Origin of the sequence: Bacillus sp. FSL R5-0512 (genome assembly GCF_038593295.1) — a bacterium.
Taxonomy (GTDB): Bacteria; Bacillota; Bacilli; order Bacillales; family Bacillaceae; genus Bacillus; species Bacillus safensis.
In genome coordinates this window covers 975,846-1,032,682 of sequence record NZ_CP151982.1, presented here as the reverse complement: position 1 = coordinate 1,032,682, position 56,837 = coordinate 975,846, and the positions used below count along the sequence as shown (strand labels likewise).

Below are 56,837 nucleotides of genomic sequence, written 5' to 3'. Positions count from 1 at the left end.
CATGCGCCAAAATACAAGAATCATTTCAGACCTTGAAAAAGCAATCAATGGTGAATATTCTGCGATCCAATGCTACGAAAAACTTGCTCAAAGAGCAAAAACTCCTGAGGCAAAAAAAATCATTCAAGAAATACGCCAGGATGAAGTCAGACACTATCAACTATTTTCAAAGCTGTATTATTCTTTAACAGGTAAAAATCACAAACCAAGCGTAACAGAACCTTGTCCAGATCAATTTAGAGAAGGGCTTATTTTCGCATTTAAAGATGAACAAAGAACGGTTGATTTTTACTTAACGATATCAGATTATGTCCGGGATCAAGGAACAAAAGAGCTGATGAAACGTATCGCTCAAGATGAACAGCAGCATGCTGTATGGTTTTTATATCTTTTAACGCACCATGTGTCTTAGATAGTCCTATTTTAATAGGAGATCGTATGTTCCGTCAAAAAATGAAATCGGCTTTTTGTTCATTCAATCTATCAAATAAAATACTATTCTCAATAAATCCCTCATCTCTTTCACTTTTTCAAACGTGAAAACGACAATTTGATAAATAAAAAAACTCCTCTGCCACAAATAGCAGAAGGAGTTTTTTCATGATCGTTTAATGAAATTTTGCTTCATTGCTTTGCTGCTGATGTTTTAGCAACCCATCAATGGACAGCATCTTACTGCCGCTGAGTGTTAAATAAAGGGCCATGACAAGCAGCGATAGTTCAAATTCATAACCGCCAACAAATCCTTTAGAAAAACCAACCGTAATAATCGCCACAGCCATAATTGGTACAAATAATGCTGCGAAAATACGTGTTCCTAGACCTAAAATCAAGGCGATACCACCGACCAGCTCAATTGTCTTTACAATATAGGCCATAAATTCCGGTACACCGATTTGTCCAAAGAATGCCGCTGTTCCCCCCAGACCTCCTTGATATGCCTGAAGTCCGTGTAGAAAGAAGATAATACCTAAAATAACACGTACAAAAAGTGTTCCTATTTCTTGATTCGTTTTCATATAGTGATTTCCTCCTGTTTTTACACTACATAATGTAATGTTAATAAGTAAAAAAAATTAGTAATTTAGGTTAAGCATAATCATTAAGGCCACCATGAGAATGGTTGATGTGACAATGGGAATGATGGGTACATTGAAAGGAATATTGTATGTTGGATTTAAGATCTTCTGTATTCTTAAATTCAATGCCCGATCTCCAAAGGATACCGCAAACTTCGTTTGTTTTTGAAACTGCGTTCTCTTTTTAATCAGCTTCAAAAGGGCTTGCCCTACTCCAAGCTCAGTGCCTGTCTGCCGAATCGCATAGTCATCTGCGATCACTTCACGAAAAACGGAATAGCTTTGTCTCATATGCTTTAACACTGGAATGTACCAAATGACTTTTGTGAGCATTGAGAATGTGAAAGCCTTTAAAGGATCATAGCTGTATTTGTGGTGTAATTCATGATAAACAACAGCGTCAATCTCCTCTTCATCCAGCATGTCCATGAGAGACGTTGATAAGTAAACCTTTGGGTGAAGCATCCCCATGGCAAAAGCAAGCGGTTCATGACAATGAAACACAATGATGTCATTTGCATATTTCTCAGATAAAGATTCGGTCGAGTGGTAATCGACTGCAAGCATCAGATTTTGCTTGAATTGAATGTACGTTTTGATTTGCTTCGTCATATAGAAAATCGCAAATCCCAGTGTGTAGAGGACTAAAGCATCTAGAAAATATTTCAAAGGAGTGAATCCATAGAATTCGAGAACAGACTGGCATACATGAATAAGATTATATGCTTGATTCCAGCCAAAAAAGCTTGAAAGCACGTAATAACCCATCTGATAAAAAATCGTTAAACCAATCAATATACCGCCTAAAAACAGCAGGCTCGATTTCATTTTATTCATTTTGCTGCTCCTCTTTTTTGGATGCCAGCCTTGCTTCAAGCACTTTGAGTAATTCAGGGTCAGCACTTTCAATTGCATCCACCATATGATTCACTGCCAGTGGACCAAAATCGTCCATCAGCCCTTGGGTAATCCATTTTGTCTGCTCATTTAGAAATTCTTCTTTTGTTAAAATGGGATTATAAATAGATGAACGCCCTTTTGTTTTCTTCTCGACAATTCCCTTTTCGGTTAAGCGGTTCAGCACAGTCATCACCGTGTTGAAATTAATCGGCTTCTCATCTGACAGCTTCTGCTGCACTTCTTTAATCGGCATACCCTCACCTTGATAAAGGATCTCCATAATCCTTCCCTCTAAAGGACCGAAAAAGCGATTCAAACCCTTTTCATTATATTTAAAAGAAGGAATTTTCATGTCATCACCTCACACTAAGGATTGTAGTGTAATTGAAAATGATAGTCAACAGATAACCAAAATAGGGGAAAATCGTTGCATATTACCTTGCTTCTTGGTAAAAATTACGAACCTATTTATATCAATAGGCAATCTGATTCTCGATAAGATAATCTTATGAAATTGGTAAAAAAATTCGTATTTTATTTATAGAGACTTTTGTATTATAGTGAAGATAACAACATTTCACTTACTGAACAAATTTATAGGAAGAAGGTTTACATGTGATGAAACAAGGAAACAGCCTTCGAACCGATCTCATTTTGATCGCGATAAGCGGTTTAGGTGGATTTCTTTTGTCTTTAACAGGAATGTCTATTGGCTGGATGATCGGAACATTAATCACGGCTGCATTTATTGCCATGCGACGTCCCGCCCTGTTTCAGCGTAAAGGAAACAACACCTTGCGTATCCACAGCAGATGGCTACTCCTTGGTCAATTTATTCTCGGAATCGAACTCGGACAGAAAATGAACATGAAAGTTCTTCATATTTTCACTGAACATTGGCTCCCTGTGAGTTTCATGCTCGTTTTTTCTATTCTACTGGCGATGCTCTCTGGCTTTGCCTTATGGAAGCTGAGTAAAACAGATATGCTGACCAGCTTTGTCGGAACAGCACCAGGCGGTTTATCTGCTATGCCTGGGATTGCCCAAGAGGTTGGAGCAAATACAGCCGTTGTCAGTCTCGTACAAACAACACGTGTATTAATGGTGGTACTCACCATCCCATTTACGGTGTTCTATTTAAATACAAAAAATCCAGCGGATGCAGCTGCAACCGTGCAAGGGAGCGCCTTTTCATCCGGCGTTTTCACCCTGTCAAATATCTCGTGGAGTATCGCACTTATTTTAGGTGCCTGGCTTATGTCACGCCTCGCGGTTCGTCTTCATTTCCCTGCCCCTTGGCTGATTGGCAGTATGTTAGGAGTTGCAGCTCTTCAAGTAGGTGCAGGTGCGCTCATAGGTCATGATTTGATTCCTTACTGGCCAGCACAAGCGAATATCGCGTCACAGGTATTTCTAGGTGCAACCATCGGTTCAAAAATGAATAAACAGATGTTTGTCGGGCTAAAAAACACGTTAATTGTGGCCGTCGTCAGCTCAGCTGGACTGATTGCTGCAACGGTTCTCAGTTCAATTGCCATTGCAGAGGTCACAGGCATTTCTGTCATTACAGCCATTCTTGCCTTTTCGCCTGGCGGTATTGCAGAAATGGCAACAACAGCAGTCACACTCCATGAGGACTCAACCTTTGTAGTAGCTGTACAAGTCGTTAGAATCATTCTTGTCATTGCGATGCTGCCACCGTTTTTTCGATTCTTACATCATGTCTGGGCAAAAAGACATCCTGAATATAAAGCCGCAAAATAAAAAAAGAGACGCTTTGCATGTGCAGAGCGCCTCTTCTTTTATTCATTCTGATTTCTTTTGACACCAACTACTTGATCCTTTGAAATCGTTCCAAAATGCCGGCTGTCGAAGCTATGTATTCGGTTATCTCCGATCACGAAGTAATGGTTTTTTTTGATTTTATCTTGTCCTGTGATAGCTTTCAGCTGAAAATCTCCTGTCAGGACATTCCCCATTTTATGTTTTTTCTGCTCTTTTAAATAGGGTTCTTTCCATTTTTCCCCATCGACAAATAACTGATCATCTACATACTTGATCGATTCTCCTGGGAGCCCAATGACCCGTTTGATCAAAATTTGATTTTTGGGTCCGTGAAATAACACATAATCAAACCGGCTAATTTTCGTGAGTTTTGGCGAGAACTTGTTGATTAATAATTCTGTTCCATCTGTAAATGTAGGGTCCATACTAACCCCTTCTACTTTATACTTCACAAACATGAAATTCTTTACCTGGAACAATAAGACGATGCATGTAATAATCATCAACCATAGCAATGGTTTCTTTTTCATTAAGAGCCTCCTTTGTCCTCACGCTTGCTCATTCGAATATTCAGCCTATTTTCTACTCTCTTTCCAACATACCATAATAAAACGATAACTAGAACCGCAAAAACACTTCTTAACGGATTCTTTACTAAAGCAGAAAGATCATAACCGATAAAACTAATGATAAAGAGCATGACACACTTACCAGCTAAAGCAGCTAATGAAAATTGCCACATGCTAATTCTTGATAAGCCTGCGACAACATTGACAGCCGCAGAAGGTGTAAAAGGAAAGCAGAGTAAAATAAATAACGGACCAAATCCCCGCTTCTCTACCCAAAGCATCAATTTCTTAATGGAAGCGTGTCTGCTGATAAAGTTCAGCATTCTCATCTGTCCAAATTTTCTGATCAGTAAAAAGACAAGAATAGACCCTGCACTTGCACCGATCCAGGTTAATAAAAAGCCTTCCCAAAGGCCGAATGCATTTGCATTGGCCACCGCAAACGCCACAAGTGGTAAAAACGGAAGAAATGCTTCAATCAGAGGAAGCAATATAGCGACAATTGGTCCAAAAGCCTTGTAGCTTTCAAAAAATGATGTGATATTTTCATGAGTAAATAGAGAAAGAAATGATGTCAACTTGTTTGACTCCTTCAAGGTTTGTCTACATTTCATTTTACATGGAAAACATAAAAATATACAAATGAATCCCACTCGCCCCCTTGAGATTGTTTGACTCATTCGATATAATAAATAAGAACATTTGTTCTATTCATAAAGAAAGCAGGCTTGGACATGACAAGACTATCAAGAATACAGCTTCAGATGATGGAACAGGCCATCTTTCTTCCAATGGTCATCTCCATCCTCAATCGTGACCTGACACACTTAAAACAACATCAAACATTTAAACTAAATGAACCATACATTCAGCTTGTGACCTCTGTGTTAAAGGAAGCACAGAAAGCACTTTACGAACTGAAGCAGCATTTACGTAAAGAAAATATGAAAGTACAGCAAATTGAACACGATGAAGGATTTACAACGTATCTATTTATCATAAATGGCTATGAAGAAAAGCATAAATACTTTAATCCGCGTATACGTCACCGGGTAGAGGAACTGCTGACTGCATATTTTCTGCATCAAGCAAATTAACTTCTTGCTGAAATGCGGCGCGGTACCCATGCAAAAAAAGCCTGCCGCGGCGGCAGGCTCCTTCTTATTTATGATAATTCAAGCTGTTTTCTCAGCTCTGTTCTAACTTCTTCTAATCCTGGTCCATCTAACTCAAAGTAATACACATTCCCAGGCTGATAATCATGGCCCTTTAGCTGAATCGTATCCACTGATTTCAATGAGCTCAGTAATGGAAAAAGACCGATGAACTGTTTCATGGAAAGGTTGGTTGAGACATTATCACCAAGCGTATCAATGATGTTGTCGTATGACGGGATCGAAGAAATCGATTTAGATTTTTCAAAGATGGCTTGAAGTGCTTCCATTTGGCGCTTTCCGCGCATGAGATCACTATCAGCCTTTCTCGTTCTCACAAAGGCCAAAGCTTCTTCGCCATTCAGTCTATGAGTGCCTGTTTGCACTTGAACTTTTCCCTTTGAATCCTTTTCCATCTGTTTTGCGATGCTTTCATCTTCAATCGTTACGTCAATTCCATTTAGCTCATCCACAATGTCTTGAAACGCCTTAAAGTTCCCTGAAATCACATAGTCTACAGGAATGTTCAACAAGTTTTCGACCGTTTTGACTGACAAATCTGCACTCCCAAACGCATGGGCGTGAGCAATTTTATCATATCCTCTTCCCGGTATATCTACATAAGAATCACGAGGAATACTGAGAAGCTTAATGGTTTTGTCTGTTCGGTTCACCGCCGCCAGTAAGACCGCATCACTTCTTGCTTCATCTACCGTTTCACCTGGACGGCTGTCAATTCCAAGCAGCAGCACCGAAAAGCTGTCCTTTCCTGGATCAAAAGCTTTCACACGCTTTTGCGAGGTGTCTCCTCTTTCTAATGATACTTGCGCCTTATTCGACGCTTTTGAAATTTTATAGTATGCGTATCCAGTCACGGACACTGCCATCACCATGACAAATGCCATGATAAACAGCACGGCTTTTACCCAAGGCCTTAGTCTTCTTTTTGATCTTTTTTCCTTCATCCTTTCCGAACCCTCACTCTATCTTAGTCTATCAATGTAGGTTCCACTATAACATATTTTGATGAAAGTTTCCTGCACGCAACATATTTTTATGAATCCACAATAAAAAAGCCGCTCAAGATGAGCAGCTTTCGTTCATTATTTTTGACTAATACCTTGTTTTACTTCACCAATCATGGCAGATAATGATTCAAGCCCGCCGCCGGATAGATACCACATGTCAGAGTTCAAATACACCACATGGTTGTTTTTGATCGCTTTGACTGATTTCACGTAATCATTCTCAACAAGCTGTTTCGCAGACGTTTCTTCTCCGATCGCTGCGCCTCGATCAACGACAAATAGATAGTCTGGGTTCGTTTTGACCATGTATTCATACGAAATGCTTTGACCGTGTTTATCAGATGGCTCAAGCTTTTGATCTGCCGGTGTGATACCAAACACATCGTGGATGAGACCGTATCTTGACTTAGGTCCGAACGCTGTCATTTTGCTGTCGTTCGCCATGATCACCAGCCCATTTTTCTTTAACTCTTTTGCTTCTTTCTTTAAAGCATCCACTTTTTGATCAATGGCTGCAAGTTCTTCTTTAACTTTGTCTTCTTTATCAAAAACCTTGCCTAAAGTTTTGGCATTCTTTTTAAATGATTCCATATAATTGGCATTGTCTACATCCATATAAATCGTAGGGGCAATATTAGAAAATTCATCGAATGCATCTGCTTGACGGTGCTGGATAATGATTAAATCCGGCTTAATTTCTGCAATTTTTTCAAAGTTCGGCTCTTTTAATCCGCCGACATTTTCATATTTGTCTCCTTCATATTTTGATAAATATTTAGGCACCGCTTGTTTCGGTAAAGCTGTTACATTCACACCTATTTTGTCTAAAGTATCAAGACTTCCCATATCAAACACGACCACTTTTTTCGGGTTTTTCTTGATCTTTACACCATCTTTATTCAGCATGTCTTTTACCGTGACGGTTTCCCCTTTTGTGCCTTCAGTTTTCCCTTGGTTCCCGCAGGCAGCGAGTACCACGATTGCTATTAATATAGTCATCATCCAAGTCCATTTTTTCATACGTAATCACCTCTTCATTTTTTTAAGAAAAATATAAGCAAATGCGCTCACCACGAATAACTTCAATCGGTATGCGCATGTCATAAATTTGTTCAAGTGCATCTGTTTGAATCACTTCGTCCACTCCACCTTCTTTAATGACCTGTCCATCTTTTAAGGCGACGATATGATCGGAATACACAGAGGCAAAGTTAATATCATGAAGAACCACAACAATTGTTTTCCCAAGATCTTTGACGAGCTGCTGAAAGAGCTTCATCATCTCGACAGAATGATTCATATCCAAATTGTTTAAAGGCTCATCTAAGAAAATATAATCTGTATCCTGCGCCAGCACCATTGCAATAAAAGCTCTTTGTCTTTGTCCACCGCTCAGTTCATCTACATATTGATGCTGGATATCGGCAAGCTTCATGTATTGGAGGGACACATCAATCATCTTCTCATCCTCTTTTGTCAGATGACCCTGCGAGTAAGGGAAACGGCCAAAGCTGACAAGCTCCCGAACGGTCAGCCGCACATTCATATGATTGGCCTGCTTTAAAATACTCATCTTCTTTGCAAGTTCCTGCGGAGGGTATGCACTATATGGCTTGTCTTCTAAATAAGCTGCACCTGAGTCTGGCTGAATCAGCCGGCTCATGATGGATAAAAGCGTGCTTTTCCCCGCACCATTCGGACCAATGAGAGACGTCAGCTGTCCCTTTTTCACACTGATCGTTGTGTCGTGAAGCACTGTTTTTCCGTTATACGCCTTACTGACGCCCTTCATCAAGACCATGAACGACTCTCCTTTAACAGTAAATAAATAAAATACAGTCCGCCGACTAAATCAATCAACACACTAAGCGGCGTTTGAAAAGTAAATACCTTTTCTACAAGAAATTCCCCGCCTACAAGGGCAATCACGCTGATAAAAAAAGAGCCTAATAGCAAGTATGTATGCCGGTATGTCCGAAAAAGCTCTCGTGCGACGTTTACGGCGAGTAAGCCGAGGAACGTAATTGGTCCGACAAGTGCCGTTGCGATAGACACAAGGACAGCTATCACGATCAGCATTTTTTTTGTGATGCTGTCGTAGTCAATGCCTAGATTCACCGCATGTTCCTTGCCAAGAGACATGACATCTAATTTGGAGCGGAAAGTCCAAATGTAAACACACAGCGCCGCAAATAAAACAGAAGCAATCAGTAAGATGTCCGTGTTCATGTGATTAAAGCTTGCAAAGGATTTATCCTGTACGACCTGATATTCATTCGGATCGATCAGCATTTCCATAAACGAAGAAAGACTTTTGAATAATGTCCCAAACACAATTCCAACAAGCAGAAGTAAGAAAATGTGTTTATTTTTGCGTTTGAACATGACTGTATACAGCAATACAGAAAATAGAATCATCAGCCCAACGCAAAGGAAAAAATTAAGATTCTTATTGACGATCATTAAATGAGTCGACCCAAACACATAAATAATCGCTGTTTGCAAAAACAAGTACAGTGCGTCTAAGCCCAATATGCTCGGCGTTAAGATTCGATTGTTGGTCAAAGTTTGAAAGACAACAGATGAAAAGGCAATCGCGCCTCCCGTTAATGTCATCGCAAGCACTTTCTTTAAACGGCTTGGGACTGTGTACGGCCAGTAGCCCATTTGAAAGGTAATAAAAATTACGATCAACACGGCTGCAATGGCTGCAATCAGACATAATATACGTTTCTTATGCATAGCGTTTCCTCCTTAATAACATGTACAGGAAGATCGCACTCCCGATGATGCCTACCATGAGCCCAACTGATATTTCATATGGATAAATGATCACCCTTCCGAGCACATCACAAATCAGAACAAAAATAGCTCCTAGTAAAGCTGTATGCGGGAGGCTTTTTTTCAAGTGATCGCCGCGGTAGATCGAAACAATATTCGGAATGATTAATCCAAGGAATGGCAGCATCCCGACAGTTAAAATGGTGACAGACGTAATCATTGAAACGATCACCAAACCAACTGCCATCACACGTTTATACGTTAAACCTAAGTTGACAGCAAAGCTCTCGCCCATGCCTGCCACTGTAAAGCGGTCAGCATATAAATACGCAATGATCAATAGTGGAACGCTCACATAGAGCAGTTCATAACGCCCTTGGACAATAAGAGAAAAATCCCCTTGAAGCCATGCGGATACGTTTTGGATCAAATCATATTTATAGGCTATAAACGTAGATATTGAACTGACAATCCCCCCAAACATTAAGCCGACTAATGGTACATAAATCGTATCGTTCACCTTGATATGCCGCAGGATTTTTAAGAAAAGGAGATTTCCAGATAAAGTAAATAGAAACGCAATCCCCATTTTCATAAGCGGATTCGCATGTGTAAAAACAAGCATTGCTGCTAAAATACCAAGCTTCGCCCAATCCATCGTTCCTGCAGTGGTTGGTGAAACAAATTTATTCCTCGTCATGCTTTGCATAATAAAGCCGCATAAACTAAGGCTCATACCAGCAAGCACAATACTCACGAGACGCGGGAGGCGGCTTGAAACTAACGTGTGCACTTGTTCATCTGTTAAATGAAACAGTTCTAAAATGGACAGATCCTGTACACCGACAAACAGAGATATACATGCCAAACATACAAATAACAAACTTAATTGATACAACTTCATACAGGTTTCTCACTTTCTATCAAGCTCTATCCGCCATAAATGATTATCATTATCAATTAAGCGACAGTTCATATATTATCACATCTAGTGAAATATTCAATAGCGGTATAAAAAAGACGAAAACTCAAAAAACAGCCTGCGGCAGCGGCTGCTTTTTCTCTTATTGAATATTCAATTGAAATTGTCCATTCAGTTCTTCTTCTGCTTCTTGAAATAACTGACGCAAGTTCTCAGCATAATCACCAAGAGCATCTTTGCTCGTTTGAAAATTCACCCATGTCAGTTCAACTGGAAGAGTCACCTCGCCTGTCAAACAGTCCCAAAGGGCATCAAGATTTTTTCCGTAATAGTCAGGAAGGTGTAAAACTGTTTTTAGCTGGTCATGAAGCTCTTCTTGCGACCTGCACGCTGCGCCATCAAGCTGCACTTTTTTCATGTTCATCTTCCCCTCTCTTCTCTATATTTTAAACGAATTGGAAGAGAAAGAGAAAGATGGACATCTTACTTTTGTTTCTGCCTGACCCCTGAGATCAAGAGAATGAGGCAGGCAGCCAAAACGATCAAGAGAAAGAGGGTTAACACGATCTGAGTACCGTATATATCAGCAAAGAGCCCAACAAAAACACTCGGAATACCAAGTCCTAAATAGGCAAACAAGTAATACCCTGCAACGGCTCTAGCCGCCTCCTTTTTCCCTCGCTCAACAATGAGCTGAAGGCCACCTAAATAAGTAAATCCATAGCAGGCAGTACCCGCCAGCATCGTTCCGGCAAGTACAAGGAAAATAGACCCGCTGCTTGCACCGTATAGTAAGAGGCCATATCCGCACGGAAGACAGATAAACCCCAAAAGGAGCGCTGTGCTGCTATTCATCTTGCGCACAAAGGGCTGCATCAGGACACCTGCCATATTAATTAAAAAGAGCGCTGGCCCTACCCACAATTCATAACCATTTAGTTTAAGCTGTGCTGGCAAAATCGAAATGACAAGGCCGCACACCGACCATGCGATAGCAATGGCTGCATTCGCCGGCATTGTTCCTTTTGGAAATCTTGGCATGTTCATCATCGGTTTACCTGAATCTCCTTGGACAGGCGGCACGAAAAAGAAGACACCCACAATGGTTAAGATCAAAAAAGCCAGCACAATCCAATAGCTAAGCGGCGTGAGGGACACACGCTGAAAAGAAAGAAGTGCCGTAAAAAGAGCACCGCCCCCAAATCCAACCGAACTGCATAGTGCAATAAAAGTTGGAATCCAGCCTGACTTCTCTGGATATAAAGCAATCAAATATGCGGTGCATGTTCCAACACTAAGACCAAGTCCGACACCTTGCAAGAGCCGGGCAGCAAAGAGCATCTGTATGGAAGGGTGGATAATCATCAACAAGGTGGCACATAACGAAAAGCTAAGCGCAACCAATAAAATCGGTTTGCGTCCAACCCGGTCAGAAATGCCGCCAAGAAAAAGCAAAACTGGAATAAGTCCGAAGACATACGCGGCAAATACAAGTGCTGTTGCCGCCTTTCCGTACCCTGCGTGTTCTGCATACGCCGTATAAAGGGGCACTTGCAGATTCACAGCAATCGTAATCATAAAAAGACCAAGTAAAACGAAAATAAACGGGATGATGGATAAGTGTGCCGTTTCCTCTTTGGATGCTGGGATCATTTGACTCTCTCCTCTATGTCATTGCATATGAGAACAGTGTACACACCATTTGGCTTACTTCCTACATCCAAAAATGACACTATTGACCAGTCCATAATTCAGTGTCATCATCAACTTATGATGTGAAAACGAGAGAAGGTGCACGATGTATATTCATTTAGACCGTTCAAGCGCTACTCCGCTCTGGCAGCAAATCGTGACTGAGATCATTCAAAAAATTCATACACAAAAACTGCATCCTGACGATCAGTTAACACCGACAAGAGTGTTAGCACAGGAGCTTAATGTATCAAGATCAACCGTACAGCTTGCCTATGATGAGCTGCTGGCAAGAGGTTACGTGAGCACATCTAGAAGAGGTGGTACCAAGGTCATTTCAAGCGATCAATATACAGCTTCCCCTCCCTATCAAAGTGAACCGCCTTTTTCACCTCCGACAAGACCTCACTTTGAAGAAGCCGAAAAACAAATGGATCATTGGCTGTCAGCCAATCAATTTCATGAGAAGCTTGATATTGATTTTCGTCATCAGGAGCCAGCCATCGATGCACACTTTCAAAACATATGGAAGCGCTCGCTCATGAAAGCATTACAGCGATTAGATATGAAGGATTGGGGCTATTCCTCACCGCATGGATTATGGGAGGTGCGTTCAGAAATACGCCAATATTTATCTGTTGAACGCGGGATTGATGTAGAAGAAGATCAAATGGTGTTAACAGGTGGTACGCAGCAAGCCATTGATTTGATTTCACAGGTATTGCTTAAAAAAGGTGATACAGTAGCTGTTGAAGATCCAGGTTTCCCTGGGGCAAGGCTGTCGTTTATGCATCGCGAAATGAACATTCACCCCGCACCAGTTGATGAAGAAGGAATGGTGGTGAACACATTGCCCCGGCGAACAAAACTGATTGCTGTGACGCCCTCCCATCAGCGTCCAACTGGAGTATGTATGAGTGTAAACAGAAGGCAGCTGCTGCTGAAGTTTGCTGTCAGCCATCAGTCTTATATATTAGAGGATGATTTTGATGGGGATTATCGTTACCATGGCGGGCCGCTCCCTTCCCTATTTTCAGAAGCACCCGAGCATGTGATTTACATCTTAAGCTTCTCAAAAGTGCTGGCACCTGGCATCCGCCTGGCTGCCATTGTCGGCTCCAAAGCAGTCATGAAAGAAATTGCCGCACTGCAATCACTCATTCAAAGGCAGCTGCCCATTATGGAACAAATCACACTCGCTTCTTTTTTCAAAGAAGGAGAATTCACGCGGTATGTCAGGCGAATGAGACAGTTGTATAAAAAAAGACAGGCAGCCATGATGGAAGCCCTTTTGACACATCACTTTGACAAACACTTCCGTATCTACGGAACCGATACGGGCCTTCATGTCTTTTTAGAAGGAGCGCAAGACTTTGATGAAAAAGGAAGCATTGAGGCAGCAAAAGCAGCTGGCGTTGGCATTTATCCATTAAGTCCTTATTGTTTTGAAAGCAATCGAAAGGGATTACTGCTAGGATTCGCCTGTACGGACGAAAGCATGATTCAAGAGGGCGTTCGCCGTTTAAAGAAAATCCTTCACATCTAAAAAAGTCTGGAAGGTTTACTTCCAGGCTTTTTTAGGATGATTGCTGAATCTGACCTACTTCTTCAATAAATGCGGATGTCTGCTGCAAGCCATCCTGAAAATGATGGGTAGCGGAAATAAACAGCTTTTCTTGATCGGGATGCTTCAAGAGCTTTTCCACCTTACTGATCCCTTTTTCAAATGAAGCAAGGCCTGTCTTTAATTGTTGATCGGCCTTTTGGTAAGCAGCTGGAACTTCTTGATGATCAAGCCCTTTTTGAATCACACGATCAAATGCTTTCGTCGCTTCTGTCAATTTTTTATTTGTTTGGATTTTTCCATGTCCATCTGAGATAAACTGACCGGTCATATTTTCATATGCTTTATTTAACTCATCCATATAAGACTGCACCCATTGTTCATAAGCAGCTTCTTTTGTGTCTTGCTTTGAAGGCGGCTGACCTGCTTGCTGACAGGCTGCTAGTAATGTCAAAGTTAGGATAAATAGCAGCACCAAATGTGATTGTTTTTTCATACAGAGCCTCCATTTCTTTATCCCATTCGTTCATATCGGTCAAATATAAGCATCCTTTACCACATAAGATTTCTTTTATTGTAACAGACAAGCTCGTGTCTCTTCTGTGATTTATGGATAAATGAATGAAAATATGTCTAAGGATTCACATTTCCCTGTCATTTCCCAAACAACCAATAGACGACGAGACATACATATTTGGTTTCAATGAATTCTTCTTTATGATGTAGCAGCGCCTTTTTGCATTTCATTCATGCTGGATAAGAGGTCCAGCGGCTGCTCTGCCGCTGGCTTTTGACTAATATTTGTTTCGAAGCTCCCTTAATATAAAATCGTATACGAGATTGAGCTGCTGTTCTTTTGGATACAGCATAAATTCTTGTTTCTTCGGAAGACCTCCATCGAGACGATCTTGAAATTTCGTTCGGAGATATGCTGTTCGGTGCACCTGACTCTCAAATGATTTATATGAGACATCAAGTTTGACGGTTTGCTCGTTTGTAAAGGTGACCACCGTGTCTCCGAGGGATGATTCTTGGAAGGTATGAATGTATTTGTGGGAGATCCAGCCGCACTGAGGACGGTTGGATGAATAGGTTGGGAAAAAATACAGATGATTGGATGAGTCAATCACAATTGGGGGCTTGTGAGAAATTCCTGTTACTTCGTATGTTCCCGCCTTTCTGCCTGCATAGCTTGAGCCGAAGAATCTGCAGCTGCGTTCAATAATTTGCAGGGGCTTTAATTCAACGTAAAAGCTTGTCTCTCTTTCTATAACTTTTGAATATACTCTTTTTCCTTCTTCAACTGGAAGGACCGCCATTGTTGTTTGATTAATGACGTATGAATCTAAAGGTGTTTCACTAATTCCTGACACTTCATTTCCTCCTGTGTTAATATTTGGTTATTTGAGATACTATTAATCTATCACCAACATATAAGAAACGACAGGATTTTTTCAAAATTTATTAAAAATCATCTTTTTATCATATTTTTTAGTCCATTCGATCTATCGAAAAGCCATTTTTAAAGATATATCACATCCTGTCGATTGGACAATAGGTGTCGATTCTGCTCAAAAATAAATTGTCTAAAAATTATAAATTCTTGTTGATTTTTTCTCCGCCAATCCATATACTATAAAAAAGGCATCGGGGGGATTCTTTATGAAAGAGAAAAAAACGTATGCTGAGCTCATGAAGTCCCGCAACACCCAAAAAACCGAAGAAAACGGCGTCACCATTTTAGACATCTATATTCAAATGGTTTTAGATGAGGCGCTTTATAAACAGCGCTTAACCTTCCTAAGAGAAGAGATTGATAAGGCACTGGATCAGCGTGATGAAAAGCGATTCAATAACTTGTCAGCTCAATATGCAGAACACTGCTTACATCAATCATGATGATTTTACTTGCGGCAGAGAGACAGTAACTCGTCTCTTTACCGCAAGTTTTTTGTTTATCCATTTAAAATGGTCCCGCCATTCACATGCAGCATTTGTCCATTCATATAAGATGAGTCTTCGCTCGCTAAAAATAAATAACTTGGCGCAAGCTCTACTGGCTCACCAGGACGTTCCATTGGGACATCTCCGCCAAATTCAGAGACTTCTTTTTCCGTAAAGGTTGAGGGAATCAGTGGTGTCCAAATAGGACCGGGAGCTACTCCATTCACTCTAATCCCTTGTTTAATGAGCGATAAAGATAATGATCTCGTAAAGGTGACGACCGCCCCTTTTGTGGATGAATAATCGATCAATGTTTCATGCCCTTTATAGGCGGTGACAGAGGCTGTATTAATGATACTGCTTCCTTTTTTTAAATGAGGAAGAACAGCCTTTGTTAAATAAAACATGGCAAAAATATTCGTTTGAAACGTCCGAAGAAGCTGATGCGAGGTAATTTGCTCAATGCTTTTTTGCGGATGCTGTTCCCCGGCGTTATTCACCAAAATATCAATGGAACCGAAGGCATCTTTTGTTTTTTTGACGACCTCATTAGAAAAAGCCTCATCCCCTAAATCACCTGCAATTAAGATGACATGGCCTCCCGCTTTCTCAATATAGTCCTTCGTCTCCTCGGCATCACGATGTTCACTTAAGTAAACAATGGCGACATTGGCACCTTCCTTCGCAAATAAAACAGAGACTGCTCTTCCAATCCCGCTGTCTCCACCTGTCACAATGGCTGTTTTTCCTGCTAACTTTTTATTCTGCACCTCACGATCAAAGACAGGTCTAGGGTTCATTTTATATTCAAGACCCGGACGTTCATTTTGGTGCTGAGGCGGTAATGTTTTCTTCGGCTGCTTTGTTGACACGTTAGTCCACTCCTTCCTTTTATCTTGTTTATTTTTATGTGCTGGCTGCTTTTTTATGTATGACGCCCCTGTTTCCTTTCAGATGTATGATTTTCAGCATTGTGGAAAAATTATACACAACAAATCAATGGAGGCGACAACATGGAACAAGAACATAAAGGAATGGAACAGGCAAAATCGTTATGGCTGGCGGATAGTCAGAAGCATTCTTTTCCTGCTGTCAGTGAAGATCTCACAGCAGATGTGATCATTGTCGGCGGCGGTATTACCGGTATCGCTGCGGCGTTTGAAATGACAGAGCGAGGACTAGATGTGATCATCATTGATGCCGAACAATTGCTGCAAGGCACGACCGGACACACAACGGCTAAAATCACCTCACAGCATGATGTGTACTATTATGAGCTGATTCAACAAATTGGGATGCCAAAAGCACGTTTGTATGTAGAAGCAAATGAGAAAGCAAAAGACCTCATCCAAGCTCGTATCAAAGAGCACGACATTGATTGTCAGCTAGAGATAAAAGATGCTTACCTTTATACAAAGGAAGAAAGCGGTGTAAAAAAGTTAAAGAAGGAATTAGATGCCTACAAACAGCTTGGTATTGACCGGGAATGGAAAACAAAGCTTCCTTTTGACGGTGACATCAAAGCAGCACTTGCGATGACCAATCAGGCACAGTTTCATCCCCTTCATTATCTCAATGCGCTAATCGACAAGCTCCTAGAGCGAGGTGTACGTATCTTTGAACAAACAACCGCTGTTGATGTAAAAGAAGGGAACCGCCCTGCTGTCGTCACAAAAAGCGGACATCATTTGACAGGGCGCTATGTCATTTCATGCTCACACTTTCCTTTTTATGATGGAAAAGGACTTTATTTCACCCGTATTCATCCAGAGCAATCCTATGTCGTAGCAGCTAAAACAACCAAACCACTCCCAGACGGAATGTACTTAGGAATTGACCAGCCTGCTCACTCTTTAAGAACGGCAGAATGGGACGGAGAAGAAGTAGTCCTCATCGGAGGAGAAGGCCATAAAACAGGACAAGGCGGAGATGAATCCGCTCACTATGAAGGACTAGAAACGTTTGGAGATGCCACCCTTGGAATAGAAGAAGTGCTGTATCGATGGTCGACACACGATATGGTCACAATGGATCAAATCCCTTACATTGGCCGCCTGACCAAACACCACCAGAATATCTTTGTAGCAACCGGCTTTAGAAAATGGGGCATGACCACAAGCCACGTCGCAGCCACTCTTACCGGTGATTTAATTGAAGGTAAATCGAATCCATACGAATCAATCTTTACGCCATCAAGACCTGTTACTGACTCTTTCGTCAAAGATTTCGTTAAAGAAAATGCCAATGTCGCTGCCAAGCTGATCAGTGGTAAATTCAAACGAACTGATCAAACAATCGATGATTTAAAACCAGGTGAGGGCGGCATTATCTCGTATGAACATAAAAAGTGCGGCGCCTATAAATCAGAGGATGGGAATGTCTTTCTAGTCGATACAACGTGCACTCACCTAGGCTGTGAAGTGGCTTGGAATAATAGTGACCGCACTTGGGACTGTCCGTGTCACGGTTCACGTTTTTCCATTACTGGAGAAGTAGTAGAAGGCCCTGCTAAAAAACCACTAAAAAGGTCATATAAAGAACAGTAAAATTTCACTCGTCCCCCCCTTTAAAAAATCCAATATTATCCGATAAAAAACATAAAGTCTGATATTTTTGATGATTATGGGGGGACAAACACATTGTTATTTAAAAAAGAACCGAAAAGAAAAAACACTGCTTTTTTCACACAGCAGGATGATGGGATAAAACGAATCAACTTCTCGAACAATACGGACATCGCGAAACAAATCAAAATGATTGACCTGACGCAGCATGACCTATTGATATTAAAGCAGCTCAATCCAATTGTTCAGGATGATATTGCACATATTGTTGATAAGTTTTATAAAAATTTAGAAGTCGAGTCTTCCTTGATGCATATCATTCAAGACAATAGTTCTGTCGATCGTTTGAAAAAAACACTCCGCATTCATATTAGCGAAATGTTTGCAGGCGTGATTGACGAAGCCTATGTGGCAAAACGCATTAAAATTGCGCAAGTTCATTTACGGATTGGACTCCAGCCTAAATGGTACATGGCAGCATTCCAAGACCTTCTGCTATCCATTATGGATTTATTCGCTAACCATATCCAAGATTTCAAAGAATATCAGACAGCGGTCAAAGCGACGACGAAAATTTTAAATTTAGAGCAGCAGCTTGTCCTAGATACATTCCAAAATGAATATTCTAAAATTCGTGATGAAGCAGAAGAGCAGCAGCAAGAGCTTCATACAAAAATCACAGAGACTTCAAATTCGCTTGCTTCGCTCTTCTCAAACACAACAAGTGCGGTCGACAAGCTTGTCTCAAAATCGGATGAGATGGCGGACATGTCACAAGCTGGAACACAAATTTCAGCACAGGTCGAAGAAAAATCAATCGGCGGTAAAAAAGAATTAGAAATTCAGCAAACACAAATGAATCAGATTGATGGCAGCATGACGAAGATTGAAACAGAAATTAAGCGTCTTGAGGAAATCGCCAAACAAATTGAACAAATCTTTGGGATTGTCACAGGCATTGCAGAGCAGACGAACTTGTTATCTTTAAATGCTTCAATCGAATCTGCACGAGCAGGAGAACATGGAAAAGGCTTTGCTGTCGTTGCAAACGAGGTGCGCAAATTATCAGAGGACACAAAGAAAACGGTTTCAACTGTATCTGAACTTGTCAACAATACCAATTCACAAATCGCCATTGTCTCTCAGCACATTGCGGACGTGAATTTACTTGTGACAGACAGTAAAGAAAAAATGACACAAATCAATTCACTCTTCGATGATATCGTCAGCAGCATGAACTTAAGCAAAAACCAAAACGGAAAAATTGAAATTGACCTTCAGACTTTCCTTAACGAATTGAAGGAAGTCAAACAAACGGTGTCTCAAGTTGCAAGCTCCGTCGAATCCTTAACAAGCCTGACAAATCGCTAATACAGTCTTTTTTCTTCTGCTTTAGTATAATAGAAGAAAAGATAGAAAAGGCGGGATTTGATTGACAACAATTTGCCTAGTCAGACACGGGGAAACAGATTGGAATGCAGCGAAACGAATTCAAGGACGAACAGATATCCCTTTAAACGACACAGGTAAATGGCAGGCTGAACAAACTGGACTTTACTTAAAGGATGTCCATTGGGATGTTGTCATTTCCAGTCCACTAACAAGGGCAAAAGAAACGGCACACTTGATTTTAAAACATGTCCATGCCCCACTTGTCATCATGGATGATTTCATTGAACGAGATTACGGTGACGCTGAAGGCATGTCGTTTGAGGAGCGGCAAAAGCTGTTTCCAGATAAACAGTATCCAAATATGGAACCAATTGAGACGATTCAAAACCGAATGCTAGAAGGTATTGAGAAAATCAGAGCCGCCTATCCAGATCAACATGTCCTGATCGTGGCTCACGGAGCTGCTATCCATGCTTTACTCACCACTTTGGCAGATGAACATATGGGTCTACAGAACACGAGACTTGTTAATGCTTGCTTAAATTATGTGGAATGGTCAGATGGTAAATGGAAGGTCCGTGATTACAACGTGGTCAGCCATTTAACTCAATCCGCCCCTTCTTAAAGAGCCTGTTATCTGAGCAGGTTCTTTTTTATGGCAAAAACAATGATAAAATAATATTTTTTTATATCGAAATTCGAAATAGATGCTAGACGATTCTACCTATTTTATGGCTTTTCGGGTATCGAATATTTAACCGGAAATGGATCATGAGAAAAAAAGCACACTCCCTTTTTAATAGAACATCGCTGAAATGATAGAATAAACATATTTTACCACCAGTTCCAAGTGACTTAATTCCCCAATTTTCGCTAGGACTTTCACAAAAATTCGGGTCTACTCTTATTTGCCTACTTCCCTTAAACTGAATATACAGAATAATCAAACGGTTCATTCTTATAGACTACGGATGATTATTCTGAAATAAGAAAAAAGGGATGTGGAATGTGCGTGAAAAAGAAAAATGTGATGACAAGTGTTTTATTGGCTGTCCCTCTTCTGTTTTCAGCAGGGTTTGGAGGATCCATGGCAAATGCCGAAACGGTCTCCAAAACAGATAGTGAAAAAAGCTATATTGTTGGTTTTAAAGCCTCTGCCACCACAAACAGCTCTAAGAAACAAGCTGTCATTCAAAATGGTGGAAAACTAGAAAAACAATACCGCCTCATTAATGCTGCACAAGTGAAAATGTCCGAACAAGCCGCCAAGAAACTTGAACATGACCCTAGCATTGCTTACGTAGAAGAAGACCATAAAGCAGAAGCATATGCACAAACCGTCCCTTATGGAATCCCTCAAATCAAAGCTCCAGCTGTACACGCTCAAGGTTATAAAGGTGCTAATGTCAAAGTAGCTGTCCTTGATACTGGAATCCACGCTGCACACCCTGACTTAAATGTTGCAGGCGGTGCGAGCTTCGTCCCTTCAGAGCCAAATGCCACCCAAGACTTTCAATCACATGGAACTCACGTAGCAGGAACCATTGCTGCCCTTGATAACACAATTGGTGTTCTTGGGGTCGCTCCAAGCGCTTCCCTATATGCTGTGAAAGTATTAGACCGTAATGGCGACGGACAATACAGCTGGATTATTAGCGGTATTGAATGGGCTGTAGCGAATAACATGGATGTCATCAATATGAGCTTAGGCGGACCAAACGGCTCCACAGCGCTTAAAAATGCTGTTGACACAGCGAATAACCGCGGAGTAGTTGTCGTTGCCGCAGCAGGAAATTCAGGTTCATTTGGCTCTACTAGCACCGTTGGCTATCCAGCAAAATACGATTCTACAATTGCTGTTGCCAATGTAAACAGTAACAATGTCAGAAACTCATCTTCTAGCGCAGGTCCTGAATTAGATGTTTCTGCACCTGGTACTTCTATTTTAAGTACAGTGCCAAGCAGTGGATACACTTCTTATACTGGAACATCTATGGCGTCTCCTCATGTAGCAGGAGCAGCAGCGCTTATCCTTTCTAAGTATCCGAATCTATCAACTTCTCAGGTTCGCCAGCGCTTAGAAAACACTGCAACACCGCTTGGTGACTCATTCTATTACGGAAAAGGGTTAATCAACGTTCAAGCGGCTTCTAACTAATCCAAATGTGATAATAAAAATCCGGCTGATCCAGCCGGATTTTATTTATTCCTGCTTTTTCGGCGTTTTCTCTTTTTCCGCTGCTTTTTCCATATCCATAATTCTTTCCATCATGGTCGGGTGTCCATAGCGGAAAATCTTCACTAGAAATGGTGGATTCACCTGGGAGAGCCCTGATTTTGCAAGCTTTTGAAAAGACGTTACGCCTGCATTCCCGTCTTTTGTCATGTTCACCGCATATTCGTCGGCTGCCCGTTCTTGATGCCTTGACACTGCATTTGTAAAAGGTGAAGCTGCAAATGACAGCATGGATACGATGATTAAAAGAAGCGGAAGAGCGGCGATGTCGTTAGACACCTTGAGTCGAAATGAGGCTGCTCCTTTTTGATAAAGATAAAAATAAAGACGGTCGATTACAAAAAATCCGGCCAGTGACAGCACTAAATATCCTGCTAACCCGATATACACATGCTTCATCACGTAATGTCCCATCTCATGCGCCATGATAAATAAAATTTCGCGGTCTTTCAGCTTTTGCAGTGTTGTATCCCATAAAACAATACGCTTATTTTCACCTATTCCGGTGACATATGCGTTCATCGTGTTCGTTTTCTCAGACATATTGACCTCATATACATGATCTGCCGGAATATGCGCTTTGTCTGCCAGCGTTAATATCTTCTTCTCTAGGGCTTGATCCTTTAGTGGATAAAAATTGTTATATAACGGATCAATGACGACCGGCTGTATAAAGAAGAGAAACAGCGTAACTGGGACTGTCAAACACCACGCATACAGCCACCAGCGCTTTCTTCTCTTTTGAATCAGCCAAAAGAACACAATAGCACAAAGGGCAAGGAGCGGATATTGAATCCAAAAATCCAGTGTTTGATCTTTCAACCAGCTTGCCGTACTTTGTGAAGATACTCCGTAGTGTAAAGACAGCTGATAGCCAATCCATTTAATTGGGAATGAAATGATCATTGTTAAAAGTGACAGCACAAACACATACACAAGTTTGCTTAAAAACTTGAAACGGGCTGCTGCCAAGCTCCAGTCTGCTATTTTCCGTGAAAACCCTGAAATGAGCAAAAGAAAAAAGACATACCAATCTAATGGGATGGTTATGAAATACAGCAGGTTCCGTATGTTCGAGAAATTCTCACTGATCACAAGCTCATGGCTTGTCATAAAAGTATGCGGATCTGCACTTGTCTCTTTTATACTTTCAGGTACCGATGAATCCCCCATTAGAAACAAATACGAATAAATAAAAAGACCGTACAATATGTATGCTACCGTTACAAGAGCTATCCATTTACGTACTCGCACAGGTCAGCCTCCTTTCCATCCCTCTCTCTATTCTAGTCGCGCATTTTTTCGTTTAGAACCTGTCTCATGTGGCTCCATCATAGCATGCCCCATCTGAAAAAGCTTTCGCGAAAAAAATGATTATGCGGCTCAAAAATCGGAGAAGCTACATGTAAAACAGTAAGTTGGAGGATCAAAATGAAGAAAATCCTTGCAGGAGTTGTGATTTTTGGACTTTTATTAATCACTTTCTTTTATGTGTTCAGCCGGACGAGCGACATCTTTGATGAGAATCGAGCAGAAAAATTGCTGCTCTCACCTGCGAATGAATCAATCTCTTATGAAATAGATGATAAGGACACAGCAGAAGATTTAATTGAAGAATTAAATAAAGGCAAACAAACAAGCAATCATCTCAAGAAAAATTTAAAAAAGCCTGATTATATCGCCAAGGTGATGTTCGGACGAACAAACGGCACCACCTTCCAGCTTTGGACCAACCGATCACAGGTCGTTTTTTTAGTTGATGGAACGTTTTATGAACTGAATCAAAAACAGTCGAATTCTTTTCAGAGACAGTTAAAAGAAGCCATTCAAAAGAGCTAAAATAAAATGTCTTTGAGAGAAAACCTTGAATTGCGGGGATTTGTAAGGGAGCCTCCTCATCAGAGACTCCCTTTTTTTATTTACTTTCTTCTGCTTGATACTTTTCTCTTAGCGCTCTTCTTAAAATTTTACCAGTTGTGTTTTTAGGAATATCATCTATGAAATGGATCGTTTGGGGCTGCTTATATTTTACTAAATAGCGTGAACAATGTGTGATGATGTCTTCTTGATTGATGTGAGCATGTTTCTTAGGGGAAATGTAACAGACGACTGCCTCTCCTGTGTTTGGGTCTGGCACACCGATGACAACGGCTTCTGCTACACCTTCATGTTGATATAGTACTTCTTCTACTTCTCTTGGATATACATTATAACCGCCAACAAGAATCATATCCTTTTTCCGATCGACAATGTAAATATATCCGTCTTCATCTCTTCTCGCCAAATCGCCAGTATACAGCCAGCCGTCTCTTAGTGCAGCTTCCGTATCTTCTGGCATTTGATAATAGCCTTTCATGATGTTTGGCCCTTTTGCTATCAGCTCTCCGACTTCATTAGGACCGACTTCTTCTCCAAGTTCATTCACAATTTTATTCTTCACATTCATAATGTCAGTTCCGACAGAACCCGGTTTTCTTTTTCCGTCAAGAGGATTGAATGCAGTCACTGGAGATGCCTCTGATAACCCATAGCCCTCAAGGACCGTAACTCCGAACTTTTTCTCAAAGCCATGCAGTAAGGCAACAGGCATTGAGGCACCGCCTGATATACAGATCCTCACAGATGACATCGCTTCATTATGCCCCTCCTGTCGGTACAAATAGTTATACATGGTGGGCACACCAACAAATAGCGTTGGCTTCTCTTTTTCCATCATGCGCAAAAGCTCTGACGGGCTGAAATGCGGCAAGACATAAATCGTCGCGCCATGATTCAACGGCGCATTCATACAGACTGTTAAACAAAATACATGGAACATTGGCAAAGCGGCAATGACCTTGTCCTTTTTATCAATCGATAAATACTCAGCGACATCTCTGGCATTTGAATAAAGGTTGAAATGAGTCAGCATGGCACCTTTTGGTTTTCCTGTCGTGCCAGATGTAAATAAAATAACAGCGGTATCATCTGGCTGAATGGAAGGGTGTACGTTTTCATTCGCAGCACCTGTCACAAGCTTTCCAAAGAAAACAAGCCGATCAGATACTTCCTTGAAGCTTGATCTGCACGCCGCTTCATTTTCTGCACAAATAATGACTCTTTCAATGGAAGGAAGCTGCTCATACACCTGCTCGTACACTGGCAGAAGCTGTTCAGGCGCAACAATCCCTTTAACATCACCTGTGATGAGCATATATCCAATTTCACTAGGTGTGTATGTTGGGTTAATAGGCACAACGACAAGCCCTGCCTTTAATGCGCCAAAAAAAGAAATGACAAAATGCGGTGAATTTCCTAAAATAAGCGCGATATGATCCCCGGCTTGAAACCCTTCGCTCACTAATCCATCTGCAAAACGCTCGATACTTGTCATCAGCTCTCGATAGGTCCACTTCTTTCCTTCAAAGATCAATGCGATATTTTCTCCCTTCGTCATCGCTGTCTGCTGAAGATTTTTAATCAAATCCATTCTCCCACCCCTTACATGTCATCAATGAATGAATGACCATTCATTTTATGGCCGAACATTCCTCCTTTCTATTATAATCGACAATCGAAAAAATCCACAAGATCAAATGTAAATCGCTTTCATTTCCTTCAATCAAAAAAGCACTGCTATGCCTAGCAGTGCTTTCCCGCGATTAATAAATCAAATCAAGAAAATCCTCTTTTGATACGTTGCCGAAATAGTGACGCATGTCCATATCTTCTAAGACGTCACTGATCGTTTTACGATCATATTGCTGGCCAATGAGCCGCTTCTCAATATCGGCAATATCTCCTACGCCAAAGAAATCACCAAAGATTTTGCAATCCTGGATCATCCCTTTTTTCACTTCTAATCGCAAATCAATGGAGCCTGCAGGGAATCTCTTAGAATGCTGCAAATTAAATCTCGGTGAACGGCCATAGTTCCATTCCCATTTTTGATAGCGATCTCGGGAAATCTCGTGAATCTTTTCCCAATCCTTTTCAGTCAGACGATATTGAGGCACGTCCCCATTTGTATCAAAAATGTAGCTTAAAAGAATTTTTCTAAACTCTTCTGTTGTCATTTTTTGATCCATCAGTTCACTAATATTGGCAACCCTGCTTCTAATTGATTTGATGCCTTTTGATTCAATCTTTTCTTTTTTCACATTTAAAGCCGAAACGACATGTTCAATTTCTGAATCAAATAGCAGTGTGCCGTGGCTGAAAATACGTCCTCTTGTTGCGAACTGGGCATTTCCAGAAATTTTACGTCCATCTGCCATGATGTCATTTCTGCCGCTCAATTCAGCTTTAACGCCTAGCTTTTCAAGCGCTTTGATAACTGGCTCTGTGAACTTTTTAAAGTTATGAAAGCTGTCTCCATCATCTTTTGTGATAAAGCTGAAGTTTAAGTTTCCTTTGTCATGGTAAACTGCACCACCGCCGGATAAGCGGCGCACGACTTTGATTCCATTGTCTTCCACATACTTTGTGTTGATTTCTTCTATTGTATTTTGGTTCTTTCCAATAATGATCGACGGCTGATTGATGTAAAACAGCAAATATGTTTCTTCTGGATCTAAATATTTTAAGCAATATTCTTCAATTGCCAAATTAATCATTGGATCATAATGTTGTTCGTTATCGATAAACAGCATCTCTATCTTCCTTCCTTGTTCCATCTAAGCCCTGAATGGGCAAGCTGTATACTGCCAGTATATAACGCCTGTGCTTCATTGACTAGGTCTTTATGACGGCCAAAATGGGGCAGATGGGTGATGATGAGTTCCCCAACATTTGCTTCTTTTGCAATCTTCCCTACTTCCGTACTGTTCATATGTCCGGCACCTGATCCATCTTGTCCAGCGTAAAAATTGCTTTCGGCAATGAGCAGATCTGCCCCCTTGCTAAATGGAATAAATGCCTCCTGATAGCTTGAGTCTGCTGTATACACCACCACAGCATCCTCTGCCTGAATTCTCATCGCATAGCATTCTGCCGGATGAACCGTTTTCAAAAAATCAATTTGAAAGGGTCCGAGTTGAATCCCTTCTTCCGGCTGATAAGGCTTTGCCTTTGTATGTACATCATCAGAAAGCCGCCCAAATGCTTCTTGATCACCAGTATGTCCATAGATCGGAAGCGGGCCGCTGCTTTTTCCTAAATGATATCCCACTAGCTTCGCATATTGGAGTGGTCCGATATCAGCAATATGATCGTGGTGATAATGAGAAAGGAGAACAGCATCTAGTTCTTCTATATCAATGTATTGCTGCAGCTTTGAAAGAACACCGCTTCCGCAGTCTACAAGAAGACGAAAGCCATTTGATTCAAAAAGGTAGCCTGATGTCGCTTCACCAGCTGCCGGAAACCCTCCATAGCATCCAATCACGGTTAAGTTCATCATCATTTTTCCCTCCTTTTCTAAAAATCCCCTTCTTACAATATACCCATTTTTCAAGGAAAAAGCATTCTTCCTGCCTATTGTTACAAAACAGATTGACAATTATTAATCTGTTATAATACAATAATAGCAACAAATCGTATTGGAGGATGACAAATGCTAGGAAAAATCACAGAGTTTTTTAGAAATTTGCCCTCAAAGAAATGCACAAAATGTGGAAATGATTTAATGGAACAGCACGAGTGTTACGGTAATGAATGTGAGGAATGCTCACAAGTAAGTTATCTTAAATAAGGAAATAAATTGAATAAAAAAGCACTTTTTTCCTCCGTCATCAGTTGGAGTCAAAGGTGCTTTTTATTTTTTCTGAAAAATAGGTAAAAAGGTAAAACCCTCGTCACAAAAGGGTTTTTTAGTATTTTCATATGATGACTTTTAGTTCTGAAGGCACTTTTTATTGACTCGAAACAATGGAGGGGGTTCTAAATGTCTATTTTTTCTAATAATTTTGTATTTTCTTAATATAATTTAATCGTGGACGAACCTCTTTAAATTTAGTTATACTTTAATTCATATATTAAAACTTAATATGGTGGGAATATTCCTTTAATGAATATGTTAGGGAGGAAATCTATGAAAAAATTAAAATTTGGATTGGCTACTCAAATCCTAATCGGTCTTATTCTCGGTGTTGTTGTTGGGGCAATCTTTTTCGGTAACCCAGGTGTCGAGACATACTTAAAACCAATTGGAGACTTCTTCTTAAGGCTCATCAAGATGATTGTCATACCAATTGTCGTATCCAGCTTAATTTTAGGTGTTGCAGGTGCGGGTGATGGTAAAAAAGTAGGGAAACTAGGTTTTAGAACCATTCTTTATTTTGAAATTATCACAACATTTGCGATTGTCCTTGGTCTTGTGCTTGCAAACTTTGTACAGCCTGGTGCAGGCGTTGACTTTGGAAATACGGAAAAGCAAGATATTAGCCAGTATGTTGAAACGGAAAAAGAGCAAAGCGGCAAATCAGTTGCTGATACGTTCCTTCATATCGTTCCAACGAACTTCTTCCAATCATTGGCGGAAGGTGATTTGCTTGCGATTATTTTCTTCACTGTGCTATTTGCACTTGGCGTTTCAGCGATTGGCGAACGCGGTAAACCAGTGCTCGCCTTCTTCGAGGGTGTATCACATGCCATGTTCCATGTCGTCAATGTTGTGATGAAAGCTGCACCATTTGGTGTATTTGCACTCATTGGTGTGACCGTATCAAAATTTGGTCTTGAATCTCTCATTTCATTAGGTAAGCTTGTAGGTCTTGTTTATTTTGCGCTCGCTCTCTTCCTTATCGTTGTATTCGGAATTATCGGAAAGATGATTGGCGTCAATATTTTCAGATTTCTTGCTTACATGAAAGACGAAATGCTTCTTGCCTTTAGTACATCCAGCTCTGAAACAGTTTTACCAAGAGTCATGGATAAAATGGAGCGCATCGGATGTCCAAAAGGAATTGTTTCGTTCGTTATCCCAATCGGTTATACGTTTAATCTGGACGGCTCCGTCTTGTATCAAGCCATTGCTGCGCTTTTCCTTGCACAGGTATATGGCATTGACCTCACGATCGTCCAGCAGCTTACACTAGTTCTTGTGCTGATGGTAACATCTAAAGGAATGGCTGCCGTTCCTGGTACTTCATTTGTTGTATTACTCGCGACATTAGGAACGATCGGTGTACCTGCTGAAGGTCTTGCATTTATTGCAGGTGTGGACCGTATTATGGATATGGCACGGACTGTTGTCAACTTAACAGGAAATGCACTTGCAGCTGTTGTCATGTCTAAATGGGAAGGGCAGTATGACCCTGAAAAAGGACATCGTGTGATGACTGGACAAGAGGCACCTGAGCCAACACAGCTTTCAAGCTAACCAAAAAGAACCCCATCTATCAGGGGTTCTTTTTTTATGCTGTGATTAATGGTGATTGAACATAGTAGTAAAGGATATCCGCTGTATGGACAAGTGAATCTTCATGTGTTCTTTCAAAAGCATGCGAGGAATCTATACCAGGACCAATCAGTCCATGAATGATATCATGCCCTGCTCTAATGGCTGCTGATGCATCAGAGCCATAATAAGGGTAGATATCAAGGCGGTAATCAATGTTGTTCTCTTCTGCTAATGCAGCTAAATGCTTGCGTAATCCATAGTGATAAGGGCCGCTCGAATCCTTTACACAAATCGATACACTGTATTCATCTGTCGATTGACCGTCACCGATGGCACCCATATCTACAGCGAGATATTCCACTGTTTCTTCTGGAATATTCGAGTTTCCGCCGTAGCCAATCTCTTCATTATTGGAAATTAAAAAATGCGTTGTATGCGGCAATGTGATGTTTTCCTTTTGAATCCGGTGGATGAGCCGCAAAAGCAGCGCAACACTTGCCTTATCATCAAGATGTCTTGATTTAATAAACCCTGAAGATGTCACTTCCACTCTCGGATCAAATGAAATAAAGTCCCCTACTTGAATGCCAAGTGCTTTGACATCGTCTGCATTTTTCACCTTTTCATCGAGACGAATCTCCATATTTTCTTGGTTTCGTTTCGCTTTTCCAGCATCCGCATAAACGTGAACGGATGTTTGATGCATAAGAATGGTCCCTGTGTATGTATAGCCTGATGCTGTTTCAATTTCACAATATTCGCCTTCAATTGAGTTATATTGAAAGCCTCCAATGAGTGCAAGACGAAGCCGTCCATTTGATTTAATTTCCTTAACCATCGCACCGAGCGTATCGACATGCGCTGTCAGCATGCGGTGTTCTTTGTCATCTGTTCCTTTGATTGTGGCAATTAATCCGCCTTTTCGATTTCGTTTTGTCTCAATATTTAAATCTTGTAAAAAACGTTCAACAAAGCCGATCACTTTTTCCGTATTTCCTGATGGACTTGGGATTGATACGAGCTTTTGAATCAGCTGAACGGTTTCGTTTACTTCAGTTGTCATTCGGCATTTCCTCCTTTGTCTGAAAGCAATTCCTTCCATGTATGCCTTTTTCAGCATCTCTTCTTAAAATATATCGCTTCAGGTTCGAGATGTCTAATTTCAAATGAAAAATCCTTCCTCTATAAAGAGAAAGGATTCATGAATTAAGCTTCGTCCTGTTTCATTTTTCTTACGTTCCAAGCAAAGTATGCTGTTGTTGCCGCCATCATGATGATCGCAACTGTTCCAAGGATCGCTGCTTGGTGCCATAAATAGCTGTCATCACCGCTTGCAATGATCGTTCTAAATCCGTTGATTGTATACGTCATTGGAAGCAGACTATGAATGACTTGGAAGAATTTCGGCACAAGTTCAAGCGGGAATGTACCAGCACTTGCTGCGAGCTGAAGAACCAAGATAATAACGGCAATGAAGCGTCCTGGGTTCCCCATAGTTGTCGCCAGCAGCTGAATGATCGCTAAGAATGTCAGACTGACGATAATCGCAAAGAGATAGAAGCGCCAGAGGCTTTCCACCTCAAGACCAAGCCCAAAGATGAGCATGGAGCTTGCAATGACTGCTTGCAGGATACCGACAAAGAGGAGTACGCTATATTTGCTGAAAAACCATTCAAACGCGTTTCTAGGGCGTCCAGCAGGGTCTTTCATTGGGAATACAACGGTGAGCATGAGAGCCCCTACAAAGAGTCCCATCGATAAAATATAAGGTGTGAGCCCTGTACCATAATTATCGATCTTTTTCGCTGTATCATTTTCTGTTTTCACGGGACTCGCAATCATATTGTAATTGTCTTGACCCGCATCAATTTCTCCTGTTTCATCAGCGGCACTTTTTAATTTATCGGACAGCTTACCTGTACCGCTCTTTAAATCTCCCAATCCTTTATCGAGTGATTTTGAGCCTTCAGCAAGCTTAGATGTGTTGCTTTGGATATTCGTTGAACCACTTTCCAGCTTATTTAACGCTGCACTCAGCTGGCTTGAACCATTCGCAAGCTTATCTGCACCGCTTTTCGCTGTATTCAGCTTTCCATTTGCTGTTTGCAGACCATCTTGTAATTGGCCTTGACCTGTTTGAAGCTTAAGTGCACCTTGATACAATTTATTCGTTCCAGATGTCATTTGATCAATCGCACTTTGTATCGCGACTGTAGATGTGTACAGCTGTTCCGTTTTCTTTGGCAGCTGTTTGACTTGCTGCAGCTGAGCTTTTGCAGAAGCAACCGCAGATTGAACCTCACTTGCATCAGGCAGTTCCTGCAAGGCCGCTAAGCTTTGTTCAAGTCCAGACAGATCTGGCAGTTCGATTTTAGGCAGACTGTCAAGCTGATCCATTGCCGCCTTTTTCTCTTCATCTGTCATTGAGCTGTTTTGGATGATGCTTTTTACTTTAGCATCTCGATTCGATAGCGCTTCTTTTAATGAAGCAAGTTTTGTACTAAACGTTTTTGCGTCTTTTTTCACCTGATCGAGTTTAGGCGCCATCTTTTCAAGATTCGCTAATTCTGGTGACGACAAGACTTTTTCTACTGCTTCAATTTTTTCTGAAAAAGATTGTGCTTTGTTGTTTAGCTGCTCAATACCCGCTGTGAATTGCGGCATTTTAGAAGCGAGCTGCTGATGACCTTCACGGCTTGTGTTTAACCCTTCAGTCAATGTATCAATTCCTGTACCAAGCTCTCCAAATTTCTGATCGATGGTTTGATAGCCTGTTAAGAGCTGGCCAAGTCCGCTGTCAAGAGATTGTATCCCTGTGTTCAGTTCACCCATTTTACCAGCAAACTGATGAACACCTTCGCTATAGGTTAATGTTCCTTCAGCCAATTTTGCTAAATTGTCCTTTAACTTGTTACTGCCATCTTTTGCACTTTTTGTTCCGTCATCAATTTTCTTCGCACCATCGCTTGCTTGATCTAAGCCTTTTGCAATCGTTTTGAAGTTATCAAAAATGACCTCTGCGTAATTTTTTGTGACTTCCTTTGAAACCGAATCTTTTAATTTGATAATGGCATTATTCGCAATTTGTGACGCCGCATAGTTGGCGCCTGGATTCGTATAATATTTCAGATTCGATTTTTTTGGATGTTTATCAAGGACTGTACTTGCATTTTTCGAGAAATCCTTTGGTATTTCCACGACGAGATAATAATCCTCATTATTTAATCCCTTCACTGCCTTTTCTTCACTATCGACAAAGTTCCATTTGAAATTATCGTTTTTCTTTAATTCCTTCACTAAATCATCGCCGACATGCAGTGTCTTCCCGTCATAATGACTGCCTTCATCCAAGTTGACAACCGCTACAGGCAACTGATCGACTGTACCATATGGATCCCAGTACGCTTTTAAAAATACACCGCTGTAAATCAGCGGAATAAATAAGACAGCTAAAATCGGGATCAGTAGTTTTTTGCTCGTCACAATGTCTTTCCATTGATTCCGAATTAAATTCATTGCTGTTTTCCTCCCATAGATGAATGACTAAATTTAGAATTTGGTCATTTGAACTTAAAAAAAATTATGGTGCTACTAAAAGTCCTTTGAGAACATAAAGTTCCAGCGACTCGGCCACCTCTTCTTTTGTTAAAGGCTCGTATCGCTTTTCCCAATCAAAAATAAGTGCAATATATAGTTTCACCATCACAAATGCAGTCAATTCAGGATCACATGGCTTAATGTCGCCTTTATCAATCGCTTCTTTTACTTTCGTTTTGATATAGCGAATGATCATTTGCTCCATCTTCTCAATCATTTCCTTGACCGCTGACGTGCCAAGCTCCGCACTTTCCTGAAAGATTTTGATTGTGAGCTGGTGGTTTTTTCGAAATTCCAATATTGCAAAGAGTGCTAAGTGAAGGTTTTCAGAGAAACTTTTTTCCTCATCCATTGCTTCATCCGCAATTTTCCTCATCTCCATTAAAAGGGATGTGAAAATTTCGTCGAACAGCTCTTCTTTGTTTTTGAAAAAGGTATAAATGGTTCCTTTTCCGACGTTGGCAAGCTTCGCCACGAGGTCCATTGTGGTGGCTTTATACCCGAATTGAGTAAATGCCTTCGTAGCCCCGTCTAAAATCATTTGTCTCCTATCAACACTCATGATCTCACTCCCAAAATGACTATTTGAACGTTTTGGTCATTAAGTACAGAAAGTAATATACCACACCCTTTTCCCCGGATGCAACAACTTTGTTCACATTTATGATTCCCAACTCTTTTCGATTGATTCGAACATGAAAAACTCCCTTTCCATGACAGAAAAGGGAGTTGTTTTTTTATGAAAATAGGTAAGATAAAGCTTCTGAAATAGCAGCTTTTCCTTGATCAATACAATCAGGGATTCCGACACCTTCAAAAGCAGCACCTGTGATATAAACACCAGGATATGATTGCTTAAACGTTTCTCGCATGTTCGAAATAGCTTTTTGATGACCGACGTGATATTGCGGCATGCTCGTCTTCCAGCGAGTCACTGTCGTCAGTTCTGGATCTGCTTTAATATCCATGATTTTTTTCAAATCCTCCAGCACGATGCTGACGATTTGATGGTCTGACTGCTCGACAATTGATTCGTCGCCAGCTTTCCCTACATAGGCACGCAATAGCGTTTTTCCTTTAGGAGCTGTATGCGGCCATTTTTTGTTCGTCCACGTACAGGCTGTAATAGAGAAATCACTGTTTCTTGAGATGACAAAACCAGTACCGTCATATTCATTATGAACATCCTCTTCTTTAAAACCGAGTGCCACCGTTGCAACAGAAGTTGATGTCATATCATGCAAGTACTCAAGCCCTGCTTCTTTTGGAAACATGGAATAGATCGATTGATGCGGAGTTGTCACAATGGCTGAATCAGCAAAAAGCGTTTGACCGCTGTCTAACTGCACACCGTAGCCCCCATCTGTTTTTTCAATCTGCTGCACTTTTGTCCCTTTATAAATCGTTGTCAGCTTGAGCTTGCTTTCTACTGCTTCAACAAGCGCTTGCAGTCCTTGATTGATCGTTTGGAACTGCCCTTGTCTTTTCGCTGTCACTTGCTGCGCTTTCGCATGCTGCTGTGATTTTTTCATCCCAAGAATCAAACTGCGATGCTTTTGTTCTGTTTGATAAAACTGCGGGAAGGTAGACATTAAGCTGAGACGGTCAATGTCACCTGCATAAATGCCTGATAGAAGAGGTTCGATTAAATTCTCAACTACTTCATCACCGACACGTCTTCTAAAAAATTCACCGAGCGACTGATCTTCTGTTTGCTTGCTTTTTGGCAAGACGAAATCCATTGCGGCTCTCGCTTTTCCTGCAACTGAAAAAAGACCGGTTGTGATGAATGGGCTGATTTGAGTTGGAATACCCATGACAGCGCCTTTTGGCATCGGGTGAAGAGTTTCATTGACTAGTACATATGCCTGCCCTGTTTCATTATTGACGAGCTGATCTGCGAGACCCACATCCTTCGCCAGCTGCGGTCCACTGACCTTTCTTTCTAAAAATGAATCAGGTCCACGTTCAATGATGTAGCCGTCTTTATATAATGTTTGTATTTTTCCACCTAGCCTAGGGCTCGCTTCAATAAGAGATATTTGAATGGGAAGACCTTTTTCTTCGACTTCCTTTTCCAAATAGAAGGCGGCGGCTAAACCAGTGATGCCACCGCCAATGATGACAAGGTGTTTTTGATTGTCATGCATAGGATCGCCTTCTTTTATATAATTACTTGCTTTCGTCAAGCTTCTTTAATACGACAGTTGCGAGAGCATCAATAAATGCTGGTTTCGCATTTGGCATTTCTGGACGATAGTAGGCTGCACCGATTTCATCTGTCACGACTTTACATTCATAATCGTTGTCGTATAACACTTCAAGATGGTCAGCGACAAATCCAACAGGCACATATACGAACGTTTTATAGCCTTTTTGTTCGAATAGGTCACGTGTTAAGTCTTGAACGTCTGGTCCAAGCCATGGATCAGGCGTGTTGCCTTCACTTTGCCAGCCAATTTCATAATGTTCAATTCCTGCACCTTCTGCAATCATTTTGGCAGATTGTGCGAGCTGATCAGGATATGGATCTCCTGCTGCAATAATCTTTTCAGGAAGGCTGTGTGCAGACACAATGAGTACGGCTGATTCTCTTTCCTCTTCACTCATCGATGCATACGTATCCTTCACTTGTTTCACCCAATAGTCCACAAACTTCGGCTCATCGTACCAGCTTTCCACAGACGTAATCTTCAGATTGCCAAGCTTGTCTGCCTCATCTTGTGCACGCTTGTTATACGATTTCACGCTAAAGGTTGAAAAATGCGGCGCAAGAACAATACTCACTGCTTCTGTGATGCCGTCCTTGTGCATCTCTGCAACTGCATCCTCAATGAACGGCTCAATATGCTTTAAGCCAATGTAGACATGAAATTCAATGTCGTCTTGGATGTCGTTCAAATGATCACACAAACCATTTGCCTGCTGTTCGGTAATTTTTGATAAAGGAGAAATACCGCCGATTGCCTTGTAGCGATCCTTCAAATCTTGCAGCATCTCTGGCTCCGGCTTTCTGCCTCTGCGGATATGTGTATAATAACGCTCAATATCTTCTTCTTTATATGGGGTGCCATATGCCATGACAAGAAGTCCCATTTTCTTTTTCTCCACAACCAACACTCCTTCAGATCATTTGAAATAGTTTAGATGGATGATTTTTTATGTTTCGCTGAATAATCGTGAATAAAATCTGTCAGCTTCTTTAACGTATCTGGTGAAACATCTGGAAATACCCCATGACCTAAGTTAAAGATAAAGTGATCTGATTTCATTCCTTGATCTAAAATATCTTTTGCTCTCTCTTCAATGACTTCCCAAGGAGCAAGTAAAATGGTTGGATCAAGGTTCCCCTGTAACGTTTTTGTGAGCCCTTCTTTTCTTGCTTCGTCTACACTCATACGCCAATCCAGTCCAACCACATCAAGCGGCAGGTCATGCCAGTCTTTCGCTAAATGGCTTGCACCAACTCCATACATGATCATTGGGACGTTTTCAGACTTCAGCTCTGTGAAAATTCGCTGCATGACAGGCTTAATGAATGTCCGGTAATCTGCTGCATTTAAAGCACCAACCCATGAATCGAAAATTTGAAATGCACTGACCCCGGCTTTTACCTGCGCGCGTATGTACGTAATCGTCATATCAGCTAACTTGTTCATAAGCAGCATCCACGCCTCAGGATCACTGTACATCAGTGCCTTTGTTTTATGATAATTTTTAGATGGGCCGCCTTCAATCATATAGCTTGCCATCGTAAATGGTGCGCCAGCAAAACCGATAAGCGGAACATTCAGCTGCTCCTTCGTTAAAAGCTGAATGGTATCAAGCACATATGGCAGGTCTTCTTCAGGATGAAGTTCCCCAAGACGTTCGATATCTGCTTTAGATCGAATCGGTGCATCAATCACAGGTCCAATTCCATTTTTAATTTCTACGTGCACTCCAATAGCCGGAAGCGGGGTCATAATATCTTTATATAAAATAGCGGCATCTACACCATATTGTTCTACAGGAAGTCTTGTTACATAAGCACATAGCTCTGGCTGATGCGTAATTTCAAATAGCCCGTATTTTTCTTTAAGGGCACGATATTCAGGCTGTGAGCGTCCTGCCTGTCTCATATACCAAACTGGTACATGGTCTGTTTTTTCCCCTTTACACGCCTTTAAGAACGTGTCATTAAAAACCTTCGTTTTTCCCATTACCTTTCATTCCACCTTTCGCCTTATACTCTCTTTTTGTACAAGGCTCAAACCTGCTTTTACTATACCGTTTTTTCAAGGCACGGTATACTAAAGCGGCTCAATGTTCAAAAAATCGCCGAATATTAACGTCCAAAAGCCTCTGGCTTGACATATGGACTGCCTTCGCCTTCTTCTTGCGTTTGGGTATTATATGGAACAACCTTATACTCTGCATTTGAAAATACATTGGCATACGGCATTGTATAGCTGCCCACGCCTGTCACTGTGTCGATCAGCGTCTCGCTTCCATTTCTCTTTTCATAAATGCGGTATTCAACGCGTTTATCCTCTTGATTGTCCCAAGACAGCTCTAATGTAAACAATCCTTTGATTTTAAACGCATAGCGGGCTTCAAATCCTGATAGTCCCTCTAAATGGATAGGCGACTCGAGCTCTTTTATCCCCTCTGGTTTTTCAAACGTTTCATTGGTGATTTGAGCTGCTGTTAAAATATCTTTAAACAGCTGCACCGGGAATTGACTGCCGCCGGTTAAATAGTGACTGTTATCGGTTTTGTCATACCCCATCCAAATCGCACCCGTTGTACTAGGCGTATAGCCGGCAAACCAAGCATCCTTTGTTGCACCTTTCACACCTGAATATGTGGTCGTACCTGTCTTACCTGCTAAATCTCCAGCGTATGAACCGCTCTGGGCTGTCCCGCCTTTGACGACTTGCTGAAGCATTCTTGTCATATTCCAAGCATTCTGCACGCTAAACACTCGTTCTTGCTTACCACGATTCTTTTCTACAGTTTCTCCTTCATCATTGGTGATTTTCTGAATGAAGAAAGGCTTTTTATATACGCCTTCATTTGCAAATGTATGGAAGGCTCCAGCGATCTGTAATGGAGAAACTCCTTTTTCTAAACCGCCAAGCGCCATGGCTAGTCCTTTATCCGAGATATCTATCCCCATTTTCTCAAGATATGATTTCGACGTGTCAATGCCCAGCTTGCTTAACGTCCACACAGCAGCGGTATTTTTACTTTTCATGAGGGCATCCACCATTGTGACCCTTCCTTCATACTGCCCATCGTAATTTTTTGGTGAATAGCCGTCATAGCTTTTTTCTTTGTCTTCAAGCAGTGAATAAGGTCTGAATTTTTTCTCCTGCATTGCCGGGCCGTAGACTGCGATCGCCTTAAAAACAGATCCCGGCTGCCTAACAGCCGTCACCCTGTTATAGCCTCTCGCCTGATATTCTCGTCCTCCAATGGCTGCTTTCACTCCACCAGACTCGTTATCAATAAATACGGCGCTGCTTTCCGGAGAACCGCTTTTTCCCGGGAAATAACGGTTGTTCTTCATCGCATCATATGCGGTTTTTTGCAGATTCATATCAATCGGAACTGTAATGGTATAGCCGCCTTGAAGCAATTGTTCATGTGAAATGGCATACTCTGACTCTGCTTCTTTAATGATGAGATCAACATAGCTGTCCACCCAAGGCGTTTCTGATTTCTTTTTCAAATGAATGCCTAGTGTTCTCCCTTTTGCTTCTACTGTTTCTGTTGAAGACAAATATCCTTGTTCGTTCATTAAATTCAGGATGGTGTCCCGCCTTTGTTTATTTTTATCAGGGTGTAAAACAGGCGAGTAAGAAGATGGTGCCTTTGGCATCGCAGCGAGTGTGGCACCTTCGCTGACCGTTAAATCTTTGACATCCTTACTAAAGTAATAATTGGCTGCTGCCTGAATACCATAAACACCATGGCCAAAGTATAGCTGATTCAAATACATCTCAAGCAGCTTATCCTTTGAATAATCTCTTTCTAAGTTAATGGCAATAATGACTTCTTTTGTTTTTCGAAGAAAGGTTTTGTCATTTGTGAGAAAAATATTTTTTGCGAGCTGCTGGGTGATTGTACTGCCGCCCTCTACCTTCCCTCCTGCTAATATATCTCGATAAACAGCCCTTGAAATAGACTGTGCATCAATGCCGTGATGCTCATAAAAACGCTTGTCCTCAACAGCCACAAAAGCTTTTGCTACTTTATCAGGCACCTCTTTTAATGACACAGGATCCCGATTTTCTGAATACATGCTTGTGAGTTCTTTTCCATTCTGATCAATGATTTTGGAGGAAGCGTGAAAAACAAGCTTCTTTTCATCTATGACATAATGTCCTAAAAATAAAATCGTCAGATAGCCAATAAATGAGAGTACGATTGTACTTCCTGCAATGACTAATGGAATGATTATCTTCTTTTTCTTCAAATTAGGTCACCTCATTCCTTTATACGGATAGTATGGGATGTATTGCTTCATAATATGTTTTATGGATTGACTGCCAAAGAATTATATATCATTCTTTTGTTATACTATCAAGCAGGAGGCGGTTTAGATGAATTTCTATATTACATATGGAACAGCAGATTTTTTGCATAAAATCGCAAAGAAACACCATCTGGAAAATCTGCTTTATATGGTCGGAAAAGAACAAGCAGCTCTTTTTCATGAAACGGAGGGTGAGACTGTATTTAAAGCCCCTCATGCCTATGATGTGATTTATGCGAAAGGCGTGCTTGTCCAATCTGGTTTCGTCACCTTGAATCATATCCCTGTTAAGCTTGAAAGCAGAGCACTGTTTGAATCCACCTTTCAGAAAAAGACGAACATCTCAGAACATCAGCGCGGCTTCCAGGCTATTCGCGTTTTAAGACCGCAAAAAGATGAAGAAGTTTATTTGATTTTGACACTTTGGGAATCAGAGGACTTATTTCAAGACTTTCAAGAATCAGAAGCATTCTTTCAGCCACACGAGGATACAGGCTCCATTTTCTCTCGTCCAGCTTACCTCACATCCTATCATGCCGTCACAGACAATTAAGGAAGTGCTGCTCTCAGCACTTCTTTTTTTCATCAAAAAAAGCCCAGTCGATGGGCTCTTCATTTTATGAGCTTGATTTCAGCTCGTACCGATGAATGATCGGCTGAAGCACATAGAAATTCAGCAATATCCAACCTAATAAGACCGGCCACTTCAACATAGGTGAAGCACCTTTCAATTGAATCAGCAGCACCAATAGTGGAATCAAGCAGATCATGAAAAAACTCATTTTTGAGACAAATGTTTCTTTGATTTGATGCCGGCAGCTTGGACACATCATCATTTTCGTATGTGATAAATGAAATTTTTCGACGAAAGAAAATGTTTTTGAACAATTTGGACAGCTTCCCAACGCTACTCCTCCCTTTCCCTGCTTCATATCAACTTCGACTTTTATGTAAAATGACCTTTTGATACTGACCACGAAATCCTCTTCTGTTGAAAGATTCTAATAATTACCATACAATCAGTAAAAGAGCATGAAGGAGGTTTTCGATTCAATGACAATATCCACTTTACAAAAAAGCATCAATGAACGTCTTGATGAACATTATGAGGAAATGGTTGAAATTAGACGCCATCTCCATATGAATCCTGAACTTTCTTTTCAGGAAGAAGAAACAGCCGCTTTCATCGCCAGCTACTATGATACATTACAAATACCTACGCGCACCAAGGTGGGCGGTCATGGCGTACTCGCTTTTATTGAAGGAGCTTCTCCGGGACCAACCATTGCCCTCAGAGCTGATTTTGATGCACTTCCCATCCACGATGAAAAAGATGTACCTTACAAATCAACAAAGCCTGGTGTGATGCATGCGTGCGGTCACGATGGGCATACTGCGACACTTCTTGTATTAGCTAAAATTTTGCATACGCATCGTGATCAATTAAAAGGGAAGATCGTCCTCATTCATCAGCATGCGGAGGAATATGCTCCCGGCGGTGCAAATGATTGAAGACGGCTGTTTAGACGGTGTCGATGTGATATTCGGTACGCACCTTTGGTCTTCAGAGCCTTGTGGCACGATTCTTTATAAAAGCGGGAACTTTATGGCAGCGGCCGATCGTTTCTCCATTCAAATCCAAGGGAAAGGCGGACACGGCGCTCAGCCTCATTTAACAAAAGATGCCGTACTCATCGGTTCACAAATCGTCGCAAACCTGCAGCAAGTCGTTGCACGTAAAGTCAATCCGATTGATTCTGCTGTTGTATCTGTTGGAGGTTTTGTAGCAGAGAATGCCTTTAACGTTATTGCAGATTCAGCTGTTTTAACTGGTACTGCACGATCCTTTGAAGAAAGTGCACGGCATATTATCGAACGAGAAATTGAACAGGTGGTAAAAGGGGTATGCCAGATGCATGATGCTGCCTACACATATGAGTACGTCAGAGGATACCCTGCTGTCAAAAACCATCCAAAGCCGACTGAATATATTGCTGGCATCGCAAACCAGACAGAAGGTGTCACAGAAGTAAAAGAAGCGGAAACCCAAATGGGCGGAGAAGACTTTGCTTACTACCTTCAGCATGTCCCTGGTACCTTCTTCTACACAGGCGCCATGCCCGAAAACAGCCAGGACGTGTATCCACATCATCATCCAAAGTTTGATATCAACGAAAAAGCAATGCCTATCGCAGCAAAGGTACTCGCGAACGCCGTTCTTTCCTACAATGAATAAAAAAAGCCGCTGTCCTCAGCGGCTTTTCTATTTCATTTCTTTCAATATTCGCAAGTGAAACACATGGCGTGCGACCTCTCCGAGCTGTCCTGTCAGCTGATGATTTGCCACCCCGCCAACAGCGGCTCCGACGACCGGCATTAATTGAAACAGCTTTACAAGATCAATGTAATCTCGATACTCCTGCTGAAAGCTGTACCAATCCATTTCCTCGCGGCTCGTTTCCCAATCATCTATGATCTTCATCATTTTTTGACGATGGGTACTGCTGGAAAAGGCGAGCTGAAATATACAGAGCAAAAAGAGTCTTTCCTCCTTTTGAGATAAATCAAAGCCATAAATACACGCCAGCTCATAAAGGCATTTCATCTTTATGCTTAACAGCAGCGGAAAGTCTGCCATTCCGAGGAATAAACCGCCTGCACCTGTTCCAACCCCTTCGATAGCAGCCGCCTTTTGGTAATACTTCACTTTATCCTTTGCCAGTTCATTTCGTTCTACAATAGATAATTGTTCATCAATCACTGAAAATGAAGTAAAGTGTGATCCTGATACGGTGGATTCAACCATTGTTTTGACTGCACTTGTGATGACTTGATGAAACCTGGCAGGAATTCGGCGGTTCACATGCTGCTGAACTCCTTTTGAAAACCGTTCGATCTTTGAAGGTTTTCTTAAAAAACGTGTTTGAAAAAGAATGGCTTCTTCATACAACTCTCGTTCAGCTGCATTCATCCGTTCCCTCCTTGGTGTCATCATACGCTCGCTGTAATCTCCACTTATCTCATCTTTTTTAACCTGCTTTGTACGTAAGGCTTAAAGAGGACAAGCACAAATGCTAAAGAAATGAGAAAGGCAAGTCCGCTTCCCTGCCAGCCTCCCGCTGGAAGTACCGCACAGCTCAGCAAGATTGATTGGATGATGAGCACATTACGGACGAGAACAAAAAAGCTTCGATCCTTTTCTTTTTGAGAAACTGGATAAAGTGCCTGTAATGAAAGATGAGCAAAGTGCTTCGTTAACGGCACAAGCTGTACACCTGTGATAAATACTGTGAACAAGACAAGTAACGCACCCACCCAGCCTGCTGCACCTGTATACAAAATAATCAGGACAAACACGGCCGTTAATCTAAACACCAGACCAAAATAATCATTTGAGCGTACAAACGCCCTCACATACATATAAGAAAAAGTTTTACGCTGATCGTAAGGAACAAACTTCAAAATCCAGTCCATATATGCTCTTCTTTTCACCTGTTTCTTTAAGTGAGGCACATCTGTAAATAAGTTTGCCAAACGATAAAAGCGCTGCTTCCGTTTTAATTCATCAGAAATATGCATTTCCCATTGAAAGGGCTGTTTTTTGACTGTATTTGTTAAGTAGACGAGATATACACCATAGATAAGATAAAAAACGATTGCAATCGCATAGGCTGCCTGTAAGACGGTGTAGATCAACATCACATTTAATAGAAAACGAAGAGCTGCATCGAGCCATCTCACGTGTTTTCCTTGAAAATATGTGATTCTCCATTGAATGGCTGTATTCAGGCCCTTTATCAAGATCATTTGTGCCAATATCAGCACATATCCCGTGATGCCTCCTGAAGACACTGCCGAATAAAGCGGAAGTGCGACAATGGATACAGCAATGAGAGGAAACAGCTGAGAAATGAAGCTAAAGTTAAACGCTTGTTTTAGGTAAGGCTCCATCTTCCCTTCCAAAGGAAGCAAAAACACGAGATCGGCTTCTTTAATCAACGTACGTACGTATGAGCTTGTGAATACCAATGAGAAAACAACTGCCATCACCCAGTAGGATGGGAAGTGAGCCGGAATATGTTTAAGCCAGCTGCTGTACCAGCTTGCGCCGCCTGCAAGGAAAAAAATGAGCACAATGACCAGATGATCGTTGAACATGTATTTTAAGTATTTTCTTGTTTCTTGTACGTGTTCCTCTAGTCTTGATTTCCAAATGGTTTGTGTTGTTTTACTCATAGCTTTCTTCCTTTGTTAATTCCAAATAAAGATCATCGAGTGTCGCATCTCTCATATTGAACTGTTCTCTCAGCTCTGCCAGCGTTCCTTTCGCTCTGATTTCCCCTTCGTGCAAAATAATAAAGGAATCACAATAGCGTTCAGCTGTCGCCAAAATATGCGTTGACATCAGGACACTAGCGCCATTTTTCTTCGCAGCATTCATCCGTTCAAGCAGTGCATTGATCGCAAGAGGATCAAGCCCTAAAAACGGTTCATCGATGATATACAGCTCTGGTTCCACAAGGAATGCACACATAATCATGACCTTCTGCTTCATTCCTTTTGAAAAATGAGCAGGGAACCATTTCAGCCGTTTCTCCATTCGAAATTCTTTCAGCAATGATGGCAGGCGTTCGTCTAATTGTTCCTTTGATAGACCGTAAGCCATCGCTGTCAGCTCTAAATGTTCTTTTAACGTTAATTCTTCATATAAAACAGGTGTTTCAGGAATAAATGTAAATTGTGAACGATACGCCTCTTGGTCGTCTTGAAGAGTTCGTCCATTCAATTCAATGACACCTTTATGCGGTTTCATGAGCCCGATAATATGGCGGATGGTTGTACTTTTCCCCGCCCCGTTTAAGCCAATGAGACCGACGATTTGATTTCTTTCTAATTCAAATGAAATATTTTTTAGAACGGGATTCTTCGTATATCCACCCGTTACATCTTTTACAGTGAGAAGGGACATGAATTCGTTCCTTTCTTTCTTTTTTCCTTTATAGTAACAAAAACGAATGATAATTTGAAATGTTTACCTATAGACGAGTCATGAATAAAAAATAGGCGCTTTGGTCATCATAATGTATGTAGAAGAAATGAACTTGATGACCAATAAGTAAATGAGGTGTTTGTTAAAGGCAAAGAACCGCATGACAAGTTGGTTTTTCATCTAAAAACCTTAGCTTCTGTTTTGCTTCACTGATTCTTGATTTTTGTGTCCTATACAATATGTATACGACAAACCAAAACGTCAAATGAGGTGTTTACGGCAGAAATAGCAGGCATATGAATTCTTTATTTCAGTAAATAGAGAATTCAAAAGGCATTCGAATGAAAGCATCAGCATTTCTTCTGCAGGAGCAGGATGAGCGACCAAAGGAGTTCGCTTGTCCTGTTTTCTTTTTTGCTTCTTTTTGTGATACGATAAAGGAAAAATAATGAGGAGTGACATGGCGTGAGCGACTGCATTTTTTGCAAGATCATTGATGGAGACATTCCATGTGCAAAAGTATATGAAGACGAGCATGTATTGGCTTTTCTTGATATCAGCCAAGTAACAAAAGGACATACCCTTGTAATCCCGAAAATACATAAAGAAAACATCTATGAGATGACACCAGAAGTGTCTAACCACTACTTCCAAGCGATTCCGAAAATTGCAAGGGCGATCAAACAGGAATTTGAACCTATCGGGTTAAACCTCCTGAACAACAACGGTGAAAAAGCCGGACAATCGGTATTCCATTACCATATGCACATCATTCCGCGCTACGGAAAAGGTGATGGCTTTGGTGCCGTATGGAAATCACATCAAGATCAATACACGTCAGAGGATTTAAAAGACATTTCTTCTGCCATCCACACGCGGCTTACCTCATCTTAACAGATGAGGTTTTTCTTATTTTCACCCCTTTTCATCGCTTCCGCCTTTTAATAGTAAGATATTTTGAACGATTCAATTTTTTTGTCCAAATGCTTCAAATTTGTGATAGGATGGTTTTATCTTTTGATCCATTAACGCGAGAAATAGGGAGAGATTGTGATGAAGCGAACGACGAATTTTAATGCTGGTCCGGCGGCATTGCCGCTAGAAGTGCTTCAAAAAGCACAGGAAGAACTTGTTGATTTTAAACAAACTGGGATGTCTGTGATGGAGCTTTCTCATCGCAGCGGTGAATATGAAGCAGTCCACAATAAAGCAAAAGCGCTTTTAGTGGAACTGATGGACATTCCAGAAGATTATGAAGTCCTCTTTTTACAAGGCGGAGCTAGTCTTCAATTTGCGATGATTCCAATGAACTTCTTACATGAAGGCGAAACAGCTCATTTCATTCAAACAGGCGCTTGGTCAGAAAAAGCATTGTCAGAAGCAAAAGGGTTTGGGCAGACATCTGTGCTTGCTTCAAGTGAAGATGACAACTACTCGTATATTCCAGAAGTAGATGCATCCGGTTTAACAGATGGCGCTTACTTGCATATCACATCGAACAATACGATCTTCGGCACTCAGTGGAAAACGTTCCCAAACACGTCACTCCCGCTCATTGCGGATATGTCCAGTGATATTCTCAGCAAAAAAATAGACGTTTCTTCATTTGATCTCATCTATGCCGGGGCACAAAAAAACCTAGGGCCTTCAGGTATCACGATTGTGATTGCGCGCAAACGTTTATTAGAGAAAGAGAAAAGCAGCACGCCAAAAATATTAAAATATTCAACACACGCAAAAGCCAATTCTCTTTATCATACACCACCGACTTTTGCGATTTATATGCTGTCACTTGTCCTTGAGCATGTCAAACATGCTGGCGGTGTAGAAGCAGCGGAAAAACGCAATGAACAAAAAGCAGGCATTCTCTATGATACCATTGATCAAAGCGGCGGTTTTTATCAAGGACATGCGCGTGCTGACAGCCGTTCTCATATGAACGTCACCTTTACTCTTCGTGATGATGCACTTACTTCTTCCTTTGTGGAAAAAGCAAAGCAAGAGCAAATGGTTGGACTTGCCGGCCACCGTTCTGTCGGCGGATGCAGAGCATCTATTTACAATGCGGTCTCAATAGAAGACTGCCAAAAGCTTGCGGACTTTATGAAAAAGTTCCAGCAAGAAAATGAGTAAAAAGGCTTTTCTATAGGGAAATAAATTTGTTATAATAACGAGAAATATAAAGTCATGACTCTTGCAATAAATGATGAGCCATATTATTGGAGAGTCCTATAAGAGCTTAGCAGAGGAGAGCATAGAAATGAAAACAAAAGAATTAGTGATTATGTCATTGCTTGCAGCAATGGGAGCTGTTTTGCATACGATTTTCCCGCCCATCTTTTTCGGAATGAAACCTGATATGATGCTGGTCATGATGTTTTTAAGCATCATCCTTTTCCCAAAGGTTCAGCATGTTGTCGTGATTGCGCTAGTGACTGGCGTGATTTCTGCATTAACAACGGGATTCCCAGGCGGACAAATTCCGAATATGATTGATAAACCAGTGACAGCCTTTATCTTCCTAGCCCTTTTCTTATCTTGCTTGAAGATAAAGAACAAAGTGGTGCTGACCGCTGTGTTAACTGCGATTGGAACCATCGTATCCGGTGTGATTTTCCTATCTGCCGCTTTACTGATCACTGGACTGCCAGCTGCATTACCGGCACTTCTTGTGGGCGTGGTCCTGCCAGCAGCCGTGATTAATACCATTGCTATGGTATTTGTCTTCCCAATTGCTCAGTCCATTTTAAGACGTGCAAGAATGATAGAAGTTGCTTAACGAATAACCGAACCTCTTCATGATAGATGAAGAGGTTTTTTTCATGCTTTTATAAAAGAAAAAGGGTCAGCAGCAAAATGAGGAGTGAAATCCCTGCACCAGCCGCACACACAAGTGCTTTTTGCTTTAATACATGTTTTGGCGGATAAGACCCTGCATACCCAAGCTGTCTTGCATAATGAATAGAACCACCTGTAAAAACGATGACGATACACATAAAAACGAACAGAAAGACAGACAACCTTCTCCCCTCCCTTTTCTTCAAAAGTATGCTAAAATAAAGCAAGCTATGTATGGAAGTTCAATGAAGCTGATCGTCAGCTCAGAGAGAACATGCGAATGTGTAAAATTTGACTAGAGGTGATTTGAATGGCTAGTGGACGTTCTTTATTAACAGGATTATTTGTAGGCGGTCTCCTCGGAGGTGCGGCAGTGCTCCTGACGACTCCCTCTTCTGGCAGAGATGTGCGTGGAAAAGTGAAAGACGGCTATGACAAATTCGAAGATACGCTGACAAAATTAAAAAGAGACGGACAAGCTTTAAAAGAGCAAATTGTGGAAACAGCAAAAGAAAGCGCAGAGGTGATTAAAGAAGTCGGGTCTGAATTGCAAACATCGATTCAGCAATGGCGCGAAGAAATCAAACCTCATCAGCAGGACTTACAAAAGGAAATTCAGGAAATTGAAGAAAAGCTCAAACAACTGGAGAAAACCTTACAAAACTAATATACTCACAAAAAAATATTCGTTTACAAAAGTGTGCGGGGTGCGTATCCCGCACTTTTTTTGTTGAAAAAAGGTTATTTTGACAATGTTTTTCATGACTTTTAAAAATTCTTGAATTTTCAGCTTTATTAATCTTTATTTTATTGGCATAATAGAATTACAAGAAAAAGAGAAGTAGGTGAAATGGATGAATCATTCGGAACAGCCTTTCGATGTAAAAGAAGCACTTTTATTCAGTCAAAGAATGGCCCAATTGAGCAAAGCTCTTTGGAAATCCATTGAAAAGGACTGGCAGCAGTGGATCAAACCGTATAACCTAAATATCAATGAACATCATATTTTGTGGATTGCGTATCAATTAAAAGGAGCTTCAATATCAGAAATTGCAAAGTTTGGCGTCATGCATGTATCAACGGCGTTTAACTTCTCCAAGAAACTGGAGGAACGAGGATTTTTAAAATTTTCTAAAAAGTTAAACGATAAACGCAATACGTATATTGAGCTAACGCCAAAAGGCGAAGAGACATTCCATAAACTACTCGAAGATTATGACCCGGCACGAACTGGTATTGTCAAAGGCGCACAGCCGCTTCATGACATTTACGGAAAGTTCCCTGAGATTTTAGAAATGATGTGTATTATCCGAAACATTTATGGTGAGGATTTCATGGAGATTTTTGAGAAATCGTTTTCAAACATTGAGAAGGACTTTTTGAATGAGCGAGGAAAAGTCACAAAAAAGACTGAGGAACTTGAAAACTCAGCTGAGGCAGCAGAAAAAGCGGCTAAAACAAATCAAATTGTTTAATGATCTTTTTAAATTCATTCATTAGCGGCTGAAACAGCCCCTGATCATGCAAAGCAAATATCGTCTCATGAACATCCAGCTTTTCAATTAACTGTCCCGCAAAGAGCGCAAGGAGATCGTCAAACATGACGTAGCCTTGTGCTTTTTGCTTATCCATTTCCTCTGAAAGCTCAGCACAAATACGCTCAATTTCCTCTGCCTCTTCTTTCGATACACGCTGCCTGATCAATAACGCATAATATGGATAACGGCTCATATCGGCTGCCGTCAATAAAAGTTCCATGTAATATTCAAGCTGGCTCATTCGTTCCTCAATACTCATGTACGTTCCCTCTTTCTCTTAGTCCTTCTATTTTAGCCGAAATTACTCATTGACGAAAGAGACGAACCTCCCCCTTCTGTTCTTTTTTCTTGAAAAATCCAAAGTTTCCTCTCTTTATTCCATATGAAGGCACCATTTTATTTTTTTTCATCAAAACCATTGATTTTTATCCTCAGGAAGAGTAAATTATCTTGAGATATTCAATTCGATTTTTAGATTGGAAGGATGAAAAATGAATTGTTGGAAGACCATTAATCTTGAAAAGGATTATGGTTATACGAGAATGATGATTTCAGCCATAAGTCTTGCTATCCTTTTTTTCATTATGGCATTTTTATGTTTTCAACTGACTCATCCTGAAACGCGGCTAAGCAGCCATAACGCACCGCTTTTTGCCGTGCTCTTACTTGTGACATTGCTTGTCCACCGTGTGGTTCACTTGATCCCAGTGATGAAAAATAAGAAAAAAATGACGCTATTGATGAAACGAAATTGCTGGCAGCGCGTGCCTAAGAAAGTGATGCTTTTTTCACTTCTCAGCCCGTTTTGTGTCATCTCACCGGTTTACTTTTTGTTAGGCGTGGCGTTTCCTATGTACGCACACTATTTTATCATCATCGCAAGTATACATGCAGGCTATTGTTTGCCTGACTTTTTATTTGCATGGAAGCTGCTCAAAGCACCTAAATCCTGCATCATCGATCAAGCTCAAGACGAGTTTGATATTTTAGTTGACCAAACTTCCTCATCATGAGGTTTTTAAAGCCAACTTCTATCTTTTTCATAAAAAATTTGGTAATGTAGTATGGGAATAGCATAGAGAGGGGGGATCTCCGATAGTTTTATTTTACTTCATCGTCTTTGCCGCGTTTATTGTGTATTCAATAAACAGGCTTACTAATACATTATGCCTTGTCAGAGAGATTCCTGAAGAACGGCAAGATAAGGTGTTTCGCTTTATCAATGTATCGATACTGATCTTACTTATCTCATCATTTGTTGAAATTACCATCTCCATTTAAGATCAAAGCAAAAGCTGCCAGTTTGAGGGCAGCTTTTTGTGTATATTTTCATTAGCAAATCCAAGATGCACCGATGATGATCAATAAAATAAATAATACGACGACTAGTGCAAAACCGCCAGCAAAGACTTCTCCTCCCATGTGAAAACACCTCCTGCCAGTTCTTCCTCTGTTCTAAGCTCAGTGTATGCAGAAAAATAAAAAACGTTTAGGCACCTGTCATCGTTTGAAAAAAGAACCGCCCTCACGCACGGCAGGACGGCTCCCTTCTGTCACAGCGATTTAATTAGTAAAGATATGCTGCACCAACGATGATCAGCAAAATGAATAGCACGACCAATAAAGCAAACCCATTAGAATATCCTGCTCCCATATAATTCAGCCTCCTTTTTGTGATCACTATATGTGTATGTCGCGCGCAATTTTTTGACTAGACGAATGCCCTTCCATTTGCATTTCTTTTTACAGCGTGTCACAATATGTTATGATACAAGCAATGATAAATAAATTGGAAAGATTAGGAGTGTTTTTTGAATGAAAAAAATGGCTTTAGCAGCTGTAACAGCAGTAAGTGTTTTAACTCTTGGCGCATGCAGTAGCGGTGATAAAGATGTGATCGCCACAACAAAATCAGGAGATGTCACAAAAGGAGAACTTTATACTACTCTTAAGAAACAAGCAGGTGGAGATGCTTTAAACCTACTTGTTCAACAAAAGGTTCTTGCTGACAAATACAAAGTATCTGATAAAGAAATTGATAAGAAATTGGAAGAATATAAAAAGACACTTGGTGAAGATCGTTTAAAACAGCTTCAAGATGAATTCGGTAAAGATTACATCAAAGATCAAGTGAAATATGAGCTGCTGACTCAAAAGGCTGCCAAAGCTAACATCAAAATCACTGATAAAGAAGTAAAATCGTATTACGATGACCTTAAAGGAAAAATCCGTGCAAGCCACATTTTAGTAGCTGATAAGAAAACAGCTGACGAAGTGGAAAAGAAATTAGATAAAGGTGAAAAATGGGATGCCCTTGTCTCTGAATATTCAACTGATACTGCTTCAGCAGCACAAGGCGGCGATGTAGGCTGGTTCGCAAAAGAAGGCCAAATGGACGAGAACTTCAGCAAAGCTGCTTTCAAACTAAAAGTAAATGAAATCAGCAAGCCAGTAAAATCCCAATTCGGCTACCATATCATTAAAAAGACTGAAGAACGCGGTAAATATGATGACATGAAAGCGGACTTGAAAAAAGAACTGCTTGACCAAAAACAAGCAGACACAAATGAAATCCAAAACATCTTAAACAAATTAGTAAAAGATGCTGATGTGAAAGTAAAAGATAAAGAGCTTCAAAAAACGTTCAAAGAAAAATCTGAACAGCCTGCACAAAATCAGCAGCCTCAACAAGGCCAGTAATCACAAAAAACCCCTCTGCCGTCATCGTGCAGAGGGGTTTTTGTATGACGAGATTAAGCAATCGAATGATCTTCATGTGCCGCAGTATCCTGCGATCTTTTCACCTGCTGATCCTGACGTCTGCGCTCTCTTTCCTGTTCCATTCGCTCGATAAAAATTTCTCCTTCCTTTTCAATAAAGGATTGATCAATCTCTTGCTCCTCTTTGGCTGTTGTCATTAATTTATACGCACAGAAAATAATGCCGATGATACATGCATACACCCACCACGGAAAAAACAACATTTTTTCATCGCCTCCTTTTCTTAAGGACATTCCTCTCTTCCTTTGTGTTACATGCTTATGCGAAAAGAAGACAAGTTATGAAAAAAAACGCCCGCATAAACGGACGTTTTGACATGATTATTCGTGATGGAAGGTTGGTTTATAAAACGAACGATTCTCAAGTGCAAAAATACGTTCTGTATATTCTCCTGGTTTCACATGCTCAAGCGCACGATCCATCATGTTCATTTTCGCATCTAAATTATCAATATAGTGGAGAATTTCAGCTTCTTTTACCATTGGTGGTTTCGGGCTGCCCCATTCTCCTTTTCCATGATGACTCAGGACTAAGTGCTGTAAAATAAGAATTTCCTCTGAATCAATGCTAAGCTCTTCCGCAGCTTTCGCAATTTCTGTCACCATAATGGAAATGTGGCCAATTAAATTCCCTTCCACAGTATATGTCGTGGAGACTGGACCCGAAAGCTCTTTGACTTTCCCTAAATCATGAAGAATGATGCCTGAATATAAAAGATCTCGATCTAGTGATGGATATAGGTCAACAATGGATTTTGCTAAATGCAGCATAGACACGACGTGGTAGGCGAGTCCAGAGACAAATTCGTGATGATTTTTTGTCGCTGCTGGATAATCAGCAAATTCCTGTCCATATTTCTTCAGCAAATGCCTTGTAACACGCTGAATATTAGGGTTTTTCATATCAAAGATATATTGCATAATCGTATCCATCATATCGTGTTTTGGAATAGGAGCTGTTTCGAGAAAGTCATCAATTCGAATTTGCTCGTTTTCAGCAACAGGGCGTATATTCCTAAGCTTCAGCTGATTCCTCCCGCGATAATGATGAATGTCGCCTACTACCTTCACGATGGTTTGCGGTCCATAGGTGATTTCATCATTCTGCTTTGCATCCCATAGTTTCGCCTCAATATCTCCACTTTGATCTTGAAGAATGAGCGTTAAAAATGGTTTGCCATTACTTGCAATTCCTTTAGTAGATGATTTAATTAATAAATGCAGGTCAACTTGTTCGCCGACATCATAGGTCATGATCCCTTTAGCCATTCAATAAAAGCTCCTTCCATGTTTCTGCTCATATAAGTATAACATAAGTCATTATTTGTCAATCATTCAACTGCTAAACTCGTAATCTGTCCATCTTTTGCAGCCTGCGCCATATACTGATGACAGGTAAAATAAAACAGCTGTGTTTCAAAACGCGTGAATTCATTCATCAACTCCAGCACTCTTCCTAGACGAACATGATCAAAATGAACGAAGCTGTCATCCATCATAAACGGAAGCTGACATTCCTGCTGATGAGACAAGGCGAGTGCAAAACGAATGGCCAGATAGACTTGTTCACATGTTGCTTGCGAGAGCTCTTCTGGGCGGAATATTCGTCCGTCCATCCTTTTCACGATCAGCCGGTCATCCTCTGGTGAAAATAAAATGGCTTCATATCGATCATTCGTTAACGGCTGAATAAAGCGGGAAGCTGTTTGCAGCAGTGCTGGCAGCCTTTTTTCTTTATGTTCATTCAATTTTTCTCGAATGACGGAGCGGACAAGCTGAATCGCCGCCCATTTTTTCGCAAGGTGCTTTGCATGCTCCTGCTCAGCTGAAAGCTGATGAGTCAAATCAGACACCGTACCTGAAGCTTCTATTTGCCGGATTTCCACTGCTCGTTCTGCCAGACGTTTTTCCATATTCGCCGCATTCGATTGTATGTTATTCAGGTGCTGCTTTGCTTCCGCACACTCTTCTTCAAGAAGGCGCAATCCTTTACGAACAATCGATTCTTCCTCATCAAAGCAGCCGCATCTATGCAGCTCTTGATTCAGCTGCTGCAAATGGGAAATCCTTTCCCGATATTCTTTCGATAGATGGGAAAGAATTTGGTAATCTTTTTTGGACTCTGCCTCTACTTGACGAAAAAGCACGTCCATTTGTTTTTCGTAATAGTCAATTTCCCCTTCCAGTGTCGTGATCTGCTGTTTCACATGTTGAATCGATACATCCAATGTCTGACGTTCTTTTTCTCTTTTCGCCTCATCTTTCAATATCTCTTGAAAGGCCGAGATGTTCTCTTGAATGGTGCCTTCCTTTCGTTGCAGAAGACTGCTTAACGCTTCCACCCTTTGCTCATAATTGGACTGCTGGCCGGCAAGCTCGTCTATTTCCCGGCTAAGCTCCTCATATCCCGCTGTATTCGTTTTTAACTGCTTCAGGATAAGGAAGGCTTCTACTAGGAAAGAAAGCTCTGAGGACAAGCCCAGCTGTTTTTTCTTTTCCTCTACTTGCTGCTGGACAGGTTCCAGCTCCTGCTCCCAGTCTTCATATTGCCGGATGATCCTTTCGTACAAAAGCTCCTTCTGCCTCACAAGCGTTTCAGCTGAAGCTGCCTGTACTTGGAAGGAATCGAATGTTCCCCCGCCGCTTCCCTGTTTCACCTGTGTCGATTTCAAAAATGGGTAAATAGCAAAGAAGACAAAAACAGAAAACCCTACAAATAAGAAAGTAACCCACCACTCTGTTAAAAAGAAAAGGACAAGCAGAAATGCAGCATCAAATATCACCATCACAGGGAATAACCACGCCCGGGAATGAACCTGTTTCTCTTTTGTTCTTGTTTCCCCAGCTTCCACTGAACTGTGCGATTTGGCCTTCTGTTCTTTTAATCCTTTTAAAGCGGTTTCCGCTTCTTCCAGCTCATGTCTTGCATGATCAAACCGGTCATCCAGCTGTGCCTTTCTGTCCATTAAACGAACGTAGTGGCTGACAGCCTCCTTTAATTCCCACTCAAATTCAAGGGAGTCGTCAATCTGATCAAGCTTGACTGAACGCTGCCACTTCAGCTTCGCTGCGGCTTCGTCCATTTTTTGTTTCAATGAATCACGTTCTGCTTTACATTCTGTTAAGCGGTTTTTGACACGTTCAGCATGAGATGATTCATCAATGACACGTGTCATCTCCAGTAATGTATCCTTGTCATAAAGCGGCTGAACTTGTGCCAGCGAGGTTTGCAAATGATCTAATTTTTGCTTTAGTGCAGTTATTTGAGCCTTTTTCGGGTGAAGGTGTGATTCTAATTTATCCAATTCATGCTCTGTTTCTGCTCTAAAGCGTTTGACTCGTTCTGGATAACGGGCTAATTCTTTTTTTAACTCCATCTTCTTCTCTAACATGGGATAAAGTCGAATGTGTTCATTTAATTGCTGAATCTGTTCTTCTGTCTGCTTCATTTCCTTTTGAAGCGCTGCGATACTCTCTATTAATTCAGAATGCTCCCGTTTTTTTTCTGTATAACGGCCTTCTGCCAATCTAGCTTGTTTCAGCTGGCCAGTCAGCTCTTTTAAACGATCAAGCTGCTGGTTTAATTCCGGCTTGCGTCCATTTGGTTTAAACAGCTGCTCCTGCTGCTTAAGCAGCCTGCTATCCATCTTGGAGGCAGCATCTGAGCCAAATAAACTTGAGAAAAGGAGAAATTCACCGATTTGATCTTCGTTTAAGGCTTGGACATTTTGCAGTCCAAACACATCAAATGAATAGATTGATTGGAATAATCTGCGATCTGTTCCCTTTAAAAGAGTTCGTAGAAATGCTTCATCTTTCACTTCACCATTCGGTAAAAACACCTGCGTTTGACCGCCTCGATCGGACGATCTCTCAATGTGAATGACACCTAACTCCTCATCTAAGCAAGTGAGGGAGCCGCCATAGAAAGATCCTTGTTTCGGCTTGTATATCTTGTTTTTTGAAAAACCAAATAACATCGACTCAATAAATGCCTTCAATGTCGTTTTCCCCGATTCATTCAGGCCGTAAACTAGCTGAAAACCGTCATCAGAAAAGTGAAAGGTTCGATTTGAAAATTTCCCGAAATTCGCTATATGGAGTGAACGTATTTTCATCATACCTCTCCTTTTCTCATAATTGCTTCAGCTGTTCCGTCAACAGCCTTTGTGCCTCTTCTTTTATATCCACTTCATCCTCTTTTGTGAGCGCTTTTCCTGACTTCCTGTAGGTTGGGTGACGCTTGATCGGTGAAAGCAGTTCTTCATATGACTCAAACTGTGCAATTTCTGCCGTTAGTTCCTTCAAAAAGGAATCTTCTGGATAAATGACATCCTCGTTTGTTCGGCAATCAATTGACATCACCCAAACAAACACATCTTCATCTTCCTCCTGCTCATGAAAAACAGTCATCAGCTCTTCGAGGACCTCAAGCTGTGTATGCTCAAAGTAAGAAGGCGCATCACCTGTCAATTCAATTCTCACAAAATGAGGAATGCCTTCCTCTTTCAGCTCATTGATTTTGCTTTCCACAAGTGTGACAAGGTCCGTCATATGAGTTGTTTCTGTGATGTCTATTGCCAGTTTCTCAAAGATGATATCTGCACAGCTGATAAAATCCGCTGCCCGTAAATTTTCGGAGAGGTGAATCAAGTAACAGCCTTTTTCTCCCGTTTCTTTTATATGTCTGCCCTGCACGTTACCAGGGTAAATTATATATGGGTCTTCATGCAAAAGGGCTCTTTTATGTATATGTCCAAGCGCCCAATAATCGAAATCCCGCGCTATGAGCTGCTGCAGCTGAAATGGGGCATATGCATCATGTCCTTCTTGTCCGGCTAATGTGCCGTGAAGCATCGCAATGTGATAGGCAGCATCTGTTGTTTTGACATAATGAGATGTCATATTTTCATAGACAGCCCGCTCTTTGTAGCTAAACCCATAAATACTCGCGACAAGCTGATCCCCTCGATAATAGGAGTGCTCACTTGGTGTACTGCTCGAAAAGACATGTACATTCTCGGGCCACTCAATCGGTGTCCATTCACCGCCTAAATGATCATGATTCCCATAAATAATAAAGACTTCAATCCCGTGTGTTTGCAGTCTTACAAACTGGTTTCTTAAAAACAGCTGTGCTTTCAGGCTGCGATTGGATTCATCAAATAAATCTCCGCTTAGCAGCACAAAGTCTACTGCCCGCACAATGGCGAGATCAAAGATGTTCTTAGCGCTTTGAAATGTACTTTCTTTGAGCCGCTTAAATACGGAACTAGGTATAGTCGACATTCCTGCAAATGGACTGTCTAAATGTAAATCTGCGGCATGAATAAAGGTGAGCTTAGTCAAACGTCTATCTCCTTGTCCGATACTGTCATTGTCCATATTTTATCATGCCATTTTTACGAATGCACGTTCTATCACTCTCAATCTAAAAAACACATTTTTAAGGGCTAAAAAAGAGGTTTTGTCTTATTCCATGTTTAATTACATTAAAAACAGAGGAAAGGAAGATGAGGAATGGAGAAGACATACTTTTTAACCGTATTTGACCGGTCGGGTGAGACTTTATTAAATGAAAAAATCACAGCGGATAGTGACGAGAAGGCAAAGGAATTAGGACGTCATCGCTTAATGGAA

Annotated in this window: 60 protein-coding genes and 1 pseudogene (2 of these 61 cut by a window edge); 23 read left to right on the top strand and 38 right to left on the bottom strand. The window is 41.0% G+C overall.

The genetic code is table 11. From position 1 onward, the window contains the following. Window positions 1-412 carry the 3' portion of a ferritin-like domain-containing protein gene (locus tag NSQ25_RS05185; RefSeq protein ID WP_061109640.1) on the top strand. Its footprint begins 35 nt before the window's first position, so the window shows 412 of its 447 coding nt (coding positions 36-447); the start codon falls outside the window, past its left edge; it ends in the stop codon at window positions 410-412. Between the two features lie 196 nt (window positions 413-608). Here NSQ25_RS05185 and NSQ25_RS05180 read toward each other — a convergent pair whose 3' ends face one another. Genes NSQ25_RS05180 through NSQ25_RS05170 form a run of 3 tightly spaced genes read right to left on the bottom strand, consistent with a single transcriptional unit; the run spans window position 609 to window position 2,331 of the window. Then, a complete protein-coding gene (locus NSQ25_RS05180; RefSeq protein WP_034282155.1) occupies window positions 609-1,019 on the bottom strand; it encodes a DoxX family protein in 411 nt (136 codons plus the stop codon). 57 nt (window positions 1,020-1,076) lie between these two features. Further along, window positions 1,077-1,916 carry a M56 family metallopeptidase gene (locus NSQ25_RS05175; protein ID WP_034282157.1) on the bottom strand — a complete coding sequence of 280 codons (840 nt, stop codon included), beginning with the start codon at window positions 1,914-1,916 and terminating at the stop codon, window positions 1,077-1,079. Beyond that, window positions 1,909-2,331, bottom strand: a complete 423-nt coding sequence (locus NSQ25_RS05170; protein ID WP_034282159.1) for a BlaI/MecI/CopY family transcriptional regulator — start codon at window positions 2,329-2,331, stop codon at window positions 1,909-1,911. Before NSQ25_RS05170 ends, NSQ25_RS05175 begins: the two co-directional genes overlap by 8 nt. A 266-nt stretch (window positions 2,332-2,597) precedes the next feature. Between NSQ25_RS05170 and NSQ25_RS05165 the strand changes: the two genes are divergently transcribed. Continuing rightward, window positions 2,598-3,743: an AbrB family transcriptional regulator gene (locus NSQ25_RS05165; protein WP_034282161.1), complete on the top strand. Its 1,146-nt coding sequence runs from the start codon at window positions 2,598-2,600 to the stop codon at window positions 3,741-3,743. Between the two features lie 38 nt (window positions 3,744-3,781). Here the strand turns inward: NSQ25_RS05165 and lepB are convergent, their stop codons facing one another. After that, window positions 3,782-4,294, bottom strand: coding sequence for a signal peptidase I (gene lepB / locus NSQ25_RS05160; protein ID WP_034282162.1), 513 nt, complete (start codon window positions 4,292-4,294; stop codon window positions 3,782-3,784). Next, window positions 4,294-4,911, bottom strand: coding sequence for a TVP38/TMEM64 family protein (locus tag NSQ25_RS05155; RefSeq protein WP_326136609.1), 618 nt, complete (start codon window positions 4,909-4,911; stop codon window positions 4,294-4,296). Before NSQ25_RS05155 ends, lepB begins: the two co-directional genes overlap by 1 nt. 156 nt (window positions 4,912-5,067) lie before the next feature. Here NSQ25_RS05155 and NSQ25_RS05150 point away from each other — a divergent pair, with 156 nt between their 5' ends. Then, window positions 5,068-5,430 carry a hypothetical protein gene (locus NSQ25_RS05150; RefSeq protein ID WP_034282166.1) on the top strand — a complete coding sequence of 121 codons (363 nt, stop codon included), beginning with the start codon at window positions 5,068-5,070 and terminating at the stop codon, window positions 5,428-5,430. A gap of 68 nt (window positions 5,431-5,498) precedes the next feature. On the opposite strand, the gene NSQ25_RS05145 is transcribed toward NSQ25_RS05150, so the two are convergent. The 7 genes from NSQ25_RS05145 to NSQ25_RS05115 all read right to left on the bottom strand — a co-directional run bounded on the left by NSQ25_RS05145 (window position 5,499) and on the right by NSQ25_RS05115 (window position 11,871). Then, complete coding sequence (locus tag NSQ25_RS05145) at window positions 5,499-6,452, bottom strand: LCP family protein (RefSeq protein WP_034282168.1); 954 nt, start codon at window positions 6,450-6,452, stop codon at window positions 5,499-5,501. Window positions 6,453-6,590: 138 nt separating this feature from the next. Continuing rightward, the gene (locus NSQ25_RS05140; RefSeq protein WP_326136610.1) at window positions 6,591-7,535 is read right to left on the bottom strand and encodes a siderophore ABC transporter substrate-binding protein; all 945 of its coding nucleotides are present in this window, start codon (window positions 7,533-7,535) and stop codon (window positions 6,591-6,593) included. A gap of 22 nt (window positions 7,536-7,557) precedes the next feature. Next, complete coding sequence (locus NSQ25_RS05135) at window positions 7,558-8,316, bottom strand: ATP-binding cassette domain-containing protein (protein ID WP_041117050.1); 759 nt, start codon at window positions 8,314-8,316, stop codon at window positions 7,558-7,560. Beyond that, window positions 8,307-9,257 carry an iron chelate uptake ABC transporter family permease subunit gene (locus NSQ25_RS05130; RefSeq protein ID WP_041117048.1) on the bottom strand — a complete coding sequence of 317 codons (951 nt, stop codon included), beginning with the start codon at window positions 9,255-9,257 and terminating at the stop codon, window positions 8,307-8,309. Before NSQ25_RS05130 ends, NSQ25_RS05135 begins: the two co-directional genes overlap by 10 nt. Then, window positions 9,250-10,200, bottom strand: a complete 951-nt coding sequence (locus NSQ25_RS05125) for an ABC transporter permease (protein WP_326136611.1) — start codon at window positions 10,198-10,200, stop codon at window positions 9,250-9,252. The genes NSQ25_RS05130 and NSQ25_RS05125 overlap by 8 nt, the downstream gene beginning before the upstream one ends. Before the next feature lie 160 nt (window positions 10,201-10,360). Continuing rightward, complete coding sequence (locus NSQ25_RS05120) at window positions 10,361-10,636, bottom strand: barstar family protein (RefSeq protein ID WP_065214458.1); 276 nt, start codon at window positions 10,634-10,636, stop codon at window positions 10,361-10,363. 65 nt (window positions 10,637-10,701) lie between these two features. Then, window positions 10,702-11,871 (bottom strand): MFS transporter, encoded by a 1,170-nt coding sequence (locus NSQ25_RS05115; RefSeq protein WP_034282180.1) that lies wholly within the window; start codon window positions 11,869-11,871, stop codon window positions 10,702-10,704. A gap of 145 nt (window positions 11,872-12,016) precedes the next feature. Here NSQ25_RS05115 and NSQ25_RS05110 point away from each other — a divergent pair, with 145 nt between their 5' ends. Then, window positions 12,017-13,456, top strand: a complete 1,440-nt coding sequence (locus NSQ25_RS05110; RefSeq protein ID WP_034282181.1) for a PLP-dependent aminotransferase family protein — start codon at window positions 12,017-12,019, stop codon at window positions 13,454-13,456. A gap of 31 nt (window positions 13,457-13,487) precedes the next feature. Here the strand turns inward: NSQ25_RS05110 and NSQ25_RS05105 are convergent, their stop codons facing one another. Both NSQ25_RS05105 and NSQ25_RS05100 read right to left on the bottom strand, forming a co-directional pair. Then, window positions 13,488-13,970, bottom strand: coding sequence for a hypothetical protein (locus tag NSQ25_RS05105; protein WP_070325675.1), 483 nt, complete (start codon window positions 13,968-13,970; stop codon window positions 13,488-13,490). 298 nt (window positions 13,971-14,268) lie between these two features. Beyond that, window positions 14,269-14,847, bottom strand: a complete 579-nt coding sequence (locus NSQ25_RS05100; RefSeq protein WP_034282183.1) for a competence protein ComK — start codon at window positions 14,845-14,847, stop codon at window positions 14,269-14,271. Between the two features lie 289 nt (window positions 14,848-15,136). Between NSQ25_RS05100 and NSQ25_RS05095 the strand changes: the two genes are divergently transcribed. Beyond that, a complete protein-coding gene (locus tag NSQ25_RS05095; protein ID WP_087977005.1) occupies window positions 15,137-15,373 on the top strand; it encodes an IDEAL domain-containing protein in 237 nt (78 codons plus the stop codon). A gap of 56 nt (window positions 15,374-15,429) precedes the next feature. Here the strand turns inward: NSQ25_RS05095 and NSQ25_RS05090 are convergent, their stop codons facing one another. Further along, complete coding sequence (locus tag NSQ25_RS05090; protein WP_144496553.1) at window positions 15,430-16,290, bottom strand: SDR family oxidoreductase; 861 nt, start codon at window positions 16,288-16,290, stop codon at window positions 15,430-15,432. Between the two features lie 141 nt (window positions 16,291-16,431). Here NSQ25_RS05090 and NSQ25_RS05085 point away from each other — a divergent pair, with 141 nt between their 5' ends. The 4 genes from NSQ25_RS05085 to NSQ25_RS05070 all read left to right on the top strand — a co-directional run bounded on the left by NSQ25_RS05085 (window position 16,432) and on the right by NSQ25_RS05070 (window position 21,532). Continuing rightward, window positions 16,432-17,964 carry an FAD-dependent oxidoreductase gene (locus tag NSQ25_RS05085; protein ID WP_326136613.1) on the top strand — a complete coding sequence of 511 codons (1,533 nt, stop codon included), beginning with the start codon at window positions 16,432-16,434 and terminating at the stop codon, window positions 17,962-17,964. Between the two features lie 93 nt (window positions 17,965-18,057). Further along, window positions 18,058-19,353 carry a globin-coupled sensor protein gene (locus NSQ25_RS05080; protein WP_024426546.1) on the top strand — a complete coding sequence of 432 codons (1,296 nt, stop codon included), beginning with the start codon at window positions 18,058-18,060 and terminating at the stop codon, window positions 19,351-19,353. 61 nt (window positions 19,354-19,414) lie between these two features. Then, window positions 19,415-19,999 carry a histidine phosphatase family protein gene (locus NSQ25_RS05075; RefSeq protein WP_326136614.1) on the top strand — a complete coding sequence of 195 codons (585 nt, stop codon included), beginning with the start codon at window positions 19,415-19,417 and terminating at the stop codon, window positions 19,997-19,999. A 387-nt stretch (window positions 20,000-20,386) separates the two neighbouring features. Next, window positions 20,387-21,532 carry a S8 family peptidase gene (locus NSQ25_RS05070; protein ID WP_034282323.1) on the top strand — a complete coding sequence of 382 codons (1,146 nt, stop codon included), beginning with the start codon at window positions 20,387-20,389 and terminating at the stop codon, window positions 21,530-21,532. 45 nt (window positions 21,533-21,577) lie between these two features. Here the strand turns inward: NSQ25_RS05070 and NSQ25_RS05065 are convergent, their stop codons facing one another. Further along, window positions 21,578-22,864, bottom strand: a complete 1,287-nt coding sequence (locus NSQ25_RS05065) for a M48 family metallopeptidase (RefSeq protein WP_034282187.1) — start codon at window positions 22,862-22,864, stop codon at window positions 21,578-21,580. 177 nt (window positions 22,865-23,041) lie between these two features. Between NSQ25_RS05065 and NSQ25_RS05060 the strand changes: the two genes are divergently transcribed. Further along, window positions 23,042-23,449, top strand: a complete 408-nt coding sequence (locus NSQ25_RS05060) for a sporulation protein (RefSeq protein ID WP_326136616.1) — start codon at window positions 23,042-23,044, stop codon at window positions 23,447-23,449. Window positions 23,450-23,525: 76 nt separating this feature from the next. Here NSQ25_RS05060 and NSQ25_RS05055 read toward each other — a convergent pair whose 3' ends face one another. The 3 genes from NSQ25_RS05055 to NSQ25_RS05045 form a co-directional block, all read right to left on the bottom strand. Continuing rightward, the gene (locus NSQ25_RS05055; protein ID WP_326136617.1) at window positions 23,526-25,079 is read right to left on the bottom strand and encodes a fatty acid--CoA ligase family protein; all 1,554 of its coding nucleotides are present in this window, start codon (window positions 25,077-25,079) and stop codon (window positions 23,526-23,528) included. Window positions 25,080-25,251: 172 nt separating this feature from the next. Beyond that, a complete protein-coding gene (locus NSQ25_RS05050; RefSeq protein ID WP_326136619.1) occupies window positions 25,252-26,241 on the bottom strand; it encodes a lipoate--protein ligase in 990 nt (329 codons plus the stop codon). 2 nt (window positions 26,242-26,243) lie between these two features. Beyond that, window positions 26,244-26,987: an MBL fold metallo-hydrolase gene (locus tag NSQ25_RS05045; RefSeq protein ID WP_326136665.1), complete on the bottom strand. Its 744-nt coding sequence runs from the start codon at window positions 26,985-26,987 to the stop codon at window positions 26,244-26,246. A gap of 156 nt (window positions 26,988-27,143) precedes the next feature. On the opposite strand from NSQ25_RS05045, the gene yhfH reads away from it, so the two are divergent. Continuing rightward, the gene (yhfH, locus tag NSQ25_RS05040) at window positions 27,144-27,281 is read left to right on the top strand and encodes a protein YhfH (protein ID WP_008359029.1); all 138 of its coding nucleotides are present in this window, start codon (window positions 27,144-27,146) and stop codon (window positions 27,279-27,281) included. 339 nt (window positions 27,282-27,620) lie between these two features. Further along, window positions 27,621-28,910 (top strand): cation:dicarboxylase symporter family transporter, encoded by a 1,290-nt coding sequence (locus tag NSQ25_RS05035; RefSeq protein ID WP_326136620.1) that lies wholly within the window; start codon window positions 27,621-27,623, stop codon window positions 28,908-28,910. Window positions 28,911-28,944: 34 nt separating this feature from the next. Here NSQ25_RS05035 and NSQ25_RS05030 read toward each other — a convergent pair whose 3' ends face one another. From NSQ25_RS05030 to NSQ25_RS05000, 7 genes are all read right to left on the bottom strand, one after another. Beyond that, entirely contained in the window at window positions 28,945-29,994 is a 1,050-nt protein-coding gene (locus NSQ25_RS05030) for a M42 family metallopeptidase (protein ID WP_326136621.1), read from the bottom strand. A 143-nt stretch (window positions 29,995-30,137) separates the two neighbouring features. Further along, window positions 30,138-32,447: a YhgE/Pip domain-containing protein gene (locus NSQ25_RS05025; protein WP_326136622.1), complete on the bottom strand. Its 2,310-nt coding sequence runs from the start codon at window positions 32,445-32,447 to the stop codon at window positions 30,138-30,140. 64 nt (window positions 32,448-32,511) lie between these two features. After that, window positions 32,512-33,090, bottom strand: a complete 579-nt coding sequence (locus NSQ25_RS05020; RefSeq protein WP_169510857.1) for a TetR/AcrR family transcriptional regulator — start codon at window positions 33,088-33,090, stop codon at window positions 32,512-32,514. 175 nt (window positions 33,091-33,265) lie between these two features. Next, window positions 33,266-34,678 (bottom strand): protoporphyrinogen oxidase, encoded by a 1,413-nt coding sequence (gene hemY / locus NSQ25_RS05015; RefSeq protein WP_041117028.1) that lies wholly within the window; start codon window positions 34,676-34,678, stop codon window positions 33,266-33,268. Window positions 34,679-34,700: 22 nt separating this feature from the next. Next, complete coding sequence (gene hemH / locus NSQ25_RS05010; RefSeq protein WP_024426557.1) at window positions 34,701-35,639, bottom strand: ferrochelatase; 939 nt, start codon at window positions 35,637-35,639, stop codon at window positions 34,701-34,703. A gap of 32 nt (window positions 35,640-35,671) precedes the next feature. Next, on the bottom strand, window positions 35,672-36,730 hold the full coding sequence (gene hemE, locus NSQ25_RS05005) for a uroporphyrinogen decarboxylase (RefSeq protein WP_326136623.1): 1,059 nt from the start codon (window positions 36,728-36,730) through the stop codon (window positions 35,672-35,674). A gap of 125 nt (window positions 36,731-36,855) precedes the next feature. Further along, window positions 36,856-38,991 (bottom strand): PBP1A family penicillin-binding protein, encoded by a 2,136-nt coding sequence (locus NSQ25_RS05000; protein ID WP_326136624.1) that lies wholly within the window; start codon window positions 38,989-38,991, stop codon window positions 36,856-36,858. Between the two features lie 127 nt (window positions 38,992-39,118). Here NSQ25_RS05000 and NSQ25_RS04995 point away from each other — a divergent pair, with 127 nt between their 5' ends. Next, window positions 39,119-39,604, top strand: coding sequence for an antibiotic biosynthesis monooxygenase (locus NSQ25_RS04995; RefSeq protein WP_326136625.1), 486 nt, complete (start codon window positions 39,119-39,121; stop codon window positions 39,602-39,604). Window positions 39,605-39,668: 64 nt separating this feature from the next. Here NSQ25_RS04995 and NSQ25_RS04990 read toward each other — a convergent pair whose 3' ends face one another. Further along, window positions 39,669-39,821 carry a hypothetical protein gene (locus NSQ25_RS04990; protein ID WP_224426392.1) on the bottom strand — a complete coding sequence of 51 codons (153 nt, stop codon included), beginning with the start codon at window positions 39,819-39,821 and terminating at the stop codon, window positions 39,669-39,671. Window positions 39,822-40,104: 283 nt separating this feature from the next. Between NSQ25_RS04990 and NSQ25_RS04985 the strand changes: the two are divergent. Beyond that, a pseudogene (locus tag NSQ25_RS04985) lies at window positions 40,105-41,287 on the top strand (M20 family metallopeptidase). A gap of 27 nt (window positions 41,288-41,314) precedes the next feature. Here NSQ25_RS04985 and NSQ25_RS04980 read toward each other — a convergent pair. The 3 genes from NSQ25_RS04980 to NSQ25_RS04970 are packed head-to-tail and all read right to left on the bottom strand — an operon-like array spanning window position 41,315 to window position 44,020. Next, window positions 41,315-42,022 (bottom strand): EcsC family protein, encoded by a 708-nt coding sequence (locus NSQ25_RS04980; RefSeq protein WP_326136627.1) that lies wholly within the window; start codon window positions 42,020-42,022, stop codon window positions 41,315-41,317. A gap of 44 nt (window positions 42,023-42,066) precedes the next feature. Beyond that, window positions 42,067-43,287: an ABC transporter permease gene (locus NSQ25_RS04975; RefSeq protein ID WP_326136628.1), complete on the bottom strand. Its 1,221-nt coding sequence runs from the start codon at window positions 43,285-43,287 to the stop codon at window positions 42,067-42,069. Next, window positions 43,280-44,020 (bottom strand): ABC transporter ATP-binding protein, encoded by a 741-nt coding sequence (locus NSQ25_RS04970; RefSeq protein WP_046310435.1) that lies wholly within the window; start codon window positions 44,018-44,020, stop codon window positions 43,280-43,282. The genes NSQ25_RS04975 and NSQ25_RS04970 overlap by 8 nt, the downstream gene beginning before the upstream one ends. 486 nt (window positions 44,021-44,506) lie before the next feature. Between NSQ25_RS04970 and NSQ25_RS04965 the strand changes: the two genes are divergently transcribed. From NSQ25_RS04965 to NSQ25_RS04955, 3 genes are all read left to right on the top strand, one after another. Beyond that, entirely contained in the window at window positions 44,507-44,935 is a 429-nt protein-coding gene (locus NSQ25_RS04965; protein WP_024425457.1) for an HIT family protein, read from the top strand. A gap of 159 nt (window positions 44,936-45,094) precedes the next feature. After that, complete coding sequence (gene serC / locus NSQ25_RS04960; protein ID WP_034282206.1) at window positions 45,095-46,174, top strand: 3-phosphoserine/phosphohydroxythreonine transaminase; 1,080 nt, start codon at window positions 45,095-45,097, stop codon at window positions 46,172-46,174. 127 nt (window positions 46,175-46,301) lie between these two features. Then, on the top strand, window positions 46,302-46,820 hold the full coding sequence (locus tag NSQ25_RS04955) for a tryptophan transporter (protein ID WP_024425455.1): 519 nt from the start codon (window positions 46,302-46,304) through the stop codon (window positions 46,818-46,820). A 49-nt stretch (window positions 46,821-46,869) separates the two neighbouring features. On the opposite strand, the gene NSQ25_RS04950 is transcribed toward NSQ25_RS04955, so the two are convergent. Then, on the bottom strand, window positions 46,870-47,061 hold the full coding sequence (locus NSQ25_RS04950; RefSeq protein WP_024425454.1) for a hypothetical protein: 192 nt from the start codon (window positions 47,059-47,061) through the stop codon (window positions 46,870-46,872). Between the two features lie 128 nt (window positions 47,062-47,189). Between NSQ25_RS04950 and NSQ25_RS04945 the strand changes: the two genes are divergently transcribed. Continuing rightward, window positions 47,190-47,546: a YtxH domain-containing protein gene (locus NSQ25_RS04945; RefSeq protein WP_024425453.1), complete on the top strand. Its 357-nt coding sequence runs from the start codon at window positions 47,190-47,192 to the stop codon at window positions 47,544-47,546. Window positions 47,547-47,733: 187 nt separating this feature from the next. Beyond that, a complete protein-coding gene (locus tag NSQ25_RS04940) occupies window positions 47,734-48,354 on the top strand; it encodes an HTH-type transcriptional regulator Hpr (protein WP_034282207.1) in 621 nt (206 codons plus the stop codon). Here NSQ25_RS04940 and NSQ25_RS04935 read toward each other — a convergent pair. Further along, on the bottom strand, window positions 48,332-48,676 hold the full coding sequence (locus NSQ25_RS04935) for a YhaI family protein (RefSeq protein WP_326136629.1): 345 nt from the start codon (window positions 48,674-48,676) through the stop codon (window positions 48,332-48,334). The two genes, NSQ25_RS04940 and NSQ25_RS04935, sit on opposite strands and share 23 nt — an antisense overlap. 232 nt (window positions 48,677-48,908) lie before the next feature. On the opposite strand from NSQ25_RS04935, the gene NSQ25_RS04930 reads away from it, so the two are divergent. Both NSQ25_RS04930 and NSQ25_RS04925 read left to right on the top strand, forming a co-directional pair. Beyond that, complete coding sequence (locus NSQ25_RS04930; RefSeq protein WP_034282208.1) at window positions 48,909-49,430, top strand: DUF3267 domain-containing protein; 522 nt, start codon at window positions 48,909-48,911, stop codon at window positions 49,428-49,430. A gap of 82 nt (window positions 49,431-49,512) precedes the next feature. Then, on the top strand, window positions 49,513-49,698 hold the full coding sequence (locus NSQ25_RS04925) for a hypothetical protein (RefSeq protein WP_072368131.1): 186 nt from the start codon (window positions 49,513-49,515) through the stop codon (window positions 49,696-49,698). Between the two features lie 51 nt (window positions 49,699-49,749). Here the strand turns inward: NSQ25_RS04925 and NSQ25_RS04920 are convergent, their stop codons facing one another. Together NSQ25_RS04920 and NSQ25_RS04915 are read right to left on the bottom strand one after the other, a co-directional pair. Beyond that, a complete protein-coding gene (locus tag NSQ25_RS04920) occupies window positions 49,750-49,839 on the bottom strand; it encodes a YjcZ family sporulation protein (protein WP_017360317.1) in 90 nt (29 codons plus the stop codon). Window positions 49,840-49,984: 145 nt separating this feature from the next. Then, window positions 49,985-50,071 carry a YjcZ family sporulation protein gene (locus tag NSQ25_RS04915; protein ID WP_008361129.1) on the bottom strand — a complete coding sequence of 29 codons (87 nt, stop codon included), beginning with the start codon at window positions 50,069-50,071 and terminating at the stop codon, window positions 49,985-49,987. A gap of 161 nt (window positions 50,072-50,232) precedes the next feature. On the opposite strand from NSQ25_RS04915, the gene NSQ25_RS04910 reads away from it, so the two are divergent. After that, window positions 50,233-51,117 carry a peptidylprolyl isomerase gene (locus tag NSQ25_RS04910; protein ID WP_041117009.1) on the top strand — a complete coding sequence of 295 codons (885 nt, stop codon included), beginning with the start codon at window positions 50,233-50,235 and terminating at the stop codon, window positions 51,115-51,117. Window positions 51,118-51,170: 53 nt separating this feature from the next. On the opposite strand, the gene NSQ25_RS04905 is transcribed toward NSQ25_RS04910, so the two are convergent. The 4 genes from NSQ25_RS04905 to NSQ25_RS04890 form a co-directional block, all read right to left on the bottom strand. After that, window positions 51,171-51,401 (bottom strand): sporulation YhaL family protein, encoded by a 231-nt coding sequence (locus NSQ25_RS04905; RefSeq protein ID WP_041089925.1) that lies wholly within the window; start codon window positions 51,399-51,401, stop codon window positions 51,171-51,173. A 117-nt stretch (window positions 51,402-51,518) separates the two neighbouring features. Continuing rightward, on the bottom strand, window positions 51,519-52,466 hold the full coding sequence (gene yhaM / locus NSQ25_RS04900) for a 3'-5' exoribonuclease YhaM (RefSeq protein ID WP_024425447.1): 948 nt from the start codon (window positions 52,464-52,466) through the stop codon (window positions 51,519-51,521). Window positions 52,467-52,528: 62 nt separating this feature from the next. After that, window positions 52,529-55,315 carry an AAA family ATPase gene (locus NSQ25_RS04895; RefSeq protein WP_326136630.1) on the bottom strand — a complete coding sequence of 929 codons (2,787 nt, stop codon included), beginning with the start codon at window positions 55,313-55,315 and terminating at the stop codon, window positions 52,529-52,531. A 16-nt stretch (window positions 55,316-55,331) separates the two neighbouring features. Beyond that, window positions 55,332-56,546 (bottom strand): DNA repair exonuclease, encoded by a 1,215-nt coding sequence (locus NSQ25_RS04890; protein ID WP_065214189.1) that lies wholly within the window; start codon window positions 56,544-56,546, stop codon window positions 55,332-55,334. Window positions 56,547-56,717: 171 nt separating this feature from the next. Between NSQ25_RS04890 and NSQ25_RS04885 the strand changes: the two genes are divergently transcribed. Next, window positions 56,718-56,837, top strand: partial view of a YhzD family protein gene (locus tag NSQ25_RS04885; protein WP_041117003.1) — the 5' portion only. The gene runs 69 nt beyond the window's last position; the window shows 120 of its 189 coding nt (coding positions 1-120); its start codon is at window positions 56,718-56,720; the stop codon falls past the right edge of the window.

Excerpts from the sequence above, each read along its gene's own strand:
- NSQ25_RS04990 (WP_224426392.1), bottom strand. The coding sequence starts at position 39,821 with ATGATCTGCTTGATTCCACTATTGGTGCTGCTGATTCAATTGAAAGGT.
- hemY (WP_041117028.1), bottom strand. The coding sequence starts at position 34,678 with ATGCATGACAATCAAAAACACCTTGTCATCATTGGCGGTGGCATCACT.
- NSQ25_RS04895 (WP_326136630.1), bottom strand. The coding sequence starts at position 55,315 with ATGAAAATACGTTCACTCCATATAGCGAATTTCGGGAAATTTTCAAAT.
- NSQ25_RS05110 (WP_034282181.1), top strand. The coding sequence starts at position 12,017 with ATGTATATTCATTTAGACCGTTCAAGCGCTACTCCGCTCTGGCAGCAA.
- NSQ25_RS04910 (WP_041117009.1), top strand. The coding sequence starts at position 50,233 with ATGAAAAAAATGGCTTTAGCAGCTGTAACAGCAGTAAGTGTTTTAACT.
- NSQ25_RS05135 (WP_041117050.1), bottom strand. The coding sequence starts at position 8,316 with ATGGTCTTGATGAAGGGCGTCAGTAAGGCGTATAACGGAAAAACAGTG.
- NSQ25_RS04915 (WP_008361129.1), bottom strand. The coding sequence starts at position 50,071 with ATGGGAGCAGGATATTCTAATGGGTTTGCTTTATTGGTCGTGCTATTC.
- hemE (WP_326136623.1), bottom strand. The coding sequence starts at position 36,730 with ATGGGAAAAACGAAGGTTTTTAATGACACGTTCTTAAAGGCGTGTAAA.
- NSQ25_RS04945 (WP_024425453.1), top strand. The coding sequence starts at position 47,190 with ATGGCTAGTGGACGTTCTTTATTAACAGGATTATTTGTAGGCGGTCTC.
- yhaM (WP_024425447.1), bottom strand. The coding sequence starts at position 52,466 with ATGGCTAAAGGGATCATGACCTATGATGTCGGCGAACAAGTTGACCTG.
- NSQ25_RS05045 (WP_326136665.1), bottom strand. The coding sequence starts at position 26,987 with ATGAACTTAACCGTGATTGGATGCTATGGAGGGTTTCCGGCAGCTGGT.
- NSQ25_RS05120 (WP_065214458.1), bottom strand. The coding sequence starts at position 10,636 with ATGAAAAAAGTGCAGCTTGATGGCGCAGCGTGCAGGTCGCAAGAAGAG.
- NSQ25_RS04975 (WP_326136628.1), bottom strand. The coding sequence starts at position 43,287 with ATGAGTAAAACAACACAAACCATTTGGAAATCAAGACTAGAGGAACAC.
- NSQ25_RS05170 (WP_034282159.1), bottom strand. The coding sequence starts at position 2,331 with ATGAAAATTCCTTCTTTTAAATATAATGAAAAGGGTTTGAATCGCTTT.
- NSQ25_RS04930 (WP_034282208.1), top strand. The coding sequence starts at position 48,909 with ATGAATTGTTGGAAGACCATTAATCTTGAAAAGGATTATGGTTATACG.
- NSQ25_RS05030 (WP_326136621.1), bottom strand. The coding sequence starts at position 29,994 with ATGACAACTGAAGTAAACGAAACCGTTCAGCTGATTCAAAAGCTCGTA.
- NSQ25_RS04995 (WP_326136625.1), top strand. The coding sequence starts at position 39,119 with ATGAATTTCTATATTACATATGGAACAGCAGATTTTTTGCATAAAATC.
- NSQ25_RS05025 (WP_326136622.1), bottom strand. The coding sequence starts at position 32,447 with ATGAATTTAATTCGGAATCAATGGAAAGACATTGTGACGAGCAAAAAA.
- NSQ25_RS04980 (WP_326136627.1), bottom strand. The coding sequence starts at position 42,022 with ATGAATGCAGCTGAACGAGAGTTGTATGAAGAAGCCATTCTTTTTCAA.
- NSQ25_RS05125 (WP_326136611.1), bottom strand. The coding sequence starts at position 10,200 with ATGAAGTTGTATCAATTAAGTTTGTTATTTGTATGTTTGGCATGTATA.
- yhfH (WP_008359029.1), top strand. The coding sequence starts at position 27,144 with ATGCTAGGAAAAATCACAGAGTTTTTTAGAAATTTGCCCTCAAAGAAA.
- NSQ25_RS04955 (WP_024425455.1), top strand. The coding sequence starts at position 46,302 with ATGAAAACAAAAGAATTAGTGATTATGTCATTGCTTGCAGCAATGGGA.
- NSQ25_RS05060 (WP_326136616.1), top strand. The coding sequence starts at position 23,042 with ATGAAGAAAATCCTTGCAGGAGTTGTGATTTTTGGACTTTTATTAATC.
- NSQ25_RS05150 (WP_034282166.1), top strand. The coding sequence starts at position 5,068 with ATGACAAGACTATCAAGAATACAGCTTCAGATGATGGAACAGGCCATC.
- NSQ25_RS04905 (WP_041089925.1), bottom strand. The coding sequence starts at position 51,401 with ATGTTGTTTTTTCCGTGGTGGGTGTATGCATGTATCATCGGCATTATT.
- NSQ25_RS05105 (WP_070325675.1), bottom strand. The coding sequence starts at position 13,970 with ATGAAAAAACAATCACATTTGGTGCTGCTATTTATCCTAACTTTGACA.
- NSQ25_RS04920 (WP_017360317.1), bottom strand. The coding sequence starts at position 49,839 with ATGGGAGGAGAAGTCTTTGCTGGCGGTTTTGCACTAGTCGTCGTATTA.
- NSQ25_RS05145 (WP_034282168.1), bottom strand. The coding sequence starts at position 6,452 with ATGAAGGAAAAAAGATCAAAAAGAAGACTAAGGCCTTGGGTAAAAGCC.
- NSQ25_RS05165 (WP_034282161.1), top strand. The coding sequence starts at position 2,598 with ATGAAACAAGGAAACAGCCTTCGAACCGATCTCATTTTGATCGCGATA.
- NSQ25_RS05140 (WP_326136610.1), bottom strand. The coding sequence starts at position 7,535 with ATGAAAAAATGGACTTGGATGATGACTATATTAATAGCAATCGTGGTA.
- NSQ25_RS05180 (WP_034282155.1), bottom strand. The coding sequence starts at position 1,019 with ATGAAAACGAATCAAGAAATAGGAACACTTTTTGTACGTGTTATTTTA.
- NSQ25_RS05095 (WP_087977005.1), top strand. The coding sequence starts at position 15,137 with ATGAAAGAGAAAAAAACGTATGCTGAGCTCATGAAGTCCCGCAACACC.
- lepB (WP_034282162.1), bottom strand. The coding sequence starts at position 4,294 with ATGAAAAAGAAACCATTGCTATGGTTGATGATTATTACATGCATCGTC.
- NSQ25_RS04970 (WP_046310435.1), bottom strand. The coding sequence starts at position 44,020 with ATGTCCCTTCTCACTGTAAAAGATGTAACGGGTGGATATACGAAGAAT.
- NSQ25_RS04935 (WP_326136629.1), bottom strand. The coding sequence starts at position 48,676 with ATGAGTATTGAGGAACGAATGAGCCAGCTTGAATATTACATGGAACTT.
- NSQ25_RS05085 (WP_326136613.1), top strand. The coding sequence starts at position 16,432 with ATGGAACAAGAACATAAAGGAATGGAACAGGCAAAATCGTTATGGCTG.
- NSQ25_RS05050 (WP_326136619.1), bottom strand. The coding sequence starts at position 26,241 with ATGCTGTTTATCGATAACGAACAACATTATGATCCAATGATTAATTTG.
- NSQ25_RS05055 (WP_326136617.1), bottom strand. The coding sequence starts at position 25,079 with ATGGATTTGATTAAAAATCTTCAGCAGACAGCGATGACGAAGGGAGAA.
- NSQ25_RS05130 (WP_041117048.1), bottom strand. The coding sequence starts at position 9,257 with ATGCATAAGAAACGTATATTATGTCTGATTGCAGCCATTGCAGCCGTG.
- NSQ25_RS05020 (WP_169510857.1), bottom strand. The coding sequence starts at position 33,090 with ATGAGTGTTGATAGGAGACAAATGATTTTAGACGGGGCTACGAAGGCA.
- NSQ25_RS05115 (WP_034282180.1), bottom strand. The coding sequence starts at position 11,871 with ATGATCCCAGCATCCAAAGAGGAAACGGCACACTTATCCATCATCCCG.
- serC (WP_034282206.1), top strand. The coding sequence starts at position 45,095 with ATGAAGCGAACGACGAATTTTAATGCTGGTCCGGCGGCATTGCCGCTA.
- NSQ25_RS05175 (WP_034282157.1), bottom strand. The coding sequence starts at position 1,916 with ATGAATAAAATGAAATCGAGCCTGCTGTTTTTAGGCGGTATATTGATT.
- NSQ25_RS05035 (WP_326136620.1), top strand. The coding sequence starts at position 27,621 with ATGAAAAAATTAAAATTTGGATTGGCTACTCAAATCCTAATCGGTCTT.
- NSQ25_RS04940 (WP_034282207.1), top strand. The coding sequence starts at position 47,734 with ATGAATCATTCGGAACAGCCTTTCGATGTAAAAGAAGCACTTTTATTC.